Source organism: Sporolactobacillus pectinivorans, assembly GCF_002802965.1.
GTDB lineage: Bacteria > Bacillota > Bacilli > Bacillales > Sporolactobacillaceae > Sporolactobacillus > Sporolactobacillus pectinivorans.
In genome coordinates, this window is record NZ_NXGA01000001.1 from 316,324 (window position 1) to 371,766 (window position 55,443).

At 46.6% G+C, this 55,443-nt stretch carries 69 protein-coding genes and 3 other annotated features; of the genes, 1 reads left to right on the top strand and 68 read right to left on the bottom strand.

The annotated features are described in order from the left end of the window. Window positions 1–834 (bottom strand) — a sequence feature (16S ribosomal RNA rRNA prediction is too short). A gap of 360 nt (window positions 835–1,194) precedes the next feature. After that, the gene (locus COP04_RS01660; RefSeq protein WP_239984731.1) at window positions 1,195–1,992 is read left to right on the top strand and encodes a polysaccharide deacetylase family protein; all 798 of its coding nucleotides are present in this window, start codon (window positions 1,195–1,197) and stop codon (window positions 1,990–1,992) included. Between the two features lie 44 nt (window positions 1,993–2,036). Here the strand turns inward: COP04_RS01660 and gerD are convergent, their stop codons facing one another. The 68 genes from gerD to clpC form a co-directional block, all read right to left on the bottom strand. After that, a complete protein-coding gene (gene gerD, locus COP04_RS01665) occupies window positions 2,037–2,591 on the bottom strand; it encodes a spore germination lipoprotein GerD (protein ID WP_100486413.1) in 555 nt (184 codons plus the stop codon). Between the two features lie 120 nt (window positions 2,592–2,711). Continuing rightward, the gene (locus COP04_RS01670) at window positions 2,712–3,764 is read right to left on the bottom strand and encodes an Mrp/NBP35 family ATP-binding protein (RefSeq protein WP_100486414.1); all 1,053 of its coding nucleotides are present in this window, start codon (window positions 3,762–3,764) and stop codon (window positions 2,712–2,714) included. A 93-nt stretch (window positions 3,765–3,857) separates the two neighbouring features. After that, on the bottom strand, window positions 3,858–4,568 hold the full coding sequence (gene cwlD / locus COP04_RS01675) for an N-acetylmuramoyl-L-alanine amidase CwlD (RefSeq protein ID WP_100486415.1): 711 nt from the start codon (window positions 4,566–4,568) through the stop codon (window positions 3,858–3,860). A gap of 85 nt (window positions 4,569–4,653) precedes the next feature. Beyond that, on the bottom strand, window positions 4,654–5,088 hold the full coding sequence (locus COP04_RS01680; protein WP_100486416.1) for a DUF2521 family protein: 435 nt from the start codon (window positions 5,086–5,088) through the stop codon (window positions 4,654–4,656). A 794-nt stretch (window positions 5,089–5,882) separates the two neighbouring features. Beyond that, window positions 5,883–6,275, bottom strand: coding sequence for a 30S ribosomal protein S9 (rpsI, locus tag COP04_RS01690; RefSeq protein WP_100486418.1), 393 nt, complete (start codon window positions 6,273–6,275; stop codon window positions 5,883–5,885). 19 nt (window positions 6,276–6,294) lie between these two features. Beyond that, a complete protein-coding gene (gene rplM / locus COP04_RS01695) occupies window positions 6,295–6,732 on the bottom strand; it encodes a 50S ribosomal protein L13 (protein ID WP_100486419.1) in 438 nt (145 codons plus the stop codon). Between the two features lie 243 nt (window positions 6,733–6,975). After that, the gene (gene truA / locus COP04_RS01700; RefSeq protein WP_100486420.1) at window positions 6,976–7,716 is read right to left on the bottom strand and encodes a tRNA pseudouridine(38-40) synthase TruA; all 741 of its coding nucleotides are present in this window, start codon (window positions 7,714–7,716) and stop codon (window positions 6,976–6,978) included. Window positions 7,717–7,731: 15 nt separating this feature from the next. Beyond that, a complete protein-coding gene (locus COP04_RS01705) occupies window positions 7,732–8,526 on the bottom strand; it encodes an energy-coupling factor transporter transmembrane component T family protein (protein WP_100486421.1) in 795 nt (264 codons plus the stop codon). Next, entirely contained in the window at window positions 8,519–9,391 is an 873-nt protein-coding gene (locus COP04_RS01710) for an energy-coupling factor transporter ATPase (protein ID WP_100486422.1), read from the bottom strand. The genes COP04_RS01705 and COP04_RS01710 overlap by 8 nt, the downstream gene beginning before the upstream one ends. Further along, window positions 9,367–10,206: an energy-coupling factor ABC transporter ATP-binding protein gene (locus COP04_RS01715; RefSeq protein WP_100486423.1), complete on the bottom strand. Its 840-nt coding sequence runs from the start codon at window positions 10,204–10,206 to the stop codon at window positions 9,367–9,369. The genes COP04_RS01710 and COP04_RS01715 overlap by 25 nt, the downstream gene beginning before the upstream one ends. A gap of 153 nt (window positions 10,207–10,359) precedes the next feature. Further along, the gene (gene rplQ, locus COP04_RS01720) at window positions 10,360–10,725 is read right to left on the bottom strand and encodes a 50S ribosomal protein L17 (RefSeq protein ID WP_100486424.1); all 366 of its coding nucleotides are present in this window, start codon (window positions 10,723–10,725) and stop codon (window positions 10,360–10,362) included. A gap of 81 nt (window positions 10,726–10,806) precedes the next feature. Next, window positions 10,807–11,751: a DNA-directed RNA polymerase subunit alpha gene (locus COP04_RS01725; protein WP_100486425.1), complete on the bottom strand. Its 945-nt coding sequence runs from the start codon at window positions 11,749–11,751 to the stop codon at window positions 10,807–10,809. Between the two features lie 167 nt (window positions 11,752–11,918). Beyond that, window positions 11,919–12,308, bottom strand: coding sequence for a 30S ribosomal protein S11 (rpsK, locus tag COP04_RS01730; RefSeq protein ID WP_100486426.1), 390 nt, complete (start codon window positions 12,306–12,308; stop codon window positions 11,919–11,921). 21 nt (window positions 12,309–12,329) lie between these two features. Next, window positions 12,330–12,695 (bottom strand): 30S ribosomal protein S13, encoded by a 366-nt coding sequence (gene rpsM, locus COP04_RS01735; protein WP_100486427.1) that lies wholly within the window; start codon window positions 12,693–12,695, stop codon window positions 12,330–12,332. Between the two features lie 16 nt (window positions 12,696–12,711). After that, window positions 12,712–12,825 (bottom strand): 50S ribosomal protein L36, encoded by a 114-nt coding sequence (gene rpmJ, locus COP04_RS01740; protein WP_010024581.1) that lies wholly within the window; start codon window positions 12,823–12,825, stop codon window positions 12,712–12,714. Window positions 12,826–12,863: 38 nt separating this feature from the next. Further along, window positions 12,864–13,082, bottom strand: coding sequence for a translation initiation factor IF-1 (gene infA, locus COP04_RS01745; RefSeq protein ID WP_010024579.1), 219 nt, complete (start codon window positions 13,080–13,082; stop codon window positions 12,864–12,866). Continuing rightward, window positions 13,075–13,398, bottom strand: a complete 324-nt coding sequence (locus tag COP04_RS01750; protein ID WP_100486428.1) for a KOW domain-containing RNA-binding protein — start codon at window positions 13,396–13,398, stop codon at window positions 13,075–13,077. The genes infA and COP04_RS01750 overlap by 8 nt, the downstream gene beginning before the upstream one ends. Before the next feature lie 16 nt (window positions 13,399–13,414). Next, complete coding sequence (gene map / locus COP04_RS01755; RefSeq protein WP_100486429.1) at window positions 13,415–14,164, bottom strand: type I methionyl aminopeptidase; 750 nt, start codon at window positions 14,162–14,164, stop codon at window positions 13,415–13,417. Continuing rightward, the gene (locus tag COP04_RS01760; protein ID WP_100486430.1) at window positions 14,161–14,814 is read right to left on the bottom strand and encodes an adenylate kinase; all 654 of its coding nucleotides are present in this window, start codon (window positions 14,812–14,814) and stop codon (window positions 14,161–14,163) included. Before COP04_RS01760 ends, map begins: the two co-directional genes overlap by 4 nt. A 32-nt stretch (window positions 14,815–14,846) precedes the next feature. After that, complete coding sequence (secY, locus tag COP04_RS01765) at window positions 14,847–16,133, bottom strand: preprotein translocase subunit SecY (RefSeq protein ID WP_100486431.1); 1,287 nt, start codon at window positions 16,131–16,133, stop codon at window positions 14,847–14,849. Next, the gene (rplO, locus tag COP04_RS01770) at window positions 16,133–16,573 is read right to left on the bottom strand and encodes a 50S ribosomal protein L15 (RefSeq protein ID WP_100486432.1); all 441 of its coding nucleotides are present in this window, start codon (window positions 16,571–16,573) and stop codon (window positions 16,133–16,135) included. The genes secY and rplO overlap by 1 nt, the downstream gene beginning before the upstream one ends. Before the next feature lie 33 nt (window positions 16,574–16,606). Further along, window positions 16,607–16,795, bottom strand: a complete 189-nt coding sequence (rpmD, locus tag COP04_RS01775; RefSeq protein ID WP_100486433.1) for a 50S ribosomal protein L30 — start codon at window positions 16,793–16,795, stop codon at window positions 16,607–16,609. Window positions 16,796–16,807: 12 nt separating this feature from the next. Beyond that, window positions 16,808–17,323, bottom strand: a complete 516-nt coding sequence (gene rpsE / locus COP04_RS01780; protein WP_100486434.1) for a 30S ribosomal protein S5 — start codon at window positions 17,321–17,323, stop codon at window positions 16,808–16,810. Window positions 17,324–17,341: 18 nt separating this feature from the next. Next, window positions 17,342–17,704, bottom strand: a complete 363-nt coding sequence (rplR, locus tag COP04_RS01785) for a 50S ribosomal protein L18 (protein ID WP_100486435.1) — start codon at window positions 17,702–17,704, stop codon at window positions 17,342–17,344. 32 nt (window positions 17,705–17,736) lie between these two features. Continuing rightward, window positions 17,737–18,276: a 50S ribosomal protein L6 gene (gene rplF / locus COP04_RS01790; protein WP_100486436.1), complete on the bottom strand. Its 540-nt coding sequence runs from the start codon at window positions 18,274–18,276 to the stop codon at window positions 17,737–17,739. 27 nt (window positions 18,277–18,303) lie between these two features. After that, on the bottom strand, window positions 18,304–18,702 hold the full coding sequence (gene rpsH, locus COP04_RS01795; RefSeq protein WP_100486437.1) for a 30S ribosomal protein S8: 399 nt from the start codon (window positions 18,700–18,702) through the stop codon (window positions 18,304–18,306). Between the two features lie 33 nt (window positions 18,703–18,735). Next, window positions 18,736–18,921: a type Z 30S ribosomal protein S14 gene (locus COP04_RS01800; protein WP_010632277.1), complete on the bottom strand. Its 186-nt coding sequence runs from the start codon at window positions 18,919–18,921 to the stop codon at window positions 18,736–18,738. 24 nt (window positions 18,922–18,945) lie between these two features. Then, entirely contained in the window at window positions 18,946–19,485 is a 540-nt protein-coding gene (gene rplE / locus COP04_RS01805; RefSeq protein WP_100486438.1) for a 50S ribosomal protein L5, read from the bottom strand. A gap of 29 nt (window positions 19,486–19,514) precedes the next feature. Then, complete coding sequence (gene rplX / locus COP04_RS01810) at window positions 19,515–19,823, bottom strand: 50S ribosomal protein L24 (RefSeq protein ID WP_100489479.1); 309 nt, start codon at window positions 19,821–19,823, stop codon at window positions 19,515–19,517. Between the two features lie 44 nt (window positions 19,824–19,867). After that, entirely contained in the window at window positions 19,868–20,236 is a 369-nt protein-coding gene (rplN, locus tag COP04_RS01815; protein WP_100486439.1) for a 50S ribosomal protein L14, read from the bottom strand. A 43-nt stretch (window positions 20,237–20,279) separates the two neighbouring features. Continuing rightward, on the bottom strand, window positions 20,280–20,549 hold the full coding sequence (gene rpsQ, locus COP04_RS01820) for a 30S ribosomal protein S17 (protein ID WP_100486440.1): 270 nt from the start codon (window positions 20,547–20,549) through the stop codon (window positions 20,280–20,282). Between the two features lie 16 nt (window positions 20,550–20,565). Further along, complete coding sequence (gene rpmC / locus COP04_RS01825) at window positions 20,566–20,769, bottom strand: 50S ribosomal protein L29 (protein ID WP_100486441.1); 204 nt, start codon at window positions 20,767–20,769, stop codon at window positions 20,566–20,568. After that, the gene (gene rplP, locus COP04_RS01830) at window positions 20,759–21,193 is read right to left on the bottom strand and encodes a 50S ribosomal protein L16 (protein ID WP_100486442.1); all 435 of its coding nucleotides are present in this window, start codon (window positions 21,191–21,193) and stop codon (window positions 20,759–20,761) included. Before rplP ends, rpmC begins: the two co-directional genes overlap by 11 nt. A gap of 2 nt (window positions 21,194–21,195) precedes the next feature. Continuing rightward, window positions 21,196–21,855, bottom strand: coding sequence for a 30S ribosomal protein S3 (gene rpsC / locus COP04_RS01835; protein ID WP_100486443.1), 660 nt, complete (start codon window positions 21,853–21,855; stop codon window positions 21,196–21,198). Between the two features lie 3 nt (window positions 21,856–21,858). Next, window positions 21,859–22,200: a 50S ribosomal protein L22 gene (gene rplV, locus COP04_RS01840; RefSeq protein WP_100486444.1), complete on the bottom strand. Its 342-nt coding sequence runs from the start codon at window positions 22,198–22,200 to the stop codon at window positions 21,859–21,861. Between the two features lie 17 nt (window positions 22,201–22,217). Next, window positions 22,218–22,499, bottom strand: a complete 282-nt coding sequence (gene rpsS, locus COP04_RS01845; protein WP_100486445.1) for a 30S ribosomal protein S19 — start codon at window positions 22,497–22,499, stop codon at window positions 22,218–22,220. 38 nt (window positions 22,500–22,537) lie between these two features. Then, window positions 22,538–23,368 carry a 50S ribosomal protein L2 gene (gene rplB, locus COP04_RS01850; protein ID WP_100486446.1) on the bottom strand — a complete coding sequence of 277 codons (831 nt, stop codon included), beginning with the start codon at window positions 23,366–23,368 and terminating at the stop codon, window positions 22,538–22,540. A 28-nt stretch (window positions 23,369–23,396) separates the two neighbouring features. Further along, window positions 23,397–23,687 carry a 50S ribosomal protein L23 gene (gene rplW / locus COP04_RS01855; RefSeq protein ID WP_100486447.1) on the bottom strand — a complete coding sequence of 97 codons (291 nt, stop codon included), beginning with the start codon at window positions 23,685–23,687 and terminating at the stop codon, window positions 23,397–23,399. After that, on the bottom strand, window positions 23,687–24,310 hold the full coding sequence (gene rplD / locus COP04_RS01860; protein ID WP_100486448.1) for a 50S ribosomal protein L4: 624 nt from the start codon (window positions 24,308–24,310) through the stop codon (window positions 23,687–23,689). The genes rplW and rplD overlap by 1 nt, the downstream gene beginning before the upstream one ends. A 17-nt stretch (window positions 24,311–24,327) precedes the next feature. Then, window positions 24,328–24,966, bottom strand: a complete 639-nt coding sequence (rplC, locus tag COP04_RS01865; protein WP_100486449.1) for a 50S ribosomal protein L3 — start codon at window positions 24,964–24,966, stop codon at window positions 24,328–24,330. Between the two features lie 30 nt (window positions 24,967–24,996). Beyond that, a complete protein-coding gene (rpsJ, locus tag COP04_RS01870) occupies window positions 24,997–25,305 on the bottom strand; it encodes a 30S ribosomal protein S10 (RefSeq protein WP_010024543.1) in 309 nt (102 codons plus the stop codon). A gap of 324 nt (window positions 25,306–25,629) precedes the next feature. Further along, window positions 25,630–26,817 (bottom strand): elongation factor Tu, encoded by a 1,188-nt coding sequence (gene tuf, locus COP04_RS01875; RefSeq protein ID WP_100486450.1) that lies wholly within the window; start codon window positions 26,815–26,817, stop codon window positions 25,630–25,632. A 138-nt stretch (window positions 26,818–26,955) separates the two neighbouring features. Then, window positions 26,956–29,034 carry an elongation factor G gene (gene fusA / locus COP04_RS01880; protein WP_100486451.1) on the bottom strand — a complete coding sequence of 693 codons (2,079 nt, stop codon included), beginning with the start codon at window positions 29,032–29,034 and terminating at the stop codon, window positions 26,956–26,958. A 32-nt stretch (window positions 29,035–29,066) separates the two neighbouring features. Then, entirely contained in the window at window positions 29,067–29,537 is a 471-nt protein-coding gene (gene rpsG / locus COP04_RS01885) for a 30S ribosomal protein S7 (RefSeq protein WP_100486452.1), read from the bottom strand. Window positions 29,538–29,569: 32 nt separating this feature from the next. After that, window positions 29,570–29,983: a 30S ribosomal protein S12 gene (gene rpsL / locus COP04_RS01890; protein ID WP_100486453.1), complete on the bottom strand. Its 414-nt coding sequence runs from the start codon at window positions 29,981–29,983 to the stop codon at window positions 29,570–29,572. 101 nt (window positions 29,984–30,084) lie between these two features. Continuing rightward, window positions 30,085–30,336 carry a 50S ribosomal protein L7ae-like protein gene (locus COP04_RS01895; RefSeq protein ID WP_100486454.1) on the bottom strand — a complete coding sequence of 84 codons (252 nt, stop codon included), beginning with the start codon at window positions 30,334–30,336 and terminating at the stop codon, window positions 30,085–30,087. Window positions 30,337–30,418: 82 nt separating this feature from the next. Next, window positions 30,419–34,045: a DNA-directed RNA polymerase subunit beta' gene (rpoC, locus tag COP04_RS01900; RefSeq protein ID WP_100486455.1), complete on the bottom strand. Its 3,627-nt coding sequence runs from the start codon at window positions 34,043–34,045 to the stop codon at window positions 30,419–30,421. Window positions 34,046–34,143: 98 nt separating this feature from the next. After that, a complete protein-coding gene (gene rpoB / locus COP04_RS01905; RefSeq protein WP_100486456.1) occupies window positions 34,144–37,665 on the bottom strand; it encodes a DNA-directed RNA polymerase subunit beta in 3,522 nt (1,173 codons plus the stop codon). 168 nt (window positions 37,666–37,833) lie between these two features. Then, window positions 37,834–38,430, bottom strand: coding sequence for a class I SAM-dependent methyltransferase (locus COP04_RS01910; protein WP_100486457.1), 597 nt, complete (start codon window positions 38,428–38,430; stop codon window positions 37,834–37,836). A gap of 89 nt (window positions 38,431–38,519) precedes the next feature. Beyond that, the gene (gene rplL, locus COP04_RS01915; protein WP_100486458.1) at window positions 38,520–38,882 is read right to left on the bottom strand and encodes a 50S ribosomal protein L7/L12; all 363 of its coding nucleotides are present in this window, start codon (window positions 38,880–38,882) and stop codon (window positions 38,520–38,522) included. A gap of 72 nt (window positions 38,883–38,954) precedes the next feature. Next, window positions 38,955–39,461, bottom strand: a complete 507-nt coding sequence (rplJ, locus tag COP04_RS01920; protein WP_100486459.1) for a 50S ribosomal protein L10 — start codon at window positions 39,459–39,461, stop codon at window positions 38,955–38,957. A gap of 59 nt (window positions 39,462–39,520) precedes the next feature. Next, window positions 39,521–39,672 (bottom strand) — a sequence feature (ribosomal protein L10 leader region). Between the two features lie 57 nt (window positions 39,673–39,729). Next, window positions 39,730–40,422 (bottom strand): 50S ribosomal protein L1, encoded by a 693-nt coding sequence (rplA, locus tag COP04_RS01925; protein ID WP_100486460.1) that lies wholly within the window; start codon window positions 40,420–40,422, stop codon window positions 39,730–39,732. A gap of 101 nt (window positions 40,423–40,523) precedes the next feature. Next, window positions 40,524–40,949, bottom strand: coding sequence for a 50S ribosomal protein L11 (gene rplK, locus COP04_RS01930; RefSeq protein ID WP_100486461.1), 426 nt, complete (start codon window positions 40,947–40,949; stop codon window positions 40,524–40,526). A 193-nt stretch (window positions 40,950–41,142) separates the two neighbouring features. Continuing rightward, window positions 41,143–41,679, bottom strand: a complete 537-nt coding sequence (gene nusG, locus COP04_RS01935) for a transcription termination/antitermination protein NusG (RefSeq protein ID WP_100486462.1) — start codon at window positions 41,677–41,679, stop codon at window positions 41,143–41,145. Window positions 41,680–41,710: 31 nt separating this feature from the next. Beyond that, window positions 41,711–41,908 carry a preprotein translocase subunit SecE gene (secE, locus tag COP04_RS01940; protein WP_100486463.1) on the bottom strand — a complete coding sequence of 66 codons (198 nt, stop codon included), beginning with the start codon at window positions 41,906–41,908 and terminating at the stop codon, window positions 41,711–41,713. Between the two features lie 28 nt (window positions 41,909–41,936). Then, window positions 41,937–42,074, bottom strand: a complete 138-nt coding sequence (gene rpmG, locus COP04_RS20660; protein WP_420852775.1) for a 50S ribosomal protein L33 — start codon at window positions 42,072–42,074, stop codon at window positions 41,937–41,939. Window positions 42,075–42,287: 213 nt separating this feature from the next. Continuing rightward, a complete protein-coding gene (gene sigH, locus COP04_RS01950; RefSeq protein ID WP_100486464.1) occupies window positions 42,288–42,938 on the bottom strand; it encodes an RNA polymerase sporulation sigma factor SigH in 651 nt (216 codons plus the stop codon). Between the two features lie 72 nt (window positions 42,939–43,010). After that, entirely contained in the window at window positions 43,011–43,520 is a 510-nt protein-coding gene (locus tag COP04_RS01955; protein WP_100486465.1) for an NYN domain-containing protein, read from the bottom strand. A 5-nt stretch (window positions 43,521–43,525) separates the two neighbouring features. Next, complete coding sequence (rlmB, locus tag COP04_RS01960) at window positions 43,526–44,266, bottom strand: 23S rRNA (guanosine(2251)-2'-O)-methyltransferase RlmB (protein ID WP_100486466.1); 741 nt, start codon at window positions 44,264–44,266, stop codon at window positions 43,526–43,528. Next, window positions 44,266–44,679 carry a Mini-ribonuclease 3 gene (locus COP04_RS01965; protein ID WP_100486467.1) on the bottom strand — a complete coding sequence of 138 codons (414 nt, stop codon included), beginning with the start codon at window positions 44,677–44,679 and terminating at the stop codon, window positions 44,266–44,268. The genes rlmB and COP04_RS01965 overlap by 1 nt, the downstream gene beginning before the upstream one ends. Window positions 44,680–44,683: 4 nt before the next feature. Beyond that, window positions 44,684–46,087 (bottom strand): cysteine--tRNA ligase, encoded by a 1,404-nt coding sequence (gene cysS / locus COP04_RS01970; protein WP_100486468.1) that lies wholly within the window; start codon window positions 46,085–46,087, stop codon window positions 44,684–44,686. A gap of 5 nt (window positions 46,088–46,092) precedes the next feature. Further along, complete coding sequence (gene cysE / locus COP04_RS01975; RefSeq protein WP_100489480.1) at window positions 46,093–46,746, bottom strand: serine O-acetyltransferase; 654 nt, start codon at window positions 46,744–46,746, stop codon at window positions 46,093–46,095. A gap of 146 nt (window positions 46,747–46,892) precedes the next feature. Continuing rightward, window positions 46,893–47,106, bottom strand: a binding site (T-box leader). A gap of 82 nt (window positions 47,107–47,188) precedes the next feature. Further along, the gene (gene gltX, locus COP04_RS01980; protein WP_100486469.1) at window positions 47,189–48,670 is read right to left on the bottom strand and encodes a glutamate--tRNA ligase; all 1,482 of its coding nucleotides are present in this window, start codon (window positions 48,668–48,670) and stop codon (window positions 47,189–47,191) included. A gap of 128 nt (window positions 48,671–48,798) precedes the next feature. After that, a complete protein-coding gene (gene ispF / locus COP04_RS01985; RefSeq protein ID WP_100486470.1) occupies window positions 48,799–49,284 on the bottom strand; it encodes a 2-C-methyl-D-erythritol 2,4-cyclodiphosphate synthase in 486 nt (161 codons plus the stop codon). Continuing rightward, a complete protein-coding gene (gene ispD, locus COP04_RS01990) occupies window positions 49,262–49,975 on the bottom strand; it encodes a 2-C-methyl-D-erythritol 4-phosphate cytidylyltransferase (protein WP_100486471.1) in 714 nt (237 codons plus the stop codon). The genes ispF and ispD overlap by 23 nt, the downstream gene beginning before the upstream one ends. Window positions 49,976–50,022: 47 nt before the next feature. Next, window positions 50,023–51,129, bottom strand: coding sequence for a PIN/TRAM domain-containing protein (locus tag COP04_RS01995; RefSeq protein ID WP_100486472.1), 1,107 nt, complete (start codon window positions 51,127–51,129; stop codon window positions 50,023–50,025). A gap of 90 nt (window positions 51,130–51,219) precedes the next feature. Beyond that, on the bottom strand, window positions 51,220–52,653 hold the full coding sequence (radA, locus tag COP04_RS02000) for a DNA repair protein RadA (RefSeq protein WP_100486473.1): 1,434 nt from the start codon (window positions 52,651–52,653) through the stop codon (window positions 51,220–51,222). Between the two features lie 146 nt (window positions 52,654–52,799). Continuing rightward, window positions 52,800–55,247, bottom strand: coding sequence for an ATP-dependent protease ATP-binding subunit ClpC (gene clpC / locus COP04_RS02005; RefSeq protein WP_100486474.1), 2,448 nt, complete (start codon window positions 55,245–55,247; stop codon window positions 52,800–52,802). Window positions 55,248–55,443 lie beyond the last annotated feature (196 nt).

Consider the following 55,443-nt stretch of genomic DNA (forward strand, 5'->3'; position numbering starts at 1 on the left):
TAGCATTCATCGTTTACAGCGTGGACTACCAGGGTATCTAATCCTGTTTGCTCCCCACGCTTTCGCACCTCAGCGTCAGTAACAGACCAGAGAGCCGCCTTCGCCACCGGTATTCCTCCACATCTCTACGCATTTCACCGCTACACGTGGAATTCTACTCTCCTCTTCTGTACTCAAGCTCCCCAGTTTCCAATGGCCGCTTGCGGTTGAGCCGCAAGATTTCACATCAGACTTAGGAAGCCGCCTGCGCGCGCTTTACGCCCAATAATTCCGGACAACGCTTGCCACCTACGTATTACCGCGGCTGCTGGCACGTAGTTAGCCGTGGCTTTCTGGCCGGATACCGTCACTGCAAGAGCATTTCCTCTCTCACTCATTCTTCTCCGGCAACAGAGCTTTACGATCCGAAAACCTTCTTCGCTCACGCGGCGTTGCTCCATCAGACTTTCGTCCATTGTGGAAGATTCCCTACTGCTGCCTCCCGTAGGAGTTTGGGCCGTGTCTCAGTCCCAATGTGGCCGATCACCCTCTCAGGTCGGCTATGCATCGCGGTCTTGGTGGGCCGTTGCCCCGCCAACTAACTAATGCACCGCGGGCCCATCTGTAAGCGATGGCCGAAACCATCTTTCAACCCTGCACCATGCGGTGCAGCGTGTTACCCGGTATTAGCTCCCGTTTCCCGGAGTTATCCCCGTCTTACAGGCAGGTTGCCCACGTGTTACTCACCCATCCGCCGCTCACTTCCGGGGGCAAGCCCCCTTCCGTGCGCTCGACTTGCATGTATTAGGCACGCCGCCAGCGTTCGTCCTGAGCCAGGATCAAACTCTCCAAAAAATACTCTTCCAGGAAGCCGATGCTTCCGCTTATTTCTTTTTCGTTCTGTCGATCCTCAGCAAAAATTTTGAATTGACTTAAGGGTTTCACCCTTTAAATCACGCTTGGCTTTTGTTCAGTTTTCAAGGAACATTCTTGAATCGTTTATCAAACGACCTAAATAACTATACATTGTTTCTTGCCATTTGTCAACAACTTTTTCATCCCGGATTAATCCGACTGTAAAGCTTCAAATGGAGAGACAACGATATTTATTTTACCAGCAGATTATTATTTGTCAATCGTTTTTAACTAATTTTCCATCTCCTTATTTTTCCAGACCTTTATTCTCTATAGCAATCTTCGCATATAACAGAAGGCTTGACCATAGAATGGTACAAACATGGTGAACGGAGTGAAGTGTCTATGCTTTGGATTATCAATGGGAAAAAAGTGAAAAATATTCTTTTGATTATTATCGCCGCTTTTGTCGCGGCACTGATTCTGTTCGTTCAAAAGCAGGAGACAAGCGTTTTTGCACCAATAGACAAAAGCGGTGCACTATCACGAGTAGAAACTAACCAAAAGCATCTGGCGCTGACATTCGACAGTAATTGGGGAGATCAGCAAATTAAGCTGATTCTGGAAACACTCAAAGCAGAAAAAGTTAAAGCTACTTTTTTCTTTTCAGGGGAGTGGGCAGAGCGCCATTCCGATATTGTCAAAGAAGTGTTAAAAGACGGGCATGAGATTGAAACACAGGGCATGAGACACGAAGACTATACACAGCTTAGTGTGGAGGAAACCCGGCGTGACATGCTGCTCTCACGGGAAGCTATTTATAAAGCCTGCGGCGTGCGTCCCGAACTGATTCGTCCGCCTTATGGGAAAATTAATAAAGAAGTTTTACAAACCATGTCTGCTCTTCACCTTCAGCCTGTGCTCTGGAGCGTCAACCCGCAGGATGAAACAAATCCAGGTTACGAAGCCATTGTCCGTCAAGTGCTGAAAGATGCCGGAAAAGGAGATATTATCCGTCTGCACGCCTCTGATTCTGCAAAGCAAACATACCGTGCACTTCCACTGATTATTCGGGAAATGAAAAATCGCGGCTACACTTTTGTCACTATAAAAGACCTGGTTTCCGACGCCCAGACGAAGCACCGTCTGCTCGACTGAATCAAGTCACTTCATTCGTCAACGCGGCAAACAATCCATGTTCCTTATTTATTTTTTTCGCCCTGTTTTTTCAGTGTCTCAGACAGGGCATCCATCATCTGCTTTTTGAAGAACGGCCCGGCCATTGCCTCCTGCATTTCAGTCGCAATCTGTTCACGGAACGATTTCGTCTTTAGAAGGGCAAGGTATTGATTTTGAAGCTCAGGGGCTTTAAGAATATCCATCATCATCGCCTGATAGCTTGGATCTTTCATCATTTTTGACAGCAGCTGTGCATTTTCCCGTTCCATAGTTTTTGCCAGCTGTGCAGAAAATCCGGGATCCTTCAACAGTTCACTCCAAATCTTCTTCCCCTGTTCCGTAGTCAGCGTCTCAATAATTGTTTTTTTTACCACCGGATCGTCAAGAACAACAGCGTCTCGCAATTCTCGATCTTGAAACAGTTCCCGCAGCGTTTTCTTTCCATCGTCCGTTTTCAGCATGTCGAGAACCATTCTTTTATTTTCCTGATAGGACGGCTGACTGCTGTCGCCGTTTCCGCACCCAACCTGGCCGGCGAGCAGCAAAATTGCCAGAATGAGCACTATTTTCCTTACCATACTGTGCTTCCTCCTCACGGGGCGTTTTTCTTAATATGTGAGCATCGAGGAGGATTATGCGGCGCAGTAGCATAAAATGGGGCGTCCGCAACGCATGGCGGGCACCCCATTACTGTTAAATTAATGAATTCCTTCGATTTTGCGAATTACTTTTTCCGCAATGTGGCCATATTCTTCTGCTATCGGGTCACCTTCAAAATAAACACCCGGAGCGAATTCACCGTTCTTCCCTTCCGGTTGGCCCAGCGGTAGCCGGCCAAGCAGCTCCGTATGCAGTAAATCGGACAAACGGTCTCCGCCGCCCTTCCCGAATACGTATTCCACTTCACCGGTTTTCCGGCTCTTAAAATAGGCCATGTTCTCAATGATCCCGAGAATTTCATGTTCCGTCTTCTCGGCCATAGCGCCCGCACGTGCGGCGACAAATGCCGCCGTCGGATGCGGGGTTGTTACAATAATTTCCTTAGAGTGAGGCAGCCTGCTGTGTACATCCATAGCAATGTCACCAGTACCGGGCGGCAGATCGAGAATCAGATAATCCAGTTCGCCCCACTTAACATCGTTAAAAAAATTATTCAGCATTTTGCCCAGCATCGGCCCTCGCCAGATTACCGGAGAATTATTTTCTACAAAAAAGCCCATCGAAATAACATGGACGCCCAACCGATCAACAGGAATGATCCTGTCATTTTCCACTTGAGGCCTTTGTTCAATCCCCATCATATCAGGAACGCTGAAGCCGTAGATATCTGCATCCAGCAGGCCGACTTTTCTACCCTTCCGCGCCAACGCAAGAGCAAGATTGACTGACACCGTCGACTTACCGACGCCGCCTTTACCACTGGCCACCGAAATAAAGGCAGTCTTGCTCTCCGGTGAAAGCAGAGTAGGCCCTGCCTCAGGAATACCGCCGAGCGCCTTGATTTCATCTTCTGCCAGCACGGAAAACCGCATGCCGACAAAATCTGCTCCGCCTTTTTTCAATTTTGATGAGATTTCAACCTGAATCTGCATTTGTTTAACCTTGTCCTGTTTCGCCAGTGCTATTTTCAGGCTGACAAGGCCTTCTTTTATTTTCAATTCGCGCAATCCACCCGTATCAATCAGGTTTTTATGTAAAAAGGGATCTTGAACCGTTTTCAAAATATCCGTCACTTGCTGCTCATTGATCATTAATTAGCCCGCCCTTCTCCTTCAACATTTCCAGTATCAGTATATCAAACCTTCGCAGTAAAGGTATGAAAAATGAACATGAGTAGCAGGTTTTTAATCCGACGGCACTTTTTCATTGGTGAAGTAGCGCATGATGCCCTGACTGATGGCCATGGCCGCTTCCTTCTGGTAATCTTCCTGAACGAGCAGCGACCGCTCCCTGGGATTTGATAAAAACCCGACTTCAACAAGGGCGGCAGGCGGTGCAGCTTTTTTCAATATGTAGACATGACCAATTGGCTTCGCATAACGCTCGGTGTTCCCCAGGGTGTTTTTAAGCGAATCCTGAATAAATTTGGCGAATTTCTGATTTTCGGCGGATTTCGGGTGATAGAATGTCTGAGCACCGTACCAGCGGGGTGAGGGAATGGCATTCAAGTGCACACTGATGAACGCGTCGGGATGCGCCTTTTCGATCAGATCGGCGCGACGCAGAAGATCCTGGGTTTTATGTCTGCCTCCAAAATTCTTGTCGGCCAGATCCATGTCGCTTTCCCGGGTCATGACAACAAGTGCCCCGGATTCCTGCAAATAATTGCGGAGATCCTGAGCAATGGCAAGCGTAATTTTTTTTTCCACAGCATCCCCGCCGACTGCGCCACCGTCTGCTCCGCCGTGTCCCGCATCGACAACGATAACGCGGCCGGAAAGTGGAAGATGCCAGGATTGTCCTGTATACCGGCTGGCAATCAGCCATTTCACACCGGCGGCCACTGCAAAAATGGCCAAAGCAATCAGTACACCGGCAAGCCATCTCCGCTTCATCACAATTCCCCCCATGTCCAAGCCTGTCTCTTGAACATATATATGGACCAAAGAAGCGATTTATGCTACCGAAACCTGAATTCAATCAGTGCAGTTTCATTTTCCAACGTTTCAGTGAAGTTTCAAATCCGTCTAACCACCAATTATGAAGGTATGTTTTGCATGATTCTCTCAAGCCTGCCAATTCTGAATCCCGGGTCGTCCAGAAACGCCAAAAATCACAAAAATCCTCCAGAAGCCGCTCAAACGAATCCTCACAGCGCCGATAGACAGTCTCTCTATCTTCACCGTAAAACCCGAATCTGCCCATTGCAGAACCCATCAGAAAAGCCTCCAACGCGTACTCTGCGCACATCTCAAGAGCAATGCCTCCACCTGAAGGAACAGATGGAATATATAAATCAAAGCTATGATGAATTGTTTTTTCGATTTTCTCAAAAGATAAATTCTGAAGTGCACGGCGTTCGAAATCCATCTGTTTGTGCTGCTGTCTTTTCTTAAAATCCATAACGACGCCCATGATGCTTCCTCCTTTCTCTATATCATCCGACGAAAGCGCCGATTTCAACCGTAACAGCTTTTGCCAATTACAATGAAAAATATTTTATCTCTGCCGTTTTAAATGATGCCTGGGCAGCAATAAAATTTCATACTGCTTGTCATTTATTTGTAATTTATTTGAACATTGCACCGTACAGGCCTCGTTATTGCGATAATGAAAACAGGTGATAACAAATGTCAGTATTTACACGTTTATATCTCTCTGTGTCCCTGGAACCTAACAATTACAATCTGAACAATCTCCAGTCACTGATTAAGTCCGTGCTTATCGGTGTAATGATTGGAACCAGCCTGCTGATCATACTTTTGATCTGGTCTTTGTTCAAAAGTTTTTCTACAACACGTCAGCGGCATGCCGGAAAACACTCAAGCCGTCGTTAGTATGGGGGCAGTCAGGCTCTGATTATGGGATTGTTCATCATCCTGATGCTTCGCTTTTTCTGAAATTCAAGCAATTCCTGGCATTCTATTTAAAACGTCTCTCCAAATTCCGAGAGACGTTTTTTAATACACTGTATTCTATAGCAAAAAAATAAGCCCTTTACAGGGCTTACAATAATGAAATTAAAGAGAGTATCCCACTACTCAAATTTATTATAAAAATTTTTTTCGACAAAATCCTATTTTTGTTATCTTTCACATATTATCGATTCGGTTACTTAAGAAATATGGTCATTTTAGCATCAGAGCCAATTTTTTTGTACAAAAAAAGCCCCATCCACATAAGTGGAAGGAGCCATAAACGTCGACAAATCAGCGTTTTGAGAACTGAGGAGCACGGCGTGCACCTTTGAGTCCGTATTTCTTACGTTCTTTCATACGCGGATCACGTGTCAGGAAACCAGCCTGCTTCAGTACTGCACGGTATTCAGGATCAGCTTTCAGCAATGCGCGGGCAACGCCGTGGCGGATTGCACCTGCCTGGCCTGTAAAACCACCGCCGGCCACACTGACCAGCACATCATATCTGCCTTCCGTTTCCGTCGAAACAAGAGGCTGTTTCAGAATTGAACGAAGTGTTTCAAGATTGAAATATTCATCAAGGTCACGGCCGTTAACAACGACTTTGCCATCGCCGGCAACGAGCCTGACCCTAGCAATAGAACTCTTGCGGCGACCTGTGCCGTAATATTGTACTTGTGCCATTCTTATTTTCCCTCCCTAATCATCCACGAAGCGTATAAGCTTCTGGTTTTTGTGCAGCATGCGGATGTTCCGTGCCTTCATAAACATGAAGTTTTCTGAACATCTGCGCTCCGAGACTGTTGTGTGGAAGCATACCCTTGATTGTCCGTTCAAGCATATCCCTTGAACGCGTTTCTCTCATCTCAAGAGCAGATCGAGCCTTGATACCACCTGGAAAGCCTGAATGATGAATATATTTCTTGCTCAAAAGTTTTTTCCCGGTCAGCTGAATCTTCTTTGCATTGATGATGATTACATTGTCACCGACATCTACATGCGGTGTAAAAGTCGGTTTGTTTTTGCCGCGAAGAATTGCTGCTACTTCGCTTGCCAGACGTCCAAGTATCTGTCCGTCTGCGTCAATAACGAGCCATTTGCGATCTACAGATGCCGCATTGGCCATATATGTCGTACGCACGATTATTTCCTCCCTTTTTCTTTTCAGTCCTCTTTGCGACCCACAACCGCATCGAGTCGGAAAGCATAACCCGTCCGCTTTCCATTTCCGTTCATCAGTCATCTATTTGAGCCAATATCGTTTGGGGCTTTAGTGGTCAAAATAGAAATGCCGAAATATATACTATAATACCCCGGCTCCGTTGTCAAGCGTTAAATGAGTTGCCGAAAAATTGGTCACTCCAGCAATCAATTCGCCGATCCCCTAATAGGTCACCTTCCACAATGTCAGCCCACAGGCAGGTGCCGTCTGTGAAGCCGCCTGCCTGTCTTTTCCGGTAATAATCTTTTTTACTTGCTCCGGAGGAATAGCCCCTGAACCGACATCAAGCAGCGTTCCAGTAATAATCCGGACCATCTGATACAAAAATCCGCTACCAGCGATGTGGATGACCGTCTCATCTTTTCCTTCGGGTAGAACCTTCAGGTCATAAATCGTTCTGACTTTATCCGTGACGTCCGTGTTTGCAGCGCAAAAGCAGGAAAAGTCATGGGTGCCGACAACATAACCGGCAGCCTCATTCATCCTGAACAGATCAAGCGGACGGGCGACGTGAAGCGTATAGAATCGGCGGAACAGGTCCGGTTCCCGCCGTGTCAATAAACGGTAACGATATTCCTTCCGCCTGACATCATAGCGTGCGTGAAAGCTTTCAGGCACAGTTTCGGTATTCCTTATGTAAATATCGTCCGGCAACAAACTGTTGAGCGCTCTGGACCAGTTTTCAATCGGGATGTTCAGCGGACTTTCAAAATGAAAAACCTGGCCAAGCGCATGAACCCCCCGGTCTGTCCGGCCTGAAGCCGTGATTTTCACATAGTTCCCATGATGTATCCGGGACAGCGCCGTTTCAATTTCCCTTTGAACCGTGCGTTTCCCGGGCTGTACCTGATAACCAAAAAATTGTGCCCCGTCATAGGAAACGATACATTTTAGCTTTGCCATACTTTCACCTGCGTCCTACGCTCTTACAAAAATTAACGCTGCTGTCAAAAGTGCCATAATAATCATCAAAACACTGTCCTGCCATTTCCATACTAGTTTATGAAGCCTTGTTCGGCCGATATCGCCATGATAGCCGCGTGCTTCCATCGCCATCGCCAGATCTTCCGCCCGTTTAAACGCACTGACAAAAAGTGGGACAAGCAGGGGTACAACAGCTTTCATCCTGTTTTTCAGAGAGCCGGTTGTAAAATCTGACCCCCGCGCAGCCTGAGCTTTGATGATTTTCTCCGTTTCTTCCAGCAAAGTTGGGATAAATCGCAGTGAAATAGACATCATTAACGCAAATTCATGAACCGGGAGTTTTATCCTCTTAAAAGGGCTGAGCAGACTCTCCATCCCATCCGTAATTTCCATCGGTGAAGTAGTCAGCGTGAGCAGGGTGGTCACAATGATAATCACAAGAATGCGATCAGTAATTAGAACGGATTGAATGAGTCCATTTTGATAGATGTGAATCCAGCCAAAGCTGAAGAGCAGCCTGCCACCTACCGTGAAAAAAAGATTCAAAAAGAATGTCAGCAGGACAATGATCAATATAGACTTCAGGCCCCTGAAAATAAATGAAATCGATATTCTGGAGCTCATGATTCCGGCAACGCAGAACACAATTAATAAAAGGTTCGCCAGCCAGTTGTTTGCCAGAAAAACAATAATCACAAAGAGAAAAACACCGATTAATTTCGCCCGTGGATCCAGGCGGTGGACATATGATTCCATTGGAACATATTGTCCGATGACCAGATTAAACATGCGCATCCCCCCTACGCATCAGGCCAGCCACTGTGTCCGCCGTCTCAGACAGAGTGAACGCCGGCTTCACTGTCCCCAGCCCCAGTCGCTCTGTCAGCCGGTCAAGGAAAAGCATAGTCTCTGGCAGTTCAAGGCCGATTTTTCTTAACTCCTGTTTCTTGGAAAAAACTGCTTCTGGGGTCCCGGCCATCTTCAGTTGGCCATCATCCATCACAAATACTTGATCAGAATATAACGCTGCATCTCCCATACTATGTGTCACCATAATAATGGTCAGTTTCGATTCTTTATTTAACCTGCGAAAAAGCTCGAGAATATCTTTACGTCCTTGGGGATCAAGCCCGGCCGTTGGTTCATCCAGAATAATTACTTCCGGATGCACGGCCAATACGCCGGCAATGGCCACGCGTCGCATTTGGCCGCCGCTCAGATCGAACGGTGACTGGTGCCAGTAAAGCGCAGGTAGTCCGGCAAGATGCAAGCTTTCCTCCGCCCTTTTTGTAGCTTCCATCGCCGGCACGCCGAAATTCATCGGCCCGAAACAGACATCTTTAATTGCCGTTTCTTCAAATAATTGGTGCTCGGGGTACTGAAAAACGAAACCAACCTTTTCACGCAGTGCTTTTAGATCCTGTTTCTTTTTTTGCGCTCCGATTGTAACATTCCCGACAGTAATGGAACCTGAGGATGGACGAAGCAAACCGTTCATGTGCTGAACCAAAGTTGATTTACCGGATCCCGTATGGCCGATGATTGAAGTAAATGAGCCTGATGGGATCTTCAGGCTGACGTGATCAAGTGCTGTCCGTTCAAATGGAGTTTTCGGATTATAAATGTGGGTTACATTTGTGAACGTAATGTCCATAGTTCATTCACCAGATCTTCCTGAGTTAATGCCGCGTCTTTGAGAGAAATTCCTCTTTGATTCAAGAGGCGTCGAAGTTTGACCGCAAAAGGCAGATCAAGGCCAATTTTTTCCAAAAGTTCGGGTGCCTGAAAAATTTCTCTCGGTCGGCCTTCACGGACAACTTTTCCCTTGTTCATGACAAGTATCCGGTCAGCGTGCACCGCTTCCTCAAGATCATGCGTAATTGATATAACCGTTAATCCGTGCTCTTTGTTTAAAGTGCGCACTGTCTGTATTATTTCCTTGCGGCCTTCCGGATCCAGCATGGATGTCGCTTCATCAAGAATGATGATCAAGGGCCGGAGGGCAACAATACCAGCTATAGCCACGCGCTGCTTTTGTCCGCCAGACAGACGGTGGGGTTCACTGTTTGCATAGGCGTCCATCTTTACGAGTTTCAGAGCCTGAGCCAGACGATCGATCATTTGCTCACGCGGTATTCCATGATTTTCCATGCCAAACGCTACATCATCCCGAACCGTTGCTCCGACAAACTGGTTATCTGGATTCTGAAAGACCATACCGACAAGACGCCGGACTTCCCATATATTCTTTTCATCTTTCGTGTCGAACCCGCCAACGTGTACCGAACCTTTTTGTGGAACAATTAAACCATTCAAACACTTGGCGAGTGTCGACTTCCCCGAACCGTTATGTCCGATAATTGACAGCCATTCACCCTTATTTACTGAAAGAGTAACATCATCAAGCACCCAGGGATGGTCTTCGGCATAGAAAAAAGAAACCCCGCTGACCTCAATAATCTTCTCCATAACTTGTGCTCCCCTCAGACTCAGCTCATTCTATGTACGGGAAGTGCCGTGATGGCATGTTTCAATGCTCACCCAGACGAATTTCCCCTGGTTTGAAAAAAAAGCAGAAAACAGGTTCAATGGAACCACGCTTCTGCCCTTTGTGCAATCTGTTTATTTAACCAGTTCAATGATTGCCAGTTCTGCGCCGTCTCCCTTACGGGGCCCGACTTTCAGAACACGTGTATAACCACCTTGGCGTTCTTCATAGCGTTTCGCAATGTCATCAAACAGTTTCTGAACTGCATTCTGGTTTGATTCCTGATCGGCTACTTCATTTCTGATAAAAGCAGCCGCCTGCCTGCGAGCGTGAAGATCACCGCGCTTTGCGAGCGTAATCATCTTTTCAATGACAGGTTGAACTGCTTTAGCCTTTGAATGCGTTGTCTGAATCCGTTCACTAATAATCAAATCGGTCGCCAGATCACGGAACAGTGCTTTTCTCGCAGCCGAGTCCCGACCCAGTTTTACATATGCCATGCACTTGTACCTCCTTTTTACATCCTGATTCTTTCTTTTTTGCGCAAAAAAGAAAAAATAATCACGTGTCTATTGAATGATTTACTCTTCAATTCTCAGTCCAAGACCGAGATCATTCAGCTTTTCCTCTACTTCTTCCAACGACTTACGGCCAAGATTTCTGACCTTCATCATATCCTCTTCGGATTTCTGGGTCAATTCCTGAACAGTATTGATTCCTGCACGCTTCAGGCAATTATAGGAACGTACCGATAGATCCAGTTCCTCAATTGTCATTTCGAGCACTTTTTCTTTTTTATCTTCTTCTTTTTCGATCATAATCTCAGCTTTCTGAGCCTGATCGGTCAGACCGACAAAAATATTCAAGTGTTCGGATAAAATCTTTGCGCCAAGCGAAACAGCTTCTTCAGGGCGGATGCTGCCGTCAGTCCATACGTCAAGTGTCAGTTTGTCATAATTGGCAACCTGGCCAACTCTCGTTTTTTCAACTTGATAGTTTATACGCTGAATCGGCGTATAAATGGAATCAATCGGAATGACGCCAATCGGCAGATCATCCGATTTATTTCCCTCGGCAGGTATATATCCACGTCCCTTTTTTGCCAGCATTCTCAAATGAAAATGTGCCTTCTTATCAAGGGTTGCGATCTCCAATTCCGGGTTCAGAATTTCAACATCGCTGTCATGAATTATATCTGCAGCTGTCACTTTTCCTTCTCTTTGAACGTCGATTTCCAATGTTTTTTCTTCATCTGAATACAGTTTCAAGGCCAATTTTTTGATATTCAGAATAATCGCCGTGACATCCTCTACAACGCCTTCGATGGTGGAAAATTCGTGAAGCACAGTGTCAAATTGAACTGTCGTAACAGCCGCGCCTGGAAGGGAAGAAAGTAAAATTCGACGTAAAGAATTACCCAGAGTCGTACCGTATCCACGTTCGAGCGGTTCAACAACAAACTTGCCGTAACTCCCATCGTCTGCAAGCTCAACCGTATCGATCTTTGGCTTTTCGATCTCAATCATCAAATAAGAACCCTCCTTCAAAACGTCGAAATTTTGACCAAGCGGGGGATGGTCAAAATTTCCCGATATGTGCTTCTTAAGGCTTACGGCTTGCTTCTTTTAACCGTCTCATCCAAATATAATAGTAGCATTATAAACAGATTGTTTTCATACTATACGCAAAAGGATCAGACACGGCGCCGTTTAGGCGGGCGGCAGCCGTTGTGCGGGATAGGTGTCACGTCGCGGATGGTGGTAACTTCCAGGCCGACAGCCTGAAGTGCGCGAATGGCAGCTTCACGGCCGGCACCGGGTCCTTTAACCGAAACTTCGATCGATTTCATGCCATTGTCCATAGCGCTCTTGCCAGCCGCTTCTGCAGCAGTCTGAGCAGCATACGGTGTTGACTTTCTAGATCCTTTGAAACCAAGCCCACCGGCACTTGCCCATGAAATAGCATTACCGTGCGGATCTGTGATCGTAACAATCGTATTGTTAAACGTTGAACGGATGTGTGCCACCCCGTTTTCGACATTTCTTTTAATACGACGCTTACGCGTACGTGTTTGTTTTGCCATAAATGTTTAACCCTCCTTCTCTTATTTCTTTTTATTAGCCATCGTGCGCTTAGGACCTTTACGCGTACGAGAATTATTTTTTGTATTCTGTCCGCGCACCGGAAGACCGCGACGATGACGGATTCCTCTGTAAGATCCGATTTCGATTAGCCTCTTGATATTCAGAGAAACTTCACGGCGAAGATCGCCTTCAACACGGTAGTGGTCAACGACTTCGCGGATACGGGTCTGCTCTTCCTCTGTCAGGTCGCGCACACGTGTATCTTCAGAAACTTTTGCTTCTGCCAGAATCTTCTTGGCAGTCGTCAGCCCGATACCGTAAATATAAGTCAGAGAAATAACGACTCTTTTATCTCTTGGAATATCGATACCTGCAATACGAGCCATGCGTTAAAACACCTCCTTAACCTTGTCTTTGTTTATGCTTCGGATTTTCACAAATTACCATAACAACGCCTTTTCGACGGACAATCTTGCATTTTTCACACATTTTTTTAACTGATGGTCTGACTTTCATTGTTGAATCCTCCTTATACACCGCAGAGCATCTCTTGGTTATTTATGTCTGAACGTAATACGGCCACGTGACACATCATAAGGCGACAATTCGACAGTCACTTTATCTCCAGGAAGAATGCGGATAAAATGCATGCGTATCTTCCCGGATACATGAGCTAATATCTTATGACCATTTTCCAATTCTACACGAAACATCGCATTCGGCAGTGGTTCAATGACGGTGCCTTCAACTTCAATGACATCTTCCTTAGCCATCGGCTGACTCACCCTTCCCTATATTACTGAATCCTCCGTCCAGAAAATGAGCAACCGCAAAACGGAGCTTTCCGTTAGTAACACGTCCGGTTTCACGTAGACTTTTCTGAACTTCGACAGATACATACGATTGAAGATCAAGATGGCTGATATTCTTCTTCTTTGCGTTGTCAAACTTTCGCCTGTCTCCATCCGCTATTTCGACAATACGATGGTCAAGCAGACGTACAATCACAAAATAAGAACCGGATTCTTTCCCTTTTAATACTCGAGCAAGCTGGCCGGGGACAGGCAGCGGAGCCTGATCACTACCCATCAATCATCACCTTCACTTATTGCTTTGTCAAGATTTCATTACCATTTTCTGTAATGACTAAAGTATGCTCGTAATGCGCACAGTTTTTTCCATCCTGTGTCTCTATGGTCCAGTCATCGTCTCCGACAATCCAGATATCCGGACTGCCCTCATTGACAAGCGGTTCAATGGCAAGAACCATTCCTGGTTTCAGAACAGAACCATGACCAGGGCTTCCAAAATTCGGTACTTCAGGATCTTCATGCAATTCCCGGCCAACGCCATGACCAGTCAGTTCTCTGACAACAGAAAATCCATGTGACTCAGCGCATTTTTGAACCGCATGTGAAATGTTCGTCACCCGTGCTCCGGGGACCGCCTCGGCAATTCCCTGATAGAGCGCACTTTCTGTTGCTCTGAGCAACCGGCGGTCAGACTCGGAAACTGTGTCAACCGGATAGGTCCAGGCGGAGTCTGCATGAAATCCTTCATACTGAGCACCGATATCGATGCTGATAATGTCTCCGCCCTTCAGAACATAGGACCCTGGGATGCCATGAGCCAGCTGATGATTTACAGATGTACAGATGCTGTTTGAAAATCCGTCATAGCCCTTAAAAGATGGCATTGCTCCTGCCTGCCTGATCAAGCGCTCTGCGAGTAGGTCGAGTTCAATCGTCGACACACCGGGTTCTATTGCCCGCTGAAGTATCGCCAATGTTCCGGCAACGATTTTCCCTGCACATCGAATTTTTTCGATTTCACTCTCGGTCTTCAACCGAATCACTTAGCCATTGCTCCAAGTATTGAAGAAATATCTTGAAAGACTTCATCAATAGGCTGCTCACCGTTTATTTTCTTCAACACATGCTTTTTTTCATAAAAAGAGACAAGAGGCTGCTGCTGTTTGATATTAACCTGAAGCCTTTCGTGAACGGTCTCTTTACGGTCATCTGCACGCTGTATGAGCGGTCCTCCACATTTGTCGCACACACCCTCTTTTTTCGGAGGGTTATACACCAGATGATAGGTGGCACCACAGTTTGCACAGACACGACGCCCGGTCAGGCGGTTCAGCAGGTTCTCAGGATTAACATCGATATAGAGTACGGCATCGATTTCTCCGTTGTTTTCAGCCAATATCGCATCAAGCGCTTCAGCCTGAAGAACAGTTCTTGGAAAACCGTCAAGAAGAAATCCTTCTTTACAGTCATCTTTGCCAAGGCGTTCGCGCACGATACCAATGGTAACTTCATCGGGAACCAAGCCTCCCCTATCCATAAACGATTTTGCTTTTTTCCCAAGTTCCGTGCCATCTTTAATTGCCTGCCGGAACATATCGCCTGTCGAAATGTGAGGGAAACCAAATTGATCCACAATTCGTTCAGCCTGAGTTCCCTTGCCGGCACCGGGCAGTCCCATTAAGATTAGATTCACGTTACATCCTCCTGACCCTTTCAGTGGATCTGTTATCGTTTAATAAATCCCTGATAGTTTTTCTTTACCAGCTGACTCTCAATGCGTTTCATAGTATCCAGAGCAACGCCGACGACGATCAGTAGACTCGTGCCGCCAATTTGAGCGCTGGACGGCAGACCGCCGAGCTGACCAAATACGATGGGCAGAAGCGAGATGATCGCAAGAAAAATAGCTCCGAGAAATGTCAGCCGATAAAGAACCTTTGTAATATACTTTTCTGTGTTCTTTCCTGGGCGAATGCCCGGAATATATCCACCCTGTTCGCCAAGGTTCTTTGCCATCTTTTCCGGATTCACCTGAACAAATGTGTAAAAATAGGTGAAAGCAATGATCAGAGCAGCATAAATGATCATTCCATAGACCGTTGAATAATTAAAAATCTTGACGATCCAGTTTGTGACTGCATTCTGATGAAAGAATTGAGCAATCGTCGGAGGTGTGATCATCAGCGAAATTGCGAAGATAACCGGGATAACACCTGCAGCGTTAACCTTAATTGGCAGATGAGCCGGTTCAACGCTGTACGTTTTCGTGCCAATCGTCCGTTTCGCATATTGGATCGGAATCTTCCGCATCGCCTGCTGCACGAAAATCGTGCCGACAACGATCAGCAGTATAACAACGACAATTGCCAGCACACCAAGTACTTCCATAAATGTGTTGGCTGCACCGGAAAAGCGCTGCGCATAGATCTGGTTAATGGCTGTCGGAATCCGCGCAACAATGCCGGCAAAGATAAGAATTGAAATACCATTGCCCACACCATATGCCGTAATTTGATCGCCCAACCACACCAGAAATGCAGTACCGCTTGTCAGCATCAGTGCAATTACGAAAAATGTCCAGATACTCGGATTACTCACAAGCCCCTGAAATCTCGAGTTGAATGAATAGGAAAGGCCAATGGCTTCGATAAATCCGAGTATAATAGTTCCATACCGTGTCAGCTGATTTAACTTTCGCCTTCCCATTTCACCCTGTTTCGACCATTCAGTCAGTTTGGGCACAACATCCATTTGGAGAAGCTGTACGATGATGGAAGCGGTGATGTACGGCATAACACCCATTGACAAGATAGAGAAGTTCTGCAGTGCGCCGCCTCCAAAGGTATTAAACAAACCGAAAGCACTGTTATCACTGATATTAATCAACTGTGTATTAATATCCGGAACGGGAATGAACGTCCCGATCCGAAAAATAACAAGCATGGCCAATGTGAAGATAACTTTTTTTCGTATTTCGGCTTCTCGCCACATACTGGAAAGCACTTGAAACATCAGATCACCTCAATGTTTCCGCCTGCAGATTCAATAGCTTCTTTGGCAGAAGCAGAAAATTTAGTCGCTTTCACTGTTAATTTAGCTTCAAGTTTACCTTCACCCAATATTTTAACACCATCGTTCAGTTTTCTGATGACGCGTGTTTCAAGCAAAAGCTGTGGTGTGACTTCCGTACCACTTTCAAAACGATTCAGTTTTTCAATATTGACAATTGAATAGACCTTGCGCGTCGGGTTTTTAAATCCCTTCTTAGGCAGAGTCTGAAGCAGCGGTAGCTGCCCGCCTTCAAATCCCGGACGAATGTTGCCGCCCGAGCGGGCCTTCTGTCCTTTTTGTCCTCGACCAGATGTTTTGCCAAGCCCGGAACCATAGCCACGCCCTACTCTCTTTCTTGAAAAGCGGGAACCTTCAGCCGGTTTCAATTCATGGAGTTTCATCTTGGCACCTCCTTGTTCTCAGTATGTTGAAGATTAGTCATCCAGCTCACGAACCGCCAGCAAATGTGAAACCTTGTTGATCATGCCGCGAATCGAAGGATTGTCTTCCTGAATGACAGTCTGATATGTTTTTCTAAGTCCCAGTGTCCGTACCGTCACACGCTGTGATTCAGGACGGCCAACGACACTGTGTTTGAGGGTAATTTCCAATTTTTTTGCCATTTTGTTCCCTCCTTATCCGAGCAGTTCTTCTACAGATTTGCCGCGAAGTTTGGCAACGTGTTCTGCCTGCTTCAGGTTCTTCAGGCCATCAACGGTAGCGCGAACCACGTTGATCGGATTATTCGAGCCCAGTGACTTCGAAAGAATGTCTTTCAGTCCGGACAATTCGAGCACGGCGCGGACGGGTCCGCCGGCAATAATTCCAGTACCGGCTGATGCCGGTTTCAGTAGAACACTTCCAGCTCCTGAATGTCCGACAACCTGATGCGGAATCGTTGTTTCAACAGTCGGAACGTTAAACACATTTTTCTTGGCATCTTCAATTGCTTTTCTGATGGCTTCCGGTACTTCGTGGGCCTTTCCCTGTCCATAACCCACTCTGCCTTTTTTGTCACCGACAACAACCAATGCGGCAAAACGAAAGCGACGTCCGCCTTTTACAACCTTTGCAACACGGTTAATCGTTACAACGCGTTCTTCAAACTCTGATTTGTTACGATCTGATTTGTTACGATCATTATTAGCCATGGATTCCCCTCCTTATTTTTAGAATTTTAATCCGGCTTCCCGAGCGCCATCGGCAACAGCCTGAATGCGGCCGTGATAGAGATAGCCGCTTCTGTCGAAAACAACTGTATCAATATCCTTATCCAGCGCACGCTGTCCGATCATTTCTCCGACTTTTTTAGCGGCGGCCACATCGCTGCCCTTTCCCAGATCAAATTCCTTGTCAAGTGATGAAGAAGAGGCCAGCGTTACGCCCTTCGAATCATCAACCAACTGGGCATATATATTCTTGGATGAACGGAAAACAGTCAAACGCGGACGTTCGCTTGTTCCAACAACGCGGTGCCGAACATGCAGATGTCTTCTCTGACGAATTAAGTTCTTGTCCTTCTTAGTGATCATGCTTAAGTCGCTCCTTTCTTCCTGGCTTTCGATTACTTCTTGCCTGTCTTGCCTTCCTTGCGGCGTACATGTTCGCCTTCATAACGGATACCCTTGCCCTTGTATGGTTCAGGCGAGCGGACGGAGCGAATATTCGCTGCTACTTCGCCGACACGCTGCTTGTCAATGCCGCTCACCGTTATCTTGTTATTCTTGTCTACACTGAGTTCAATACCCGGCTCCGGCACAATTTCAACCGGATGAGAATAGCCGACATTCAATACCAGATTCTTACCCTGCTTATTCGCACGATAGCCGACACCGACTAATTCCAGGTTTTTGTTGAAACCTTTCGTTACCCCTTCAACCATGTTGCTGATCAGGCTGCTTGTTGTGCCATGCAATGCGCGGTGCTGATTTGAATCATCCGGCCTCGCAACTTTAATTTCACTGCTCTCCTGTTTAATGATCATATCCGGATGAAAAGTACGGGACATTTCACCTTTTGGCCCTTTGACCGTCACTTTCTGACCTTCAATTGTAACTGTCACGCCTTCAGGAATAGCTGTTGGTTTTAATCCAATACGGGACATGTGTACACCTCCAATCTTGTTTGCTGGTTACCAGACGTATGCCAGCACTTCTCCGCCAACATTCTGCTGACGTGCTTCTTTATCTGTAACAATTCCTTTTGACGTTGAAACAATGGCAATGCCGAGACCGCCGAGTACCTTAGGCACTTCATCAGCTTTCGCATAAACGCGAAGCCCTGGCTTGCTGATTCTTTTCAATCCTGAAATCACGCGCTCTTTGTTTCCGCCGAATTTCAGGAACAAACGAAGCACGCCCTGTTTGTCGTCTTCAATATATTCCACATCTTTGATGAAGCCTTCACGTTTCAGAATTTCTGCAATTTCCTTCTTTACTCTGGAACCAGGCAGCTCAATCTGTTCATGACGAACAATGTTCGCGTTACGAATGCGGGTCAGCATATCTGCAATAGGATCTGTCATGACCATGCAAATCGACCTCCTTCCCTATCACTTATAATTTTACCAGCTGGACTTTTTAACGCCGGGAATTTGTCCTTTATGAGCAAGTTCACGAAAACAAATTCTGCATAATTTGAATTTCCGGAGAACCGAGTGAGGACGTCCGCAGCGTTCGCAGCGTGTGTATTCCTGCACTTTGAATTTCTTAGGGCGATGTGCGGATACAAGCATTGATTTTTTTGCCAAAATTCATAGCCTCCTTATCGATGATTATTTAACAAATGGCATGCCAAGCAATGTAAGCAAAGCAGATGCTTCTTCATCGGTGTTCGCGGAGGTTACAATAACGATGTCCATTCCGCGTACCTTATCAACCTTGTCATAGTCGATTTCTGGAAAAATCAGCTGTTCGCGGATACCCAGTGTATAGTTGCCACGGCCATCGAATGCTTTCTTTGAAATTCCACGGAAGTCGCGGACACGGGGGAGCGCCACGGTAATCAGTTTATCAAGGAAGTCATACATCCGATCCTTCCTGAGCGTAACTTTTGTACCGATGGCAACTCCTTCACGCAGCTTGAAAGCGGCGATAGATTTTTTTGCACGCGTAATAACAGGTTTCTGCCCTGACAGTGCAGTCAAATCTTCAACGGCGCTGTCCAGTACTTTTGAATTATGAACAGCATCGCCAACGCCCATATTAATGACAACCTTCTGGATTGCCGGCACCTGCATAATAGATGTATATTTGAACTTTTCGATCAACGCCGGAACAACTTCTTTTTCATACTTTTCTTTAAAACGTCCCATGAGTTTACCTCCTTTCACAGACATGCGAATCAGTCAATCACTTCGCCTGATTTTTTTGAGATTCGTACTTTTTTTCCGTCCACTATTTTATGACCTACGCGCGTAGGTTCATTTGTCTTAGGATCAACCAGCATAACATTTGATACATGAATCGGCGCTTCATGTTCAAGGATTCCGCCCTGTGGAGCGGCCTGCGTCGGCTTCGAATGTTTCTTGACAATATTTACGCCTTCTACAAGCACACGTTCCTTTGCAGGATAAGCGGCAAGAATTGTTCCCTGCTTGCCCTTGTCTTTACCTGAAATAACCTGAACTTTATCGCCTTTTTTTACATGCAGCTTTGCCATGTTGCCTAGCACCTCCTTTTCCTAAACATCCGAGATCACAATACTTCCGGTGCAAGAGACACAATCTTCATAAACTGCCCTTCACGAAGTTCACGAGCAACTGGTCCGAAGATACGGGTCCCACGAGGGCTTTTGTCATCGCGGATCAGGACAACAGCATTTTCATCAAAGCGGATGTAAGATCCGTCCGACCTTCTGACACCATGCCGTGTCCGGACAACAACAGCTCTAACAACTTCACCCTTCTTAACAACGCCACCTGGTGTTGCTTGTTTCACCGTAGCAACAATGACATCGCCGATATTGGCTGTCTTTCGTCCAGATCCTCCGAGAACTTTGATGGTCAGGACTTCACGAGCACCGGAATTATCGGCTACCTTCAAACGGCTTTCCTGCTGGATCATTAAAATGCGACCTCCCTTCGATCCCCGGTTTCAAACCAGGAGATCAGATAATAACGGATTCCTCAACGATTTTCACAAGACGAAAACGTTTATCTTTAGAAAGCGGGCGTGTTTCCATAATTTCAACGATATCGCCGGCCTTCGCCTGATTATTTTCATCATGCGCTTTAAATTTCTTAGAGTACTTCACATGTTTTCCATAAAGACGATGGTTTTTGTAGGTCTCGACAAGAACAGTGATCGTCTTATCCATCTTGTCTGAAACAACGCGTCCAACCAGAACTTTACGAGCATTGCGAGTTTCTTCAGCCATTCAGATAACCTCCTTTTCAGCCGTTTTGAACATTCAGTTCACGTTCACGCAAAATCGTCTTCGCGCGAGCGATAGATTTCCGAACTTCACGAATGCGGGCAGGGTTTTCCAATTGTCCGGCTGCCAACTGAAAACGCAGGTTAAACAGTTCTTCTTTTAAAGACTTTACGTTCTGCTCAACCTCGGCAGTGGTTAAATTACGAATTTCATCAGCCTTCATTTGCGTCACCACCCACTTCTTCGCGTTTCACAATTTTTGTCTTGATTGGCAGTTTGTGGCTAGCCAATCTCAGTGCCTCATTAGCCACTTCCTCACTGATACCGCCGACTTCAAAGAGCACCCGGCCAGGTTTAACAACTGCAACCCATCCTTCTGGAGCACCTTTACCGGAACCCATGCGGACATCAAGAGGTTTCTTTGTATATGATTTCTGTGGGAAAATCTTAATCCAGACTTTTCCGCCACGTTTCATGAAACGTGTCATGGCAACACGCGCAGCTTCAATCTGGCGGCTCGTAATCCATGCGGATTCCAGAGCCTGCAATCCATATTCACCAAAGGTCACTGTTGCGCCTGCCTTTGTCTTTCCGCGCATTCTGCCGCGATGCTGTCTGCGATATTTTACACGTTTTGGCATTAACATAATTATCTGCCTCCTTCCTTATTGTTCGTTCCTTTCGTCGGAAGGACCTCTCCGCGATAAATCCATACTTTCACGCCAATTTTGCCATATGTTGTGTCTGCTTCCGCAGTTCCGTAGTCAATATCGGCACGCAATGTATGCAGTGGAACGGTTCCTTCGCTGTAATCTTCGGTCCGTGCCATGTCTGCGCCACCCAGACGGCCTGCACACTGAGTTTTAATACCCTTGGCGCCGGCTCTCATTGCTCTCTGCAGTGTCTGTTTCTGGGCACGTCTCCACGAAATACGGCTTTCAAGCTGGCGGGCAATATTTTCTGCGACAAGTTTCGCGTCAAGATCCGCCTGCTTGATTTCGAAGATGTTCACATGAACGCGTTTGCCTGTCAGTTGATTCAGTGCTTTTCTTAATTCTTCAACTTCAGTTCCGCCTTTTCCAATGACCATGCCTGGCTTTGCCGTTTTGATCGTAATGTTAATCCGGTTAGCGGCACGCTCCAATTCTATAGAAGAAACAGCAGCATCTTTCAGCCTGTTTTCAACGTACTTGCGAATTTTAATATCTTCATGAAGATATTCCGCATAATTCTTGTCTGCATACCATTTGGATTCCCAGTCACGGATAATTCCGATTCTGAAACCAATGGGATTAATTTTCTGACCCACGCATTATCCCTCCTTCTTTTCCGATACGATAATCGTAATGTGGCTCGTACGTTTGTTAATCTTGCTTGCACGGCCTTGTGCGCGGGGACGGAAACGTTTGAGTGTTGCTCCTTCGTCCACATACGCCTTTTCGACATACAAATTATCAGTATCCATATCATAATTGTGTTCTGCATTCGCAACTGCAGATTTTAGTACTTTTTCAATAATCGGAGATGCGGCCCTTTGCGTATTCTTTAGAACAGCCAGTGCATAGCCGACCTCTTTGCCCCTGATAAGATCAATCACAAGACGTGCCTTACGAGGAGCAATACGAATTTGTCTGCCAACAGCTTTTGCTTGCATCATCGTTCCTCCTTTCGTTAGCGAGCGCTTGTTTTCTTATCAGAAGATGCATGTCCGCGGTACGTTCTGGTCGGAGCAAATTCTCCAAGTTTATGTCCTACCATGTCTTCTGTAACATAAACCGGCACATGTTTGCGTCCGTCATACACAGCAATGGTATGTCCAATAAAGTCAGGGAAAATTGTCGACCGACGTGACCAAGTCTTAACGACTCTCTTTTCATCCTTTTCGTTCAGCGCAGTAACCTTTGTCATAAGGTGATCATCAACAAAAGGTCCTTTTTTCAGGCTTCGGCTCATGGATAGGCCTCCTTCCAAAATAAAATATCTTTCCGCAATTATTTCTTGCGATGTCTGATAATAAACTGTTCCGACTGATTCTTCTTTTTACGTGTTTTGTAACCCATTGTCGGCTTGCCCCAAGGTGACATTGGTGACTTACGGCCTACAGGGGCTTTACCTTCACCACCACCGTGCGGATGGTCATTCGGGTTCATAACGGAACCGCGGACTGTCGGGCGAATACCTTTCCAACGGGAGCGTCCTGCTTTTCCGACTGACACAAGGCCGTGTTCCAAGTTTCCGACCTGTCCGATTGACGCCCGGCAAGTTTCAAGAATCATTCTGACTTCACCGGATACAAGGCGAACAAGAACATACTTGCCTTCCTTGCCGAGGATCTGTGCTGAAGCGCCTGCGGAACGGACGAGCTGTCCACCTTTTCCCGGTTTCAGCTCAATATTATGGACGGTTGTACCAACTGGAATGTTTTTGAGCGGAAGGGCGTTTCCGGTTTTGATATCTGCGTCAGCCCCTGATACGATCTGCATACCGACTTTGAGGCCTTGTGGAGCGAGAATATAGCGTTTCTCTCCATCTACATAATGAACCAGCGCAATGTTAGCTGTACGATTCGGATCGTATTCAATTGTAGCAATCCGGCCTGGTACGCCGTCCTTATTGCGCTTGAAATCAATAACGCGATATTGGCGTTTGTGACCGCCGCCCTGGTGACGAACAGTCAGCTTGCCCTGATTGTTGCGGCCAGCTCTGTTTGGCAGTGCCTGTAGCAATGTCTTCTCTGGCCGGTTTGTTGTTATTTCAGCGAAATCCAATGAACTCATATTTCTGCGTCCGTTGGATGTCGGTTTATACTTTTTAAGTGGCACGATCAATAACCTCCTTCTTTAGTAATCCTTATTTCCCTGAGAAGAAATCAAGTTCCTTGCTCTCTGGTGTCAAAGTGACAATTGCTTTCTTGCGTTTCGAAGTATACCCCGAGTAACGGCCATAACGTTTCGGCTTACCCTTAACATTAATGGTGTTGACCTTAACGACTTTTACATCAAAGATAGCTTCAACTGCCCGTTTGATTTCAGATTTGTTCGCATGAACCTCGACATCAAATGTATACTTTTTATCGGCCATCTGATCAGTTGTCCGTTCAGTCAGTACGGGGCGCTTTATAATATCGCGTGGATCTTTCATTATCCAAGCACCTCCCCAAGCTTTTCGGCGGCTTCCTTGGTGACGATCAGTTTGTTGTATGCAACAACATCCAGGACATTGACCTGCGTTGCCGTAAGTACTTTCACGCCCGGAATATTGCGTGAGGAAAGAACGACTGTGTCATCAAAATCATTTGTAACAACTAAAGCCTTTTCTGTAACTGACAAGTTTTTCAGTACAGAAACAAACTCCTTTGTTTTCGGCGCGTCAAATTTAAGACTGTCAAGAACAATCAGGTCGCTCTCGCCGACCTTCCCTGACAGTGCTGACCTGATCGCCAGCTTCCGAACTTTCTTAGGAAGCTTGTAAGCATAACTGCGTGGTGTCGGTCCGAATACCGTGCCGCCACCTACCCATTGAGGCGAGCGAATAGAACCTTGCCGTGCGCGGCCGGTTCCTTTCTGTTTCCACGGTTTGCGGCCGCCTCCTCTTACTGCAGAACGGTTTTTTACTGCGTGTGTTCCCTGACGTTGAGATGCCTGCTGCATCACGATTGCCTGGTAAAGAACATGTTCATTGGGTTTAATGCCAAAGACTGAGTCTGAAAGTTCAACGTCTCCGACCTGAGCCCCTTTTTGATCAAAAACTGTTAATTTTGGCATGGAAGTATCCTCCCTTCTTATTTATCTTCTACTGCTTTACGAGCAGATTTGATTGTAATATAGCTTTTCTTTGCGCCTGGTACATTGCCTCTGATCAGGATCAGTTTGCGTTCCGCATCTACTTTTGCAATGACGAGGTTCTGAACAGTAACGATCTCTCCGCCCATGCGGCCGGCAAGTTTTTTTCCTTTGAATACGTGAGCTGGATCAATAACACCCATTGAACCCGGACGGCGATGATAGCGTGAGCCATGAGCCATTGGGCCGCGGGACTGGTTGTTGCGCTTAATCGGGCCCTGATATCCCTTGCCCTTTGATGTACCCGTTACATCAACAATATCTCCTGCTTTAAATATTTCTGCAGTTACTTCCTGGCCGAGTTCATAATCGGCAAGATTTACATTACGGATTTCTTTAATGAAGCGCTTAGGTTCAGCCTTTGCTTTGTCTGCATGACCCTGAGCCGCTTTAGTAATACGTGACGCCTTTGCTTTGTCGAAACCGATTTGTACAGCTTCGTAGCCGTCTGTTTCAACATCCTTCTTCTGAAGAACAACATTGTCAGACACGTCAACGACTGTAACCGGGACTGCATCTCCGTTTTCAGCGAAAATCTGGGTCATTCCGACCTTTTTGCCTAAGATTCCTTTAGTCATCCGTTACACCTCCTATAACAATGAATTAATTTATAACTTGATTTCGATGTCCACACCCGACGGAAGATCAAGTCTCATCAGAGAATCAACTGTCTGCGGTGTTGGCTCAACTATGTCGACCAGACGTTTGTGTGTACGCATTTCGAACTGTTCACGTGAATCTTTGTATTTGTGTACCGCGCGAAGAATAGTGTAGATCGACTTTTCAGTCGGCAACGGGATTGGTCCGGACACCTTTGCCCCGGAACGTTTTGCCGTTTCCACGATTTTCTCAGCGGACTGATCCAAAATACGATGATCATATGCTTTCAGACGAATGCGAATCTTTTGTTTTGCCATCTTACATTCCCTCCTTTTTTCGTCCATTTTTCAAAAACAGACTTGCTCCGCGAAAATTTCCGTCTATCCCGCCTTGGCAAAGGAGCCGGGTGTATCCGCAACCTTTCGCATCATCGCCGCAAACCAACCCCACTATTATACATGACTAGACTATTGAAAGCAAGGTGAAAGGCCGTTTTTTCAGTGACTTATACATTATAAAGAGTTTTATCTCAAAGATCAACTACACTATTGATTTATTCGCAACTAAAACCTATCACTTAAAAAGGCAATAAAAAAGCGCCTCGGTGAGAGGCGCTTTTTTATTGCTCAGTTGCTTTTAAATCATTCGACGATTTCGGAAACAGATCCGGCACCGACAGTACGGCCACCTTCACGGATCGTGAACTTTGTTCCTTTTTCAATGGCGATTGGTGCAATCAATTCAACATCCATAGTGATGTTGTCGCCTGGCATTACCATTTCAGTTCCTTCCGGAAGCGTGATTGTTCCGGTTACATCGGTTGTCCTGAAATAAAATTGCGGACGGTAGTTTGTGAAGAACGGAGTATGGCGGCCGCCTTCTTCTTTCTTTAGGACATAAACCTGAGCCTTAAATTTTTTATAAGCTGTAACAGTGCCTGGTTTAATCAGAACCTGGCCACGTTCAACACCTTCACGTTCAACCCCGCGAAGCAGTGCGCCAATGTTGTCGCCGGCTTCCGCAAAATCAAGTGTTTTACGGAACATTTCAACGCCGGTAACTACAGTCTTCTTAGGTGCATCTGTCAGACCAAGAATTTCAACTTCATCACCGATTTTAACCGTTCCACGTTCTACACGGCCAGTAGCAACGGTGCCACGTCCTGAGATGGAGAATACATCTTCAACAGGCATCATGAATGGCTTGTCATTGTCGCGGACAGGAGTTGGAATGTAGCTGTCCACTTCATCCATCAGTTCAAGGATATGCTTTTCTTCTTCAGGATCGCCCTGCAATGCTTTCAAAGCCGAACCTTTGATAACCGGAACATCGTCACCCGGATAATCGTATTCGCTCAAAAGATCGCGAACTTCCATTTCAACCAGTTCAAGAAGTTCAGGATCGTCAACCTGATCTGTTTTGTTCAGGAAAACGATAATCGCAGGGACACCAACCTGGTGAGCCAGCAGAATATGTTCACGAGTTTGCGGCATTGGGCCGTCAACCGCGGAAACAACCAGAATAGCTCCGTCCATCTGTGCAGCGCCGGTGATCATGTTCTTAACATAGTCGGCGTGCCCTGGGCAGTCAACATGTGCATAGTGACGCTTGTCTGTTTCATATTCAACATGAGCCGTGGAGATCGTGATTCCGCGTTCTCTTTCTTCCGGTGCACCGTCAATGGAGTCATAAGCACGTGCCTGAGCCATGCCCTTTTTGGCAAGTACAGTAGTGATTGCCGCAGTCAGCGTAGTCTTGCCGTGATCGACGTGACCAATTGTACCAATGTTAACATGCGGTTTTGTGCGTTCATAATGTTCTTTAGCCATGGATTTTATTATCCTCCTTTAATTCAATGCGAAGTTTTAATTTATATGCAGTAAGGAAACTGGCAGAAGTACATGCCATCTTCCTTAGCTTACAATAAAAAACAAAGTGTGACAATCGGGCGATTCGGTAAATAGAAATTATTCACCGGTTGCCTTTTTAATAATTTCTTCGCTGACACTCTTTGGCACTTGTTCATAGTGATCAAACTGCATCGTGAACGTCCCGCGGCCCTGAGTAGATGAGCGAAGCGAGGTCGCATAACCAAACATTTCTGCCAGAGGGACATGTGCATCGACAGCCTGTGCGCCTGCGCGTGCTTCCATACCGTCAACACGTCCGCGACGGCTGGTAATATCGCCCATGATATCGCCTAGATATTCATCCGGCATATTGATTTCAACCTTCATAATCGGTTCAAGGATAACCGGAGCGCAGGCACCTTTCGCAGCCTTGAGGGCCATCGAAGCTGCAATCTTGAAAGCCATTTCACTGGAGTCGACATCATGATAAGAACCGTCGACCAGACTAGCCTTGACATCAATGATTGGATAACCTGCCAGCAGACCGTTCTGCAGGGAGTCCTTCAAACCGGCCTCGACAGCCGGAATGTATTCACGAGGAACGACACCGCCGACAATCTTGTTTTCAAAAACAAATCCACTGCCTTCATCAAGTGGCTCGAACTCAATCCAGACATGCCCATACTGGCCATGGCCACCAGACTGGCGGATGAATTTGCCTTCCGCTCTGCCCGCTTTGGTCAAGGTTTCACGGTAGGCAACCTGCGGCGCACCGACATTGGCCTCGACTTTGAATTCGCGACGCATACGGTCAACGATAATGTCAAGGTGAAGTTCACCCATGCCGCCAATGATGGTCTGGCCGGTTTCTTCATCCGTGTGCGTTTTAAAAGTTGGATCTTCTTCAGCCAGTTTAGCCAGTGCGATGTCCATTTTATCTTGATCAGCTTTTGATTTCGGCTCGATCGCAACGTGGATTACCGGATCCGGAAAATCCATTGATTCGAGGACAATCAAATTGTTCTCATCACATAACGTATCTCCGGTTGTCGTATTCTTCAAACCAACAGCCGCCGCAATATCACCAGAGTAAACCTTTTTGATTTCACTCCTATGATTGGCATGCATCAGCAAAATACGGCCGAGGCGTTCACGGGAATCTTTTGTCGAGTTTTGGACATATGAACCGGCTTCAACCGTTCCAGAATAGACACGGAAGAAAGTCAGCTTGCCGACAAACGGATCCGTCATTACTTTGAAAGCCAGTGCAGCAAATGGTTCATTATCATCTGCAACACGCTCAACTTCTTCACCGCTATCAGGAAGTGTTCCCTTGATTGGCGGTACGTCAATCGGTGAAGGCAGATAATCAATCACTGCATCCAGTACATGCTGAACACCCTTGTTTTTAAATGCTGTACCGCACAGTACTGGATAAAATTTAACCGCGCAAGTCGCTTTGCGGATGGCTGTTTTAAGTTCTTCGACGGAAATCTCATCGCCATTAAGATATTTTTCCATGATATCATCATCGACGTCAGCAACGGCTTCAACCAGTTTATCATGGTATTCTTCGGCTTGTTCCTTATATTCATCCGGGATCTCTTCAGCCTCAACAATAGAGCCCAGATCATCTTCATAGATGTAAGCCTGCATGTTAACCAAGTCAATCTCGCCCTTGTAATCGTCTTCAGCACCCATTGGCAGCTGAATCGGGTGGGCATTAGCTTGAAGGCGTTCATGCAGCGTCTTGCATGAATAAAGGAAATTAGCGCCAATCTTATCCATTTTGTTTACAAATACTATTCTTGGCACGCCATACGTTGTTGCCTGGCGCCAAACGGTTTCCGTCTGAGGCTCAACACCGGACTGGGCATCAAGAACCGCTACAGCACCGTCAAGGACACGAAGTGAACGTTCAACTTCAACAGTGAAATCGACGTGCCCCGGAGTGTCAATGATATTAACTCGATAGCCCTTCCATTGAGCCGTTGTCGCAGCGGATGTAATCGTAATGCCACGTTCCTTTTCCTGATCCATCCAGTCCATTTGCGAAGCCCCTTCATGGGTTTCACCAATTTTGTGAATACGTCCAGAATAGAAGAGAATACGCTCCGTTGTCGTTGTCTTACCGGCATCAATGTGGGCCATAATGCCAATGTTGCGCGTTTTCTCCAAAGAGAAATCCCTCGCCATGGTTTTCACTCCTTCCTCAGTGTGAATTGCAATTACCAGCGATAATGAGCAAAAGCCTTGTTAGCCTCGGCCATTTTGTGCATATCTTCGCGTTTCTTTACAGATGCTCCAGTATTGTTGGAAGCATCGATAATTTCGCTTGCCAGTCTCTCAACCATCGTTTTTTCGCCGCGAAGTCTTGAATAATTGACAAGGTAGCGCAGCCCTAAAGTCGTCCGGCGTTCCGGACGCACTTCAACCGGCACCTGGTAGTTTGAGCCACCTACACGACGTGCTTTTACTTCGAGAACCGGCATAACATTTTTCAACGCCTGTTCAAATACTTCCATTGGTTCCTGATTGGTGCGTTCCTTGATTAAATCAAATGCCTGATAAAGAATGGTCTGAGATTTGCCTCTTTTGCCGTCCTTCATCATACGGTTAATCAAGCGTGTGACCAGCTTCGAGTTATAAAGCGGATCAGGTAGAACGTCTCTTTTTTCAACAGGTCCTTTTCTTGGCATGATAACTCCTCCTTCCCAATTCGTTTATTTGCTTATTCCTTAGGCTTCTTAGCGCCGTATTTTGAACGACCCTGTTTACGATCAACAACACTGGCTGTATCAAGAGCACCGCGAATAATATGATAGCGCACACCAGGAAGGTCCTTTACACGTCCTCCACGAATCAAGACGACACTATGCTCCTGCAGATTGTGCCCGATTCCCGGGATGTAAGCATTCACTTCAATGTTGTTCGACAGCCGGACACGAGCATATTTACGAAGCGCCGAGTTAGGCTTCTTAGGTGTCAGTGTGCCGACACGTGTGCACACACCGCGTTTCTGTGGTGCGAAATCATCAGTCAGTGCTTTCTTAAAGCTGTTGTATCCCCTGTTGAGAGCAGGTGCTGTGGACTTTTTGATTTTCGACTTACGCCCTTGACGAATTAATTGATTGATTGTTGGCATTATCCTGTTCCTCCTTTCAAAATTCTAAACCCACTGATCCAGGCGGTTCCTTTTTCGCGCAAAAAAGTGTTTTTGCAAAAGCAAAATCTTTTGCAAAAACATTATCTTTTTATTGCAACTGCCGACGCCCCAACTTCAATGCCGCATGCTTGACCAAGCTTCTTCATTGAGTCAACAGGGTAAACCGGCACGTCTAATTCTTCCGCAAGTGTCAGTACCTTATTGGTTACGCGAACATCAGCATCTTCGGCAATGATAACCTCTTTAACACGATTTTCCCTCAATGCTTTCAACGCCTGTTTTGTACCAATAATGATTCCGTTCTTTGCTTGTGTCACTTTTTCATAAGACATCAGGCCAAATCCTCCAAAGCAACAAATGTTCAAGAACACTCAGATATAATAGCACCTGGCGTTCTCCATTGTCAACACCCAATCAGCTTTCCTGATTGATGAGTTCGTCAGCAGGCTTTTCCTCTTCAGCCTTCTTTTCTTCGTCTTCGACAGTCTGAACCTGAACACTGCGATATTTCGGCATGCCGGTTCCAGCTGGGATCAGTTTGCCGATCGTCACATTTTCCTTAAGGCCGATCAATTCATCGACCTTACCCTTGATCGCAGCATCAGTCAATACCCTCGTCGTTTCCTGGAAAGAAGCGGCGGACAGGAAGGATTCCGTTTCAAGAGCAGCCTTCGTAATGCCAAGCAATACGGGATGCCCGGTTGCCGGCACTTTCCTATGAAGCAGGACATCGCGGTTGTCATCCTTAAAACGGTGAACGTCAACCAGAGCACCCGGCAGTACAGAAGTATCACCGCTGTCAATCACACGGATTTTCCGCATCATTTGGCGCACCATGACTTCGACGTGCTTGTCACCAATTTCAACGCCTTGCATCCGGTAAACTTTCTGCACTTCACGAAGCAGATAATTTTGAACGCCTCTCAGACCGACGATGTGAAGCAGTTCTTTTGGATCAATAGAACCTTCATTTAGAGATTCGCCTGCTTTAACTTCACTGCCTTCGCCAACCTTCATACGCGCACTCAGCGGAATCGTATAACTGCGGGTTTCCAGTTCTCCTTTAACAGTGACTTCCCGTTTATCCTTCAGTTCACTGACAGAGGTAACGACACCATTGATTTCCGAAATGGTCGCCTGTCCTTTAGGATTCCGTGCCTCAAACAATTCCTGTATACGCGGAAGACCTTGCGTAATATCGTCCCCGGCAACACCGCCTGTGTGGAACGTACGCATCGTCAGCTGCGTCCCTGGTTCGCCGATTGACTGGGCAGCTATGATGCCGACAGCCTCGCCGACCTCCACTTCAGATCCTGTTGCCAGGTTGCGTCCATAGCATTTTTTGCAAACGCCATGCCTGGTTTCACAGGTGAATACCGAACGAATTTCTACTTCTTCGATTCCGGCATTGACGATTTTAGTGGCTATATCTTCATTGATCAGCTCATCTTTTTTAACAAGCAGTTCATCCGTATCGGGATGATAAAGCGTTTGATTCGACGTACGACCAACAAGACGGTCATACAGGCTTTCGATTTCTTCAGTGCCCTCATGAATTGCATGGACGACGAGCCCACGGTCAGTACCGCAGTCATCTTCTCTTACAATAACATCCTGAGCAACATCGACAAGACGGCGGGTCAGATAACCAGAGTTGGCTGTCTTCAGCGCGGTATCAGCGAGTCCTTTGCGGGCACCGTGAGTGGAAATGAAATACTCCAACACAGTCAGACCTTCACGGAAACTCGAGATAATTGGAAGCTCAATGATTCGACCTGAAGGATCGGCCATCAAGCCACGCATACCAGCCAATTGGGTGAAGTTCGACGCATTCCCTCGCGCGCCGGAATCGCTCATCATGAAGATTGGGTTGGTTTTTGCCAGTGAATCCATCAGTTTTGACTGAATCGTGTCTTTTGCATCGCTCCAGATGCCAACAACCCGCTCGTAGCGCTCATCTTCTGTTATCAAGCCGCGACGGAATTGTTTCATGACCTTTTGAACATTTTCTTCGGCTTTATCGAGAATTTCTTTTTTCTCAGGAAGCACGATAACGTCGGAAACACCCACCGTGATTCCTGCTTTCGTTGAATACTGGAACCCCAATGCCTTCAGACGGTCGAGAAATTTAGAAGTTTCCGTGACTTTATACCGTTTAAATACTTCAGCAATAATGTGCCCAAGATATCCTTTTTTGAAAGGAGAAATTTCATCGCGGGATGCAATTTCCTTCTGGATATCAGCACCCATTGGCACAAAATATTTATCAGGCGTCGCCACCTGAAGATTATGATCCGTCGGTTCATTGATATATGGAAACGACGGCGGCAAAATACGGTTGAAAATCAGCTTACCGACAGTCGTCAGTAAATATTCCTTATTTTGATCTTCAGTAAATGTCGGATTATGCGTCGATACAGCCGGAATGGCAATCCGCGTATGGAAGTGGACATAGCCGTTGTGATAGGCCAGCATGACTTCATTTGGATCTTTAAAGACCTTGCCTTCGCCGATGGCACCCTTTCTTTCGAGTGTCAAGTAATAATTGCCCAGCACCATGTCCTGCGAAGGAGTAACAATTGGCTTGCCATCTTTCGGGTTTAGAATGTTCTGAGCACCCAGCATCAACAGCCTGGCTTCCGCCTGCGCCTCAGTCGACAGCGGTACGTGAACAGCCATTTGGTCACCGTCGAAGTCTGCATTATAGGCGGTGCAGACAAGCGGATGCAGACGGATTGCACGCCCCTCGACAATTGTAGGTTCAAAGGCCTGAATGCCAAGCCGGTGCAGTGTCGGTGCCCGGTTCAGAAGGACAGGGTGTTCCCTAATCACATCTTCAAGGACTCCCCAAACTTCCGGGTTTACCTTCTCCACCTTGCGCTTTGCACTTTTAATATTGTTAGCAATACCACGGCTGACTAATTCTTTCATGACAAAAGGTTTAAACAGTTCAAGTGCCATTTCTTTTGGCAGACCGCATTGATACATCTGCAGGCTCGGACCGACGGCAATAACGGAACGGCCGGAATAATCGACACGCTTACCAAGCAGGTTCTGGCGAAAACGTCCTTGTTTTCCTTTCAGCATATGCGAAAGAGATTTCAGCGGGCGATTTCCAGGGCCTGTTACCGGTCGACCGCGGCGGCCATTGTCAATTAATGAATCCACAGCTTCTTGGAGCATGCGCTTTTCGTTCTGGACAATAATGCTTGGAGCGCCAAGTTCGAGAAGCCTTTTCAGCCGATTGTTACGGTTAATCACACGGCGGTACAGGTCATTCAGATCGGACGTCGCAAAACGTCCGCCGTCCAGCTGCACCATCGGACGCAATTCAGGCGGAATAACAGGCAGAACATCAAGAATCATCCAAGAAGGCTCATTCCCAGATTCACGGAAGGCCTCAATCACTTCAAGCCGTTTCACGGCACGTGTACGGCGCTGCCCCTGAACACTCTTCAATTCTTCCTGCAGTGTCTCAGATTCCTTGTCCAGATCAACATCCTGAAGCAATTTTTTTATTGCTTCTGCACCCATGCCGGCTTTAAATGCTGTACCGTACTTTTCACGATAGCTCCGGTATTCTTTTTCCGAAAGCAACTGCTTTTTCTCAAGCGGTGTGTCTCCTGGCTCCGTCACAACATACGATGCGAAGTAGATGACTTCTTCAAGGGCCCGGGGAGACATGTCAAGCAGGAGGCCCATGCGGCTCGGTATTCCCTTAAAGTACCATATATGAGAGACTGGGGCAGCAAGTTCAATGTGTCCCATTCTCTCTCTTCTGACTTTTGCGCGAGTTACCTCAACGCCGCACCGATCGCAGACAACACCCTTATATCTCACACGTTTGTACTTTCCGCAATGACATTCCCAGTCTTTTGTCGGTCCGAAGATCCGTTCGCAGAACAAACCGTCCTTTTCAGGTTTCAGTGTCCTGTAGTTGATGGTTTCAGGTTTCTTGACTTCACCATGTGACCATGAACGGATTTTATCCGGTGATGCTAAACCAATCTTCATAAATTCAAATTTATTAACATCCAGCAAGGGGGCAACCTCCCTTATATTTTCAGTCTTTTTGGCACTTGTGCCACCGAGTTGTTTCACCGAGCTGTTTTTGCTAGAAGAGGTTGATTCTGAATATCTTAAACTTGTACGTTCAGGCTGTCATCAAGCGTTTCTTCTTCATCTTCGAGTTCTTTGATAACGATTTCCGATTTGTCCTCGGCCAGAACTTTAACATCCATGCCAAGGCTTTGCAGTTCCTTGATCAATACTTTGAAGGCTTCTGGAACACCGGGATCCGGCACGTTCTCACCCTTGACAATAGCCTCGTAGGTCTTTACACGTCCGACGACATCGTCTGACTTCACTGTCAGGATTTCCTGAAGTGTGTGGGCAGCGCCGTACGCTTCAAGTGCCCAGACCTCCATTTCACCGAAACGCTGGCCGCCGAACTGTGCCTTGCCTCCGAGCGGCTGTTGCGTAACAAGTGAATAGGGGCCTGTAGAACGCGCATGCAGCTTATCGTCGACCATGTGCGCCAGCTTGATCATGTACATGACGCCGACAGAAACGCGGTTGTCGAAAGGTTCCCCGGTGCGTCCGTCGTACAATACCGTTTTTCCGTCTCTCGATAGTCCGGCTTCTTCCAGCGTGCTCCAGACATCCTCTTCACGTGCACCGTCAAATACAGGTGTGGCTACATGGATGCCAAGCTCGCGTGCCGCCATCCCCAAATGGAGTTCCAACACCTGACCGATATTCATTCGAGAAGGAACGCCCAGCGGATTCAGCATAATGTCAAGCGGACGTCCGTTTGGTAGGAATGGCATATCCTCTTCCGGAAGGATTTTGGAAATGACACCCTTGTTGCCGTGGCGTCCTGCCATTTTGTCGCCTTCGTGAATTTTTCTTTTTTGAACAATATAGACGCGCACAAGCTCATTGACACCTGGCGGCAGCTCGTCTCCGGCTTCACGGGTGAAAATTTTAACATCGTGGACAATTCCTCCGCCGCCATGTGGCACCTTCAGAGAAGTATCGCGGACTTCGCGTGCTTTTTCTCCAAAAATTGCATGGAGCAACCGTTCCTCGGCCGTCAGTTCAGTAACGCCCTTTGGTGTTACCTTGCCGACAAGGATATCTCCATCGCGGACTTCCGCGCCAATGCGGATAATGCCGCGATCATCCAGATTTTTAAGAGCGTCATCACCAACATTTGGAATATCGCGAGTGATATCTTCCGGTCCCAGTTTCGTATCGCGCGCATCTGATTCGTACTCTTCGATATGGATGGAAGTATAAACATCGTCTTTGACCAGTTTCTCGCTCATGATAACGGCGTCTTCGTAATTATAGCCGTTCCATGTCATGAAACCGACAAGCACGTTGCGGCCAAGCGCGAGTTCACCCTTGTCCATCGACGGGCCATCAGCAATGATTTCGCCCTTGTCTATGATCATATCTTTTTCAACAATTGGTTTCTGGTTATAGCACATACCCTGATTTGAGCGTTCAAACTTGGACAACTTATAAGAAACAATGTCTCCCTCGGTCTCCTTGCCGTCTACCGTTTCCAATGTTCTTATTTTTATGCTGTCTGCTGATACGTACTCAACACGGCCGCGATGCTTTGAGCGGATCGCAGCACCTGAATCACGGGCGGAAACATACTCCATGCCTGTACCGACGATCGGTGCTTCCGGGTTGAGCAGCGGAACTGCCTGCCGCTGCATATTTGCTCCCATTAGCGCCCGGTTTGAGTCATCGTTTGCCAGGAATGGTATGCATGCAGATGCCACCGAAACAACCTGCTTTGGTGAAACGTCCATATAGTCTACACGGTCGCGGTGGACGACCAGGTTCTCACTGCGGAAACGTGCGAGAATGTGGTCATCCTTGAAAGATCCATCATCATTCAATTCCGCATTAGCCTGGGCCACCACATAATTATCTTCTTCATCTGCTGTCAGATAATCGATGTGTTCGGTAACCTTTCCAGTATCCGGATCAACTCGGCGATAAGGTGTCTCAATGAATCCATATTTATTGACACGTGCATAGCTTGACAGCGAGTTGATCAGTCCGATATTCGGCCCTTCAGGCGTTTCAATCGGGCACATACGTCCATAGTGTGAATAGTGAACGTCACGGACTTCCATTCCGGCACGTTCTCTTGTCAAACCACCAGGTCCAAGTGCGGAAAGTCTGCGCTTATGGGTCAGTTCAGCCAGTGGATTCGTCTGATCCATAAATTGCGAGAGCTGCGAGCTGCCAAAGAATTCCTTAATTGAAGCAATGACTGGTCTGATATTGATCAATGCCTGAGGTGTAATGCTGTTTGTGTCCTGTATGGACATTCTTTCGCGAATCACACGCTCCATACGTGAGAGCCCGATACGGAACTGATTCTGCAACAGCTCTCCTACAGATCTCAGGCGGCGGTTGCCAAGGTGGTCAATGTCATCAGTGTCACCGATGCCGTGCATCAGATTAAAGAAATAGTTCATTGAAGACAGAATATCTGCCGGAGTAATGTGTTTGATAGACTTATCGATGCCACAGTTGCCCATGACTTTGATGACCTTGCCCCTATCCTCATCAAGCGGCGAATACACGCTGATTGACTGAACCCTGACGGTCTGACCGGCAATCACACCTTCACGTGGGGTATATTCAACATAACCGATTTTCTTTTCGATGATCGGCAACAGCCGATCAAGTGTCCGGCGGTCAAGCAATGTACCCTCGTTGGCAACAATCTCACCGGTCTCCGGATCGATCAGCTTTTCAGCAAGGCGCTGATTGAAAAGGCGGTTTTTAATGTTCAGTTTCTTGTTCATTTTATAACGGCCAACGTTTGCCAGGTCATAGCGCTTCGGGTCAAAAAAGCGTGCTTCAAGCAAGCTCTTAGCATTTTCAACGGTCGGCGGTTCACCTGGGCGCAGGCGTTCGTATATTTCGACAAGTGCTTTATCCGTACTGTCTGTGTTGTCTTTCTCCATAGTGTTTCTGAGATACTCATCATCGCCCAAAAGGTCGGTAATTTCCTGATCCGTGCTGAAACCCAGAGAACGCAAAAGAACCGTAACTGGCACTTTCCTCGTACGGTCAATCCTCACGTAAGCAACATCTTTGGCATCGGTTTCATATTCTAGCCATGCGCCCCTGTTCGGGATGACGGTCGCGCCATACCCTTTTTTGGCGTTCTTATCGACTTTTTCGTTAAAATAAACACCGGGCGAACGGACCAGCTGTGAGACAATGACACGTTCCGCACCATTAATAATAAACGTCCCTGCCTCTGTCATGAGAGGGAAATCGCCCATAAATACTTCCTGCTCTTTGACTTCCCCAGTCTCTTTGTTGATCAACCGGACTTTAACACGCAATGGTGCAGCATAAGTCACATCACGCGATTTTGATTCGTCAACTGAGTATTTTGGTTCGCCCAAACTATAGTCGACAAACTCCAGGATCAGGTTTCCCGTGAAATCTTCCACCGGGGAAATGTCCTGAAACATCTCCCGAATGCCCTCATCCAGAAACCATTGATAAGAAGCAGTCTGAATTTCAATTAGATTAGGGAGTTCCAGTACTTCTTTAATCCGAGCGTAGCTCCTGCGTTGGCGGTGGCGTCCGTATTGTACAAGTTGACCTGTCAACTATTTCACCCCTCAAATCAAGCATATTGAAAAAACCGGCAAACCGAACAACTGAGCTTACCGCGATCCAAAAATTATTTGATTAGTTTTCCCAAAAATAGGATAACCTATACTTACAAATATATCAATGTTAGCATTAAAACATAATATCATAGTGAATTTTCAATGTCAACCTTTTCTTGCACAAAAAACATGATACCCTTTTTTGCGCGCCGCAACATCCACCCGACCGAACACATCCTGAAGCAAGGTCAAAGCAGAAGGGCCCCCCTGTTTTTTCTGGATAACCGCCCAAAGTTCGCCTCCAGGTTCAAGATGTTGGTAGGATTCAGTTAGAATCTGTCTGACAATTTTCTTGCCTGCGCGAATCGGGGGATTGGTTACAATGGCAGCGTATGTCTCTTCAATCGTTTCATACAGATCGCTTTGGGACACCAAGACGTCTACTCCATTGGTCTTAGCATTTTCTTTTGCCAACGCAACGGCTCTCTCATTGATATCCACCATCATGACCTGTCGCGTTGGAAACGACCGACCCAGTGAAATACCGATCGGGCCATAGCCGCAGCCCATGTCCAAAATTTTTCCCGGAATTTCAGGCTCGCGGAAACTCTCTATCAGGAGTCTGGAACCGAAATCAATTCCTTTCTTTGAAAATACTCCTGAATCTGTTACAAAAGAAAGGGCATTTCCTCTTAATTCCGCCGTCGTTATCTGGCGGTGACTTGCCGCATGGGGATGTTCTGAATAATAATGTTCACTCATTAGCATCATCACCTTAAAAAGAGGAATAGTAAAATCGGCAATGCCTGTCAAATAAAAAAGCCCGCGCAAGCGCGGGCTTGAATAAGAACTTATTTCAGTTCTACTTTTGCGCCAACTTCTTCGAGTTTGCCTTTGATTTCTTCGGCTTCTTCCTTAGCAGCGCCTTCCTTGACAGCCTTAGGTGCACCGTCAACTAATGCCTTTGCATCTTTCAGTCCAAGACCCGTGATTTCACGAACGACCTTGATAACCTTGATCTTCTGATCGCCGGCTTCCGCAAGAACAACATCAAACTCAGTCTTTTCTTCTTCTGCAACAGCGCCTGCGCCTGCCGGAGCCGCAACCTGAGCCGCCGCCGTTACGCCAAATTCATCTTCAATTGCTTTAACGAGATCGTTCAGTTCCAGAACAGACATCTCTTTAATTGCACCAATGATATCTTCTTTAGTCATTGAAAATAATCCTCCTTAAATTTCCTTTTTTATTGAATTCGCCTTTCAATGTCATCTTTCAAGCAGCTAGGATCAAGCTTCCTGCTGTCCCTTTTGTTCTGCTACGGCCTTGACACCAATCGCAAAGTTGCGGATCGGAGCCTGCAGTACATTGGCCAGCATTGACAGCAGAGTCTCCTTTGAAGGCAGTTCTGCGAGTGCTTTGAGTTCATCCATCGATGCCGTCTTGCCTTCAATCACGCCTCCCTTAATTTCCAGGGCTTCGTGATCTTTCGAAAAATTATAAAGCACTTTGGCCGGAGCGATTACATCCTCTTTGCTGAAAGAAACAGCCGTCGGACCTGTGAGAATCTCATCAAGAGAAGTCACACCGGCGATTTCCGCAGCACGGCGTGCAAAAGTATTCTTGTATACTTTATAATCCACATTAGCTTCGCGAAGCTGTTTGCGAAGTTCTGTTACTTCAGCGACGGTCAGCCCACGGTAGTTCACAACAATTGTTGCTGCACTTTCCTTCATCTTGCCGGCAATTTCATCGACGATTTTCTTTTTTTCTGCAAGAACGCTATCATTGCTCATTGTTTTGTACACCTCCCCTTTTTTTGCTTTCCGTATTCAGGAAGTCATTTCCCAGCAAACAAGCCATTAAAAAACCCTCAGCCTGTTCAGACATGAGGGTAAGTTTCTATCTAACACAAAAAGAGTTATCAAGATTCTTCAATACCTCGGCCGGGAATAAATTAAGCATTAAAAATGCCCCTGCTGTCTACGGCTATTAATCATAAATTTGTTCATTAACGTTAATTGATTATAGTGGTTTCAGCGTACCTTGTCAACTTTGTACAAATCAACGGGCAACAGCTGTTGAAACTCTGACACCCGGGCCCATCGTTGACGAGATCGCAATATTCTTCAGATAAGTCCCCTTAGCCGCTGCGGGTTTCGCTTTGACAAGCGTGCTTACCAAGACGTTAAAATTCTCAACAAGCTTGTTGTCTTCGAATGAAACCTTGCCAATCGGAACATGGACATTTCCGTCTTTCTGAGCACGATATTCCACTTTCCCGGCCTTGATTTCTTTAACAGCCTTTTCAACGTCAAATGTAACAGTGCCTGTTTTCGGATTTGGCATCAAGCCTTTAGGACCAAGCACGCGGCCAAGGCGGCCAACCTGAGCCATCATATCCGGAGTGGCAACAACGACATCAAAGTCAAACCATCCTCCGCTGATCTTCTCAACATATTCCTGTTCGCCAACATAGTCGGCACCAGCTGCTTCAGCTTCCTTCGCTTTATCGCCCTTGGCAAAAACAAGAACGCGCTGCGTTTTGCCTGTGCCATTCGGAAGTACGACTGCGCCGCGAACCTGCTGATCATTCTTGCGTGTGTCAACACCCAGCCGGACAGCCACATCAATCGATTCATCAAATCCTGCAACAGCAATCTTCTTCACAAGGCTGACAGCTTCATCAATGTTGTATGCCTTGGAGCGGTCGACAGCTTTAACTGCGTCAAGATACTTCTTTCCTCTTTTAGCCATTCAAAATCCTCCTTTGTGGTACTAGCGGTTTGCATTGACCTCCCACCAATCATAAAACCACGCGGATTGAATCATCCGCAGCATCCCGAATTAAGGAAAAATCAATCCTCAACCACAATGCCCATGCTGCGTGCAGTTCCTTCAACCATCCGCATTGCCGCTTCAACGTCAGCTGCGTTCAAGTCGGGCATTTTCAGTTCCGCAATAGCACGAACCTTGTCACGCTTGATCGTCGCAACCTTCTTCTTGTTAGGTTCGCCAGAGCCTGATTCAACGCCGGTTTCCTTTTTCAGAAGAACAGCCGCTGGCGGCGTCTTTGTGATAAATGTAAACGAACGGTCTTCAAAAACTGTAATCTCAACCGGAATAATCAAGCCGGCCTGATCAGATGTCCGTGCGTTGAATTCCTTGCAGAAGCCCATAATATTAACGCCCGCCTGGCCCAATGCCGGGCCAACTGGCGGAGCCGGATTTGCTTTTCCTGCTGGAATCTGTAGCTTTACCAATTTAATGACTTTTTTTGCCATGAGAGCACCTCCCTGAAACAATTTGTGGTACGGGGCAATCCCTTCCACTCATTCAATAAATCTCTATGGCTGTTTCAAATTTTGTACTGATGATGGGTGAGATCAGTATTAATCATACAAACATCAAAATTATACATGTGCACCCGAAAAAAAGCAAGATTCATTTTCACTGCCAAAACTACAGTGGCCTGATTCAGTCGAGCTTTTTGACTTGGCCAAAGTCCAGCTCCACCGGTGTTTCGCGGCCGAACATATTGACGTGAACCTTAAGCTTGCTTTTTTCTTGGTCAATGCTCTCAATACTTCCGATAAAGTCGGCAAACGGACCTTCTTTGACCTTCACTTGTTCCTTAAGCGAGAAATTAGCATCTACAACCCGCTCTTTCAAGCCCATCTGTTTCAGAATGGCATCCACTTCTTCGGGGAGCAGAGGAATCGGTTTCGATCCTGCCCCGGTCGAGCCGACAAATCCCGTAACACCCGGTGTATTGCGCACAACATACCAAGAGTCATCCGTCATAATCATCTCTGTCAACACGTAACCGGGGAATACTTTCTTCATCGCCGTTTTTTTCTGACCGTTTTTCATTTCCGTTTCTTCTTCCATCGGGACGAGAATCCGGAAAATCTTATCGGCCATCCCCATGGATTCTACTCTTTTTTCCAGATTGGTTTTGACTTTATTCTCATAACCCGAGTATGTGTGAATAACATACCAGTTCTTCTCCATAACTTTCTTCCTCCAAATGACCGGCCGGCCATCATTGTTTTGTAATCAAATGTAAAATCTGCGTAATGCCCAGATCAACCAGGACAAAGAAAACAGCAAGAAAAACAACAGTCACAACCACTGTGACCGTATATTTGAAAAGTTCTTTGCGTGTCGGCCAGGTAACTTTCTTTGTTTCAGTGACGATGTCCCGAAAGAATTCTCCAGTTCCCTTAATAATACCTGCCATGCTTTTTCAATACCTCCGCGTGAAAATTCTACTTTGTTTTGCAATGCAATGTGTACGCATTGCAGTTTTTGCAAAATTTATTCATTTCAAACCGTTCAATTTCACGGCTCGTACTCTTGGAAGCGGCATAGCTCCCTGATTGGGCAAACCGTTCAGGAGAGAACAGTCTTCTTTCTCAACGCAGGCACCTTGATTCATACCGTTTTTTATCAGCGGCACGAAAACCGTTTATTACAGTCGGCATGAGTCTCTGCCAGAGCCGGCAGTTTTTCCCGAAAGTAAAATAAAGAAAGGCGACCAGCCGCCTCTCTTCTCAACAGTACACACTATTTATAATCTATCACAAGGCAATTTCCCTGTCAATAAAACCCGGAGCGCATTACAGGCTGAGTTCCTTCAGTTTCAGACAATGCTCTAGTTTTCTTTTCACTCTCTGCAGCGCATTGTCAATTGATTTGACATGACGTTTCAAATCTGCGGATATTTCCTGATAGGAACGACCGTCAAGATACTGGTTTAATACTTTCCGCTCGAGATCGCTCAAAACTTTTGAAAGTTTTTCTTCAATGTCATCATATTCTTCCCTGCTGATCAGCAGCTGTTCCGGATTTGACGAGTGTGTCTCGCCTACCACATCCAGCAGTGTACGTTCCGATTCCTCGTCATAGATCGGCCTGTCGAGCGAGACGTATGAATTCAGAGGAATATGTTTCTGCCGCGTTGCAGTTTTGACGGCAGTGATCATCTGACGCGTAATGCATAACTCTGCAAACGCTTTAAATGAAGCCGGCTTATCACCCTGATAATCACGGATGGCCTTGAATAGCCCAATCATTCCTTCCTGAATGATATCTTCACGGTCAGCTCCGACAAGAAAATAGGCCTTTGCTTTGGCCCGGACAAAATTTTTATATTTGGAGATGAGATACTCCAGTGCATCACCATTGCCACCATGGACTACTTCCAGTATGTTTTCATCATCAAGGGAACGAAATACTGCTGCGTCTGTTCTTACTGAATCGTAACTCATCTTCATCCCTCCGAGCGCGATGATACCTTTTTAAAAATTATACAGTAAAAAAATTCAAATCGTCAAGAAAATTCAAAAACCTCTCCGCATTTTTTCCAACTTTTCTCTCGTAGCTTCATCCATCGGAATCTTTGTGCCTTTTCCAGAAGATTGTTTATTCATTGTCGCAGCTCCGATTTCGCGGTCTATTTTCCCGATTTCTTCGATCAGCTCTCTGGATGGCTTCCTTAGCGCGCCCTGGGAAAAAACAGCCCACTGTTCAGCCATATCTGAAGTTGCCACATGAATCCGGGTTTTTACATTCTGCAGTTTTCTAATCAATCCTTCTATCTTTTGATCCGCTTTTTCACTTTTTTTAGTATAAATCACCTCAACTTTTGATTTTTGTGTTTTGGTTTCCTGGCCGGGTATCAGATAAGCATCAAAAATAACAATGACCCGCCAGCCGGTCACAGCCTGATACTCTGCCATTTTATCAATCAGCAAGTCACGGGCATTCTCAAAATCTTTTTTCTTCAGCGTTTTCAATTCTGTCCAGGCGCCAATCACGTTATACCCGTCAACGATCAGGATGTCATTCATCGCGCTCACCCTTTTTTCTGTTTCCGATGTCTGCCCACTTCGTACATAAGCAGGCCTGCCGCTACGGACGCATTCAGTGAAGTAACTTTCCCGGCCATCGGGATGCTGATGAGAAAATCACATTTTTTTCGGATCAGCTGTGACATGCCTGCCCCTTCATTGCCGATTACGAGGCATACGGGCATGGAGTAATCGGCTGTTGCATACTCTTCGCTGCCATCCGCTGCGGTTCCCGCAAACCAGATGCCCTGCTCCTTCAGACCATCCATCGTGTTTGCAAGATTGGCCACACGCACGACCGGAATATATTCAATTGCGCCTGTCGATGCTTTTGCTACAACGGAAGTCAGGCCGACCGAATGCCTCTTGGGAATGATTACACCATGGCATCCTGCAGCATCGGCTGTTCTGAGCATTGATCCGAGATTATGGGGATCTTCGATGCCATCCAGCATCAGAAAAAAAGGCTCTTCGTGACGCTGCTCCGCCAGTGCGAATAAATCGGAGAGTTCCGAATAACGGTAAGCCGCCACGGACGCGACAACGCCCTGATGCTGTGACGACTGAGAGAGCTGATCCAGCTTCTGCCTCGGTACAAACTGCACCGCAATCCCGTTTTCTTTTATCAGATCAAGCAATTCGCTGAATCCTCTTCCTTCTTTGTTCAGCCATACTTTGTTGATTTCACGGCCGGCACGTATCGCTTCCGCAACAGGGTGGCGGCCCACAATCCATTCATCGTTCATTAGGCACGTGCCCCCTCGACCGAATGATCAGTAAACATTTTGTCCATAATAGCATCAATTCTTTCTTGTTTGTTCTGAAAATGCAGATAGCCAATCAACGCTTCGAATCCCGTGCTGAAATTATAGGTCTGAACATCTGTATTTCTGGGTACAGAATGTGATTTGGCATTACGGCCGTGCCGGACAATATCAAGCTCCGAGTCGGTCAGAAAGTCCTGATCGATCAGCTCATGGAGAAAAGCGGACTGCGCCCGCGCTGAAACATAGCCGACTGTTTGTTCATGCAAAGCATGAATTTTAGCTTTCCCGCCGGAAATGACCGCATCACGAACATAGGTTTCAATAACCGCGTCTCCCATAAACGCGAGGACGAGACTGCTTAATGTTGACGGATCTACTTGTTTTCTGCTCATTTTTTTATTCCCGGCCTCTCTTCCAGCGCACGCCCTGAGCAGTATCCTCAAGAATAATACCCTTTTCTTTCAGCTCATCACGTAGTTCATCGGCAACGTCAAAATCTTTTTGCTTTCGCGCCGTTTCACGTCTGCTAATCAACGTTTCAACATCGCTGTCTAATATACTCTCTGAAGTGTCGGCAAGTTTCAGTCCGAGCACGCCCGACAATTCCCCAAGTATATCCAGATATGCCGACAGCACGGCTGCATCCGATTTTTCATCCTGCAATGCCACATTTGCATCTTTGACAATTTCAAACAATACCGCAATGGCATTGGCCGTATTGAAATCATCGTCCATTGATTCGATAAAACTGCGGCGGTATTGATCCACACTATCCGTTTGTCCGTCTGAAACTGCTGTCTTGCGACCTTTAAGACGGTGGTCCAGATTATAGTAGGCGGTTTTTAGCCGGCCGAACGCTTGAACTGCGTCATTCAACAGCTCATCGCTGAAATTAATCGGATGGCGATATTGTACGGTCAGGATAAAGAAACGAATCACCTGCGGATCAAATTTTTTGATCAGATCATGGACAAGGATGACGTTGCCAATGGATTTCGACATTTTCTCATTATTAATCTGGATATGCCCATTATGGAGCCAGTAGTGCGCCATCTCCTTGTGATGCAGCGCTTCGGACTGGGCGATTTCATTTTCATGATGGGGAAAGACAAGATCTGTCCCGCCCGCATGTATATCAATGGTTTCTCCTAAGTACTTTTCAACCATTGCAGAGCATTCAATATGCCAACCGGGACGTCCCTCGCCCCACGGGCTTTCCCATTTAATTTCCCCAGGTTTCGCAGCTTTCCATAGCGCAAAATCCAACGGGTCCTCTTTGCTTTCCCCGATCTCAATCCGTGCACCCGATTTCAGGTCGTCGACGGACTGGTGGGAGAGTTTTCCGTAGTCACGGAATTTCCTTGTCCTATAATAGACGTCCCCGTCAACTGGATAAGCATAACCGGCATCAACCAGCTTTTTAATAAATGTTATGATTTCCGGCATTGTTTCCGTAGCTTTGGGATTGAACGACGCTTTTTTGACATTCAATGCACCAACATCGTCCAGAAACGCTTTAATAAACTGATCGGCAATTTCCGGGACAGAGATATGCCGCTCTTTCGATGCATTGATCAGCCGATCATCTACATCTGTAAAATTCGAGACATAAGTAACGTCAAAACCGCGGTATTCAAAGTACCGCCGGATGGTATCAAACACAACAGCCGGTCTTGCGTTTCCAATGTGGATGTAATTGTACACAGTCGGTCCACAAACATACATTCTAACTTTTCCCTTTTCAAGAGGGATAAACGCTTCTTTCTTTCTTGTCATCGTGTTGAATACTTTAAGTCCCATCTTTGTCACTCCTTTTTAGACAACGTTTTTAATTCGCTGATTTCCCTTTTCATACTGATTATTTCTTTCTCAAGCTGTTCAATTTTATCGGAAACGGGATCCGGAAGATCTGTATGATCCAGATCATGATGGTGGACTTTTAAGCCATTCTGGCGGACGACACGGCCCGGGATACCGACGACCGTCGAATCAGCAGGCACATTGTGCAGGACCACTGACCCTGCGCCGATTTTGGAATGATCGCCAATTGTAATTGAGCCAAGCACTCTTGCCCCGGCTGAAATCAGTACATCATTGCCAACAGTCGGATGCCGTTTTCCCTTTTCCTTCCCTGTCCCGCCCAAGGTTACACCTTGAAAAACTGTGACATCGTCGCCAATCTCACATGTTTCCCCGATAACAATGCCCATACCGTGATCCATGAAAAAACGTCTGCCTATTCTAGCTCCCGGATGGATCTCTATGCCCGTCAGAAAACGGGTAAGCTGGGAGAGCACCCTTGCAAGGAAGAACATTTTCTTCTGCCAGAGCCAGTGTGCGACCCGATGCGCCCAAATTGCATGGAGACCGGAGTAGGTCATAATGACTTCAAGCTTGCTTCGTGCCGCGGGGTCCTGATCAAACACATTTTTCAGATCCTCGGCAATAATGTTCCGCACTTCTGATACACCCCCGAGTTCTGCTTTTTCACTAAATTTCATTCCCTCTACAATAAATTGTTTTTCTGATTAACAGCCTGAATCAGCAAACAACGATTTGATATTCTGAACGGATATTATAAAAGGGCGCCTTTGTGCCGTTTTGACACAAAGACGCCCTCAGGACGCGGTTCCACTTTGTTTGAGAAAATTCTCCACTCAATGCCGATAACGGCGACCACCGTCTTCGCCTACTGAACATTCAGCGAAGAGCTCAGAGGCGCAATTCAGTGATTTTACTTCCCGAGCGGCTTTCAGCTTCTATCCGCCCTCTCTGTGGGAGAAGAAATAATCCTTACTTAACCCCTTCAACACTTTGTGACCTATTCTCTTACACCATATGCGCACATTCGTTATCCGGCAACATTCGTTCTGTGGAAGCAAGAGTCTTAAACTGGAGCAATCAGACTGTTGCCTGGGCATCCAGATAGCGTTCCATCCGTTTAAGCACAATATCTTTTCCAAGAAGTTCAAGGGCTTCCGGTAATTCTGGACCGTGCTGCGATCCGGTTGCTACAACACGGATTGGCATGTACAGTTTCCAGCCGCGTTGCTTGGTTTCTTTCTGCACGACTTTAATCTTCGGCGCAATGGCTTCCGCTTTCCATTCCGCCAAGCTTTTCAACTCGCGGTTGAACACGGAAAGCACCTCATTCACCTGTTCGCCGGCAAGGATTTTCTGCTCATCCTTGGTCAGATCATCATTCACGATACTTTTATTAAAGAACATATCGCTGAGCTGAACAATTTCAGCGCCATAGTGCAGCTGTTCCTGATAAAGTAAAACAACGCGTGTTGCCCACCTTTCCTGATCCGGTGTCATCTGAGCCGGAAGCAGGTCTGCGTCAATCAGAAAAGGTAAAGTGAATTTGACATATTCTTCAGCAGACAGTTTGTTAATGTACTGACCGTTCATCCATTCCAGCTTCGATTTATCAAACATCGCCGGCGATTTGCTCAGCCTGTCGGCATCGAACATTTTGATAAAATCCTCACGGGAGAAAATTTCTTCTTCACCCTTAGGCGACCATCCAAGAAGGGCGATGAAGTTAAATAGTGCTTCAGGAAGAAAACCCATGTTTTTATACTGTTCAATAAATTGAACGATACTATTGTCGCGTTTACTTAATTTCTTATGACTCTCATTAACAATCAGCGTCATGTGCCCAAAAACCGGCGGTTGCCAGCCAAAAGCATTGAAGAGCATGATCTGCTTCGGTGTATTCGAGATATGCTCTTCCCCGCGCAGAACATGAGTCATCTTCATCAAATGATCATCAACTACAACCGCAAAATTGTAAGTTGGCACGCCATTCTGTTTGACAATAACAAAATCACTGACATCATTTGAATTAAACGAAACATGCCCCTTGACAATATCATCAAATTCAATTTTCTGATCTTCAGTTACTCTGAAGCGGATGGTCGGTTTTCTGCCTTCCGCCTCATATTGCGCGATTTGCTCTGCTGTCAGATGACGGCACTTCCCCGAGTAATGCGGTGCCTGTTTATTTGCCATCTGGGTTTCACGCTCTGCCTTCAGCTCTTCTTCCGTGCAGTAGCATTTATAAGCGAGCCCTTTGTCGAGCAGTTCCTGCCAATATTTCTTATAGATATCCAGTCTCTCCATTTGCCGGTAGGGACCGTAAGCACCGCCTACATCAACACTCTCATCCCATTCAAGCCCCAGCCATTTCAGGAACTTGAGCTGGCTTTCCTCGCCGCCTTCAACATTCCTTTTCTGGTCAGTATCCTCGATGCGGATAACAAATTTTCCCCCCGCGTGACGGGCGAAAAGATAATTAAAAATTGCAGTACGCGCATTGCCGATATGCAGAAAGCCTGTCGGACTCGGTGCATAGCGTACCCTTACTTCTTCTGTCACTACGTTCACCACTTTCCGTTATTCTTTTTCATTTTAGCACGGATAATAACCAGAATATCATTTTTTTCAACTTTTTCCATACAAATCAGCCAAATTATTCCTTATTTCGTCAATCAGACACCCTGACACTAATTGTTGTCCGGGCGGGTTTCAAGAAGGCAGACAGCTTCAGCTGCTATGCCCTCTCCCCTGCCGGTGAAACCCAGTTTTTCGGTCGTCGTCGCTTTGACATTAATCTGATCTTTGTCTATTCCCATAATTTCTGCAATAGTTTTCTGCATTTCCGGGATATAAGGTGCCAGTTTCGGTTTCTGGGCAATGACAACACAATCGACATTGCCCACTTCGTAACCTTTGGCATGGACGATGGTCAACACTTCCGCAAGCAGGCCCTTGGAGTCGGCATCTTTAAAAGCCTCGTCAGTATCGGGAAAGTGTCTGCCGATGTCTCCTTCGCCGGCAGCACCCAGCAGGGCGTCGCAAATTGCGTGAAGCAGAACATCTGCATCGGAATGTCCTTCCAGGCCGAGATCATAAGGGATGGCGATTCCGCCAATGATCAATTTCCGCTGCTCTGCAAATCGGTGCACATCAAATCCGTGGCCTACACGCATCTTGTTTCTTCCTTTCCTCCAGAAATTTTTCTGCGATAATCATATCTTCAGGATTTGTCAGCTTAATATTCCGATAGCTTCCCATAACAGTCACTACCGGTACACCCATCTGTTCGACAAGCGAGGCATCGTCGGTAGCATTTAAATGGCGCACAGCACCCTCACGATAAGCCTTCGTGATTAAGGACAGGCGGAAGGCCTGAGGCGTCTGTGCAGCCCACAGGCTTTTCCGTTCCAAAGTTTCCTGAACGCTATGGCCGTCGACTCTTTTAATCGTATCTTTTACAGGAACAGCAAGAAGCGCCGCACCATACTTGTCCGCCGCTTCTACAACCTCGGCAATCCGGATCCGGTCGATAAACGGCCGGGCTCCATCATGCACGAGCACAATCGTATCTTCAGGTTTTTTTAAACAATTCAACCCATTAAAAACACTTTCCTGACGTTCACTTCCACCATCTGCCAAAGTGATGATCTTATGAATCCGATATACTTCAAGCAGCTTTCGGAACTGGTCTGCTTCGTTCCTCTTGACAACGAGAATGATCCCTGCGCAACATGCATCTTGCTCAAAGACACGCAGAGTATGGACGATAACCGGCTCCCCCTTCAATGGTAACAGCACCTTATTGACATCTGCCCCCATACGCGCGCCCTGGCCTGCTGCAACAATTACTACTTGGTAGTCCATCTTCCGAGAACCTCCGAATACACAGCGTTGAACCGCGACCCGCGGATTTACAGCGCTTTTTCAAGCAATTTAGGTTTGGCAAAAATCATTCGTCCTGCGGAAGTTTGCAGGACACTCGTAATAATCACGTCGATTGTCTTGCCAATATACCTATGTCCTTCTTCTACCACAATCATTGTACCATCGTCAAGATACCCAACACCCTGGTTTTGTTCTTTCCCGTCTTTAATGACTTGCACTTGCAGTTCCTCACCCGGGAGCACTACCGGTTTGACTGCATTAGCCAGATCATTGATATTCAGCACACGGACACCCTGAAACTCACAGACTTTGTTTAAATTAAAGTCGTTCGTAACGACAATACCACCCATTTCCTTTGCGAGCCGGACGAGTTTGCTGTCCACCTCTGTGATATCATCGTAATCTCCTTCATAGAGATCGACATGAATCGAATGGTCTTTCTGAATTTTATTGAGAATGTCAAGTCCACGCCGTCCGCGGTTTCGCTTCAGCACATCGGATGAATCCGCAATATGCTGAAGTTCCTCAAGAACAAAATGCGGTATCACCATCGTACCTTCCAAAAACCCAGTCTGGCATATATCAGCAATTCGGCCATCGATGATCACGCTTGTGTCAAAAATTTTATAGGGTACAAATTCAGTCTGCTGAATCCCTCCCGGTTTTACATCACGTTTTTTCTCCCGGGATCTTACAGGCATATGGAAAAGACCTATAAGCTCATCTCGTTTTTTGAAGCCGATCTGAAAAGAAAAATAGCCTAAAAAGATGTAAATAAAAATTGGGAGAACCGTACTGATTCCCGCAATATTCAGCCCTGATAGAGGGAGCTGGATCAGGAAAGAAATGACCAAGCCAAACACCAAGCCGATTGTACCGAAAACGACATCCGTGACCGGGGCTTTAATAATCCTGTCTTCAAAAGTTTTCATTACGTCGACCAACGAGTCCACAAACCAAAAAGTTAAGAGTGCAACAATCACTGCCCCGATGACCATACCTGCAAAAGGGGATTCGAACCATCCCGGAATGTCGTTGCCAAAATTCAAAAGCAGAATAATTTTCGGTATATAGACAAAACCTAGTGTACCTCCCAGAAGAATAAAAAATAGCTGAGTTACTCGTTTAAACACATTCCATCACCTCCTCAAAACATTATTGACAAATTGACAAAATCAAAACAACATTCTCCCGCAAATTGCATTTCTTTTTTGAATCAGGCATTAAATATGACCTGATTTATGTGATTCGCTAAATTCCGGGGAAAAGAAATCAGGCATTGAGGCACCGTTCCCCATTCCCCCAAGTGCCAGATCGATAACCTGAGTCAATGACCCAACACCGACGATTTCCATTCCTTCAGGGTGCGTCCAGCCGCTCAGATTTTTTTCGGGAATAAAAGCCCTTGAGAAACCGAGTTTACAGGACTCATTAACCCTTTGTTCAATCCGGGATACGCCTCTTATCTCACCTGTCAGGCCTATCTCCCCGATAAATACATCAGTCACCCCAGTGGGATGATTGCTGAAACTTGAAGCGATACTCACTGCAGCGGCAAGATCTGTCGCCGGTTCATCAAGCTTAATGCCGCCGGCAACATTTACATATGCATCCTGGTTTTGCAGCAGCAGACCAACTCTTTTTTCCAGTACAGCCATCAGCAATGATATTCTGTGATCGTCCATCCCCGTTGCCATTCTGCGCGCATTCCCGAAGCTTGTCGGTGTAACCAGCGCCTGTACTTCTACAAGAACCGGGCGGGTGCCCTCCATTGCCGCAACAATGGCGGAACCAGATGCCCCTTTGGCTCGCTCCTGCAGGAAAATTTCAGAAGGGTTGGCGACCTCGGCAAGTCCCGATTCCTTCATTTCAAATACACCCATTTCATTCGTCGAGCCAAAGCGGTTTTTAACCGCCCTGAGGATACGAAAAGTATGATGTCTTTCACCTTCAAAATAAAGAACCGTGTCCACCATATGTTCCAGCGTCCTTGGACCTGCAAGAGCCCCGTTTTTTGTAACATGGCCGACAATAAAAATGGCCGTACCGCGGGTTTTCGCAATCCGGAGCAGATCACCGGTGCATGCCTTAACCTGAGAGATGCTGCCGGGAGCGGAAGACATTTCAGAGTTATAAATGGTTTGAATCGAATCAATAATCATGATTTCAGGCTGAACATCTTCCATATGTGCTTCGATTTGGTGAATATCCGTCTCCGCAAGTACATACAGTTTGTCTGAAGAAACATTAAGACGACCCGCCCTCATCTTGGTTTGGCGCACTGATTCCTCTCCGGAGATATAAAGCACGGTGTGCCCCTTTTGGGCCAGTTGATTGGAAACCTGAAGAAGCAACGTCGATTTACCGATCCCCGGATCACCGCCAACCAGTGTCAGTGAAGCTGGGACAACGCCGCCGCCCATCACTCGGTTAAACTCTTTCAGTTCAGTGACAATTCTCGGTTCTTCATCCAATGTAATCTGGCTGAGCAGTGACGGCTTATTGTCATGTATGACAGATGATGTCCCAGTCGTTGCGGGCCGAATTGTCTCTTCTACCATTGTGTTCCAATTTTGGCAACCCGGGCAGCGACCCATCCATTTTGGACTTTCATAACCGCATTCCTGACATATAAAAACTGTTTTTGATTTCGCCATTGAATCCACCCATCCGTTCTCAACCCCGGATCCGATCTGTTATTAAATAGATCCGTACACAAAGTTCCTAGTCACCTATTCTAATATATAAAGAAGCCAAGGTTTATATCAAACTTTGGCTCCTTCATCATTTTGGCATGATTCGGTCAGGACCTTGCAACTGCTTCTTCCTTTTTTCTGACCACGTATTCGCTATCTTCATAATCAATGACGACATGAGTTCCCTTTTCAATATTCCCTTTAAGCAGTTCTTCGGACAATTTGTCTTCCACACGTCTCTGAAGCGCTCTTCGGAGTGGCCTCGCACCATATTCAGGATCATAGCCTTCCTCAACGATCTGCGCTTTTGCAGCATCGGTCAAATCGATGATGATTCCCTGATTAGACAACCGGTGTTTCAAATGATCGGCCAGCAGCGAAACTATTTCCAGCAGCTGTTCCTTTTTTAATTCATGGAAAACAATGATCTCATCAATTCGGTTGAGAAATTCCGGACGGAAAGCGCGTTTTAGCTCGCTCATTACTTTATCTTTCATTTCTTTATATTCGCGTCCTTCGCCGCCCACGGAGAAGCCGACATATTTATTACGCTTTAATTCACTTGCGCCCACATTGGACGTCATAATGATCGCCGTATTGCGGAAGTCTACCGTTCTTCCCTTCGAATCCGTCAGGCGGCCATCGTCAAGCACCTGCAGGAGGATATTGAAAACATCTGGATGCGCTTTTTCAATTTCATCAAACAAAATAACTGAATAAGGTTTCTGGCGTACTTTTTCTGTCAGTTGTCCGCCTTCCTCATGACCCACATATCCCGGAGGCGAACCAACGAGCCGCGATGTTGTATGTTTTTCCATGTACTCTGACATATCAATCCTGATAATTGCCTCTTCGTCACCAAAGAGCGTTTCAGCAACCGCGCGCGCCAGTTCAGTTTTTCCTACACCTGTGGGGCCAAGGAAAATGAATGATCCAATCGGCCGCTTAGGATCTTTAAGGCCTGCGCGTGCTCTGCGAATCGCATGAGAAATCGCTTTAATCGCTTCGTCCTGCCCCACAACCCTTTTATGGAGAATATCTTCCATATTCAGCAGGCGGTCGCTCTCTTTTTGTTCCAGACGCACAACAGGGATTCCCGTCCAATTTGCAACAACCTGTGCTACATCATCAGACAGAACCTGGGTATTTTCCTTCCCCTGTTTTTCCTTCCAGTCTTTTTCACAAGCGTCCACTTGTTCTTTCAACTTTTGTTCGCTGTCGCGAAGTGAAGCCGCCTTCTCAAATTCCTGGCTCTGCACTGCAGCGTCTTTTTCCTTTTTCACCGTTTCCAGTTTTTGTTCAAGCTCTTTCAGGTTTGGCGGAGCCGTATAGGAGCGCAACCGGACTTTCGAAGAAGCTTCATCCATTAAATCAATCGCTTTGTCAGGGAGAAAGCGGTCAGAAATATATCTGTCTGACAAATGAACCGCAGCTTCAATAGCATCGTCGGTAATTTTCACACGATGATGCGCTTCATACCGGTCGCGCAGCCCCTTTAATATTTGTATAGATTCTTCTTTTGTCGGTTCTTTAACTTTAATCGGCTGAAACCGCCGTTCCAGTGCAGCATCTTTCTCAATGTATTTGCGGTACTCATCGAGCGTTGTCGCACCGATGCACTGCAGTTCGCCGCGGGACAGTGAGGGCTTAAGAATATTTGAAGCGTCGATTGCCCCTTCAGCACCGCCCGCGCCGATCAAGGTATGAAGTTCATCAATAAACAAAATAATATTTCCTGCCTGACGGATCTCATCCATCACTTTTTTCAGCCGATCTTCAAATTCACCGCGGTATTTCGTACCCGCGACAACCGTGCCCATATCCAGAGTCATAACGCGCTTGTCGCGCAGAATTTCCGGAACTTCGTTATTGACAATTTCCTGTGCCAGCCCTTCGGCTACTGCAGTTTTCCCTACACCCGGCTCACCGATCAGAACCGGATTGTTCTTTGTCCGGCGGCTAAGTACTTCAATCACACGCTCAATTTCTTTGCTTCTGCCAATCACCGGATCAAGGCTTCCTTCTCCGGCCATCGCAGTCAGATCACGTGCCAGACTATCAAGAGTCGGCGTGCTGGCATGAGCAGTATTTCTTCCCTGAACGCCGCCGGCAGTTGCTTCATGACTTCCCAGCAACTGAAGTACCTGCTGCCTGGCCTTGTTCAGGCTGACACCGAGATTATTCAGAACCCGTGCAGCCACACCTTCGCCTTCACGAATCAGCCCTAGCAGGATATGCTCGGTACCTACATAGGAATGGCCGATTTTTCTCGCCTCGTCCATAGACAGCTCTATCACCCGTTTAGCTCTTGGCGTATAGTGTGGGGACTGAACCGTTTCAGTTCCACGCCCGATCAGCGCTTCAACTTCCTTCTGAATTTTTTCAGGGCTCAGATTTAGAGCAAGCAGAGCTTTAGCCGCAATTCCGTCCCCTTCCCGGACTAGCCCGAGTAAAATATGTTCCGTGCCTATATTATTGTGTCCCAGCCTGATGGCCTCTTCCTGAGAAAGTGCAAGCACTTTTTGAGCGCGCTCCGTAAATCGTCCAAACATCATAATTGTGGCCTCCCTTTGTCGCTTTCTCTTTTCTTTCAGGCCTTTCGAAGAAATCCATTCACAAAAAAGAAATTTTATCGGTAAACCATTTTAGACAGGTTCACGGTTACCGATTTCCAGGGCATAAAGTAATCGACTGCCGAATTCTGTCAATGATTCTCCCTGTTCAGTCTATTGTAGAGAACCTTCTGAAAAT

Bases quoted from the DNA above. Each gene is read 5' to 3' on its own strand.
- rplD (WP_100486448.1), bottom strand. From the start codon at position 24,310: ATGCCAAAATTAACAGTTTTTGATCAAAAAGGGGCTCAGGTCGGAGAC.
- secE (WP_100486463.1), bottom strand. From the start codon at position 41,908: ATGGCAGGTATTATTAAGGGAACTGGAGAATTCTTTCGGGACATCGTC.
- rpmD (WP_100486433.1), bottom strand. From the start codon at position 16,795: ATGGCAAAAAAATTGGAAATTACCCTCAAACACAGTGTCGTTGGCCGT.
- rpsL (WP_100486453.1), bottom strand. From the start codon at position 29,983: ATGCCAACAATCAATCAATTAATTCGTCAAGGGCGTAAGTCGAAAATC.
- rpsI (WP_100486418.1), bottom strand. From the start codon at position 6,275: ATGGCACAAGTACAATATTACGGCACAGGTCGCCGCAAGAGTTCTATT.
- rplQ (WP_100486424.1), bottom strand. From the start codon at position 10,725: ATGGCATATGTAAAACTGGGTCGGGACTCGGCTGCGAGAAAAGCACTG.
- COP04_RS01715 (WP_100486423.1), bottom strand. From the start codon at position 10,206: ATGGAGAAGATTATTGAGGTCAGCGGGGTTTCTTTTTTCTATGCCGAA.
- secY (WP_100486431.1), bottom strand. From the start codon at position 16,133: ATGTTTCAAGTGCTTTCCAGTATGTGGCGAGAAGCCGAAATACGAAAA.
- rpsG (WP_100486452.1), bottom strand. From the start codon at position 29,537: ATGCCAAGAAAAGGACCTGTTGAAAAAAGAGACGTTCTACCTGATCCG.
- COP04_RS01965 (WP_100486467.1), bottom strand. From the start codon at position 44,679: ATGAGCAGAAAACAAGTAGATCCGTCAACATTAAGCAGTCTCGTCCTC.
- rpsK (WP_100486426.1), bottom strand. From the start codon at position 12,308: ATGGCAAAACAAACACGTACGCGTAAGCGTCGTATTAAAAGAAATGTC.
- COP04_RS01895 (WP_100486454.1), bottom strand. From the start codon at position 30,336: ATGTCTTATGAAAAAGTGACACAAGCAAAGAACGGAATCATTATTGGT.
- infA (WP_010024579.1), bottom strand. From the start codon at position 13,082: ATGGCTAAGGAAGATGTCATTGAAGTTGAAGGCACCGTCATTGAACCA.
- rpmC (WP_100486441.1), bottom strand. From the start codon at position 20,769: ATGAAGGCTGATGAAATTCGTAATTTAACCACTGCCGAGGTTGAGCAG.
- COP04_RS01955 (WP_100486465.1), bottom strand. From the start codon at position 43,520: ATGAATGACATCCTGATCGTTGACGGGTATAACGTGATTGGCGCCTGG.
- rplV (WP_100486444.1), bottom strand. From the start codon at position 22,200: ATGCAAGCAAAAGCTGTTGGCAGACAAATTCGTATTGCTCCTCGTAAG.
- rpsQ (WP_100486440.1), bottom strand. From the start codon at position 20,549: ATGGCTGAAGAAACTCGCAATGCTCGTAAAGTTCTGGTTGGACGCGTT.
- tuf (WP_100486450.1), bottom strand. From the start codon at position 26,817: ATGGCTAAAGAACATTATGAACGCACAAAACCGCATGTTAACATTGGT.
- rplA (WP_100486460.1), bottom strand. From the start codon at position 40,422: ATGGCTAAAAGAGGAAAGAAGTATCTTGACGCAGTTAAAGCTGTCGAC.
- COP04_RS01670 (WP_100486414.1), bottom strand. From the start codon at position 3,764: ATGATCAATGAGCAGCAAGTGACGGATATTTTGAAAACGGTTCAAGAT.
- rplJ (WP_100486459.1), bottom strand. From the start codon at position 39,461: ATGAGCAATGATAGCGTTCTTGCAGAAAAAAAGAAAATCGTCGATGAA.
- rplC (WP_100486449.1), bottom strand. From the start codon at position 24,966: ATGACTAAAGGAATCTTAGGCAAAAAGGTCGGAATGACCCAGATTTTC.
- rpsE (WP_100486434.1), bottom strand. From the start codon at position 17,323: ATGGCTAATAATGATCGTAACAAATCAGATCGTAACAAATCAGAGTTT.
- rplK (WP_100486461.1), bottom strand. From the start codon at position 40,949: ATGGCAAAAAAAGTCATTAAATTGGTAAAGCTACAGATTCCAGCAGGA.
- cysS (WP_100486468.1), bottom strand. From the start codon at position 46,087: ATGGGACTTAAAGTATTCAACACGATGACAAGAAAGAAAGAAGCGTTT.
- rlmB (WP_100486466.1), bottom strand. From the start codon at position 44,266: ATGAACGATGAATGGATTGTGGGCCGCCACCCTGTTGCGGAAGCGATA.
- rplL (WP_100486458.1), bottom strand. From the start codon at position 38,882: ATGACTAAAGAAGATATCATTGGTGCAATTAAAGAGATGTCTGTTCTG.
- rplN (WP_100486439.1), bottom strand. From the start codon at position 20,236: ATGATCCAGCAGGAAAGCCGTTTGAAGGTAGCCGATAATTCCGGTGCT.
- rplR (WP_100486435.1), bottom strand. From the start codon at position 17,704: ATGATCACTAAGAAGGACAAGAACTTAATTCGTCAGAGAAGACATCTG.
- truA (WP_100486420.1), bottom strand. From the start codon at position 7,716: ATGGCAAAGCTAAAATGTATCGTTTCCTATGACGGGGCACAATTTTTT.
- rpsH (WP_100486437.1), bottom strand. From the start codon at position 18,702: ATGGTCATGACAGATCCTATTGCAGATATGCTGACCCGCATTCGTAAC.
- rpmJ (WP_010024581.1), bottom strand. From the start codon at position 12,825: ATGAAAGTCAGACCATCAGTTAAAAAAATGTGTGAAAAATGCAAGATT.
- COP04_RS01750 (WP_100486428.1), bottom strand. From the start codon at position 13,398: ATGGGTAGTGATCAGGCTCCGCTGCCTGTCCCCGGCCAGCTTGCTCGA.
- clpC (WP_100486474.1), bottom strand. From the start codon at position 55,247: ATGATGTTTGGACGATTTACGGAGCGCGCTCAAAAAGTGCTTGCACTT.
- fusA (WP_100486451.1), bottom strand. From the start codon at position 29,034: ATGGCGAGGGATTTCTCTTTGGAGAAAACGCGCAACATTGGCATTATG.
- rplO (WP_100486432.1), bottom strand. From the start codon at position 16,573: ATGAAACTCCATGAATTGAAACCGGCTGAAGGTTCCCGCTTTTCAAGA.
- rplE (WP_100486438.1), bottom strand. From the start codon at position 19,485: ATGGGACGTTTTAAAGAAAAGTATGAAAAAGAAGTTGTTCCGGCGTTG.
- cwlD (WP_100486415.1), bottom strand. From the start codon at position 4,568: ATGAAGCGGAGATGGCTTGCCGGTGTACTGATTGCTTTGGCCATTTTT.
- sigH (WP_100486464.1), bottom strand. From the start codon at position 42,938: ATGAGTTACGATTCAGTAAGAACAGACGCAGCAGTATTTCGTTCCCTT.
- COP04_RS01710 (WP_100486422.1), bottom strand. From the start codon at position 9,391: ATGGACATTACGTTCACAAATGTAACCCACATTTATAATCCGAAAACT.
- COP04_RS01725 (WP_100486425.1), bottom strand. From the start codon at position 11,751: ATGATTGAGATCGAAAAGCCAAAGATCGATACGGTTGAGCTTGCAGAC.
- COP04_RS01910 (WP_100486457.1), bottom strand. From the start codon at position 38,430: ATGAGTGAACATTATTATTCAGAACATCCCCATGCGGCAAGTCACCGC.
- rplF (WP_100486436.1), bottom strand. From the start codon at position 18,276: ATGTCCCGTATTGGATTAAAACCAACAGCTATTCCTGAAGGCGTGACA.
- ispD (WP_100486471.1), bottom strand. From the start codon at position 49,975: ATGGACTACCAAGTAGTAATTGTTGCAGCAGGCCAGGGCGCGCGTATG.
- rpsM (WP_100486427.1), bottom strand. From the start codon at position 12,695: ATGGCTCGTATTGCAGGTATCGATATTCCAAGAGATAAAAGAGTCGTT.
- COP04_RS01705 (WP_100486421.1), bottom strand. From the start codon at position 8,526: ATGTTTAATCTGGTCATCGGACAATATGTTCCAATGGAATCATATGTC.
- gerD (WP_100486413.1), bottom strand. From the start codon at position 2,591: ATGGTAAGGAAAATAGTGCTCATTCTGGCAATTTTGCTGCTCGCCGGC.
- rpsJ (WP_010024543.1), bottom strand. From the start codon at position 25,305: ATGGCAAAACAAAAGATTCGCATTCGTCTGAAAGCATATGATCATCGT.
- radA (WP_100486473.1), bottom strand. From the start codon at position 52,653: ATGGCGAAATCAAAAACAGTTTTTATATGTCAGGAATGCGGTTATGAA.
- rplW (WP_100486447.1), bottom strand. From the start codon at position 23,687: ATGAAAGATCCACGCGATATTATAAAGCGCCCCGTACTGACTGAACGG.
- rpsS (WP_100486445.1), bottom strand. From the start codon at position 22,499: ATGAGCCGAAGCCTGAAAAAAGGACCTTTTGTTGATGATCACCTTATG.
- nusG (WP_100486462.1), bottom strand. From the start codon at position 41,679: ATGGAGAAGAACTGGTATGTTATTCACACATACTCGGGTTATGAGAAT.
- ispF (WP_100486470.1), bottom strand. From the start codon at position 49,284: ATGCGTGTAGGCCACGGATTTGATGTGCACCGATTTGCAGAGCAGCGG.
- rplP (WP_100486442.1), bottom strand. From the start codon at position 21,193: ATGTTAATGCCAAAACGTGTAAAATATCGCAGACAGCATCGCGGCAGA.
- COP04_RS01680 (WP_100486416.1), bottom strand. From the start codon at position 5,088: ATGGGCGTCGTTATGGATTTTAAGAAAAGACAGCAGCACAAACAGATG.